Source organism: Mucilaginibacter aquatilis, from assembly GCF_009755275.1.
Taxonomy (GTDB): domain Bacteria; phylum Bacteroidota; class Bacteroidia; order Sphingobacteriales; family Sphingobacteriaceae; genus Mucilaginibacter; species Mucilaginibacter aquatilis.
Map to the genome: position 1 here is coordinate 1 of NZ_WQLA01000004.1, position 57,671 is coordinate 57,671.

Sequence of the window (57,671 nt, forward strand, 5' to 3'; positions counted from 1 at the left end):
AATCAGGGGGAAAGGGTGTGTTCTTAATTTGTTGTTGTTTGATAAGTAATAGGCAACTGCTGTACCAGCAGCCGCTAAAAAACAGCAAACGAAGCAAAAACAGCCCTGATATATACAAAAACACACTTTTTGCATCGTGCCAAAAACACAAAGTAAGCCGCACAGCGGTTAACCTGTGGTTAAGTTTTCCCCAACTTTACTCAGCTGATGGGGAATTGTGCTTCCACAGGTAATATGTTTTTTAATGCAATGACATCAATTAGTATAACTTAAAAACAAAAATGCCCCTCCATACCGGAGAGGCACTTGTGCAAAGCCTGGGCAGCTTTACACGGCGATCAAAGTTAAAATACTATTTTTTTGAGGCCTGTTGCGGCAAGCTTACAGTAAACGTAGTGCCATTGCCTGTTTTCGATATCACCTGCAATTGTCCACTCAAACTATCAATAAGGTGTTTAACAAGTGCAAGTCCAAACCCGTATCCTTGTTCACCATGCGTTCCGTTTGTTGATTCGCCTTTACCACTCATTATTTGCTGTATCCGTTCGGGCGTGATACCCACTCCCGAATCCTCAACTTTTATGTGAAGCGTACGACCTTCGTTTACACTATCTAATGATAAATGCGTTTTAACAAATCCTCCCTCAGGCGTAAACTTAATGGCGTTTGAAATTAGATTACCTACAATTTGCAGCAACTTGTTTTTAAAGAATGGGATGTTTTGCGTATCGGCACTTGTATTTACACTAAACGTTACCTTTTTGTTAATTGCTTGAGGGGTGTATAGTTTGAGTAATTTTTCTTTGAATGTTACCTGGTTGAATTCGTCTGAAGCAAGTTTTACTTCATTGGCTGCCTGGATTGATTTAACGCTTAATATTTCATCAGCAAGCTCTAAAATCGAATGACCGCTTTTTTGGATAAGATGAATAAATTCCAGCACCTCTTCCATTGTGTTTTCGTCACCTTGTTCGCTTATTATACGTGCCAGCCCAATAATGCCGCCTAACGGTCCGCGTATATCATGTGCTACCCTGCGCTGATTTTCAGTAACTTCAGATACATGGTTGCGCATGCTTTCGATAACCTTAAGTGCTTTAAGCCTATTTACAATCTCATCGGCAATTATTTTAAGCATCTCCACCTTTTCGGGCGTAAGGTTATGTAGTTGGGTATCAAGAACGCACAGAGCACCTAAGTTTATACCATCATCAGCACGAAGCGGAACACCGTAGTAGTAACGTAAATTAGGATCGCTGGTTACGTAGAACTTATTTTTAAAACGATCATCTTCTGAAAGGTCCTTTACCTCAAATCCATCATTTCCTAAAATTGTATATTGGCAAACAGAATCTTCCCTGCTCATCTGGTCCACATCAAGACCATAGTTTGATACAGTCCATTGCGTGTAGGTATCAATCAGGTTCACCATTGAAATTTCGGTACCTGCTACTTTAGCAGCAAGCTTACTTAAACTTTGTAAATTTTCGTTAAGTGCGGTATAATCAAGGTCTAAATCGGCCAGGGCTTTCAACCTGTCCATTTCGTTGGCTGGTACGGGAGCTAGTGAAGTTTGCATCATAATATTTTAAATTAATAGGGGAATATTATTGGGGAATAATATTAATACCTTTTACTTAAATCTTAAAAAAAATGTTATAGTTAAAGGAATATTTTTTTGATGCGGTTATAAAATCCCCTATACTTAATAAACATCTTTTATCTATATGAAAATATTTCAGCAAAGCATCCGTCTGCAACCAAAACAACGTGGTTTTCACTTAATTACTAAAGAGGTAATTCAGAATTTTCCGCAATTGAAGCAGATACACACTGGCATTTGCCAGGTTTTCATACAACATACATCTGCATCGTTAACCATAAATGAAAACGCCGACCCAACCGTAAGGCATGATTTTGAAACATTCTTTAATAAAGCTGTCCCTGAAAACGACCCTGATTACCTGCACAAAGATGAGGGACCGGACGATATGCCGGCACACTTAAAGGCGGCCATGCTTGGCAATTCAGTAATGATACCGGTAAGTGATGGAAGATTAGCGTTAGGAACGTGGCAAGGTATCTATTTATGCGAGCACCGGGATTACGGCGGATCGAGGAATATTTTAATTACAGCCTGGGGAGAATGATTGCCTATGTCTGTTTAGTGCTTGATTGGTATATAAAGGGTTCACAACGTGGTATAGCCCAAATTAATCAAGTTTAAACTTATAGATCTTCAAAAGCGAAAACAAAGCACTTAAACGATTTTAGCATCTTACTCAATTAGTAATAACACTTTTGACTTAGGAATGTATAAGACAGGCTGATTTGAAAAAACATGTAAGTATCATGCTTACGGGTATCGCCTCTTTGGGTGCCTGCATCACCTATATAAATACCGTTACGTTCTCCTGAGCGATCACTTAGCGCACGGGCAATAGGATCTGTAAATGATGATTTTGGAGCATATAGGCCGCTTACGTCGTCAAGGCGATCGGTATAAGCGGTGCGGTAACCTACTTCGCCGGTAAGACTCAACTTGCCAAGAATATTATACTTCACTCCCGCGCCAAACGGTACGGCAAGGGTACTGTTTTTATAAGGTACGCGTTGCTGCTCAGTGCGCAATGAACGCAGTTCGTAGCTTTGTCCATTGTAATTTGCTTGAGGGTTATAATTTGCACTTGCCAACCCTAAAAATATGTAGGGCGTAAAACTATTATAGCCTGCACCGGGAAGGTATTCCATAAAGTTTAACTCACCAATAAGAGCCACCTCGGTTAATGGTGTAAAAAAACTCAGGTTGCGGTCGCGTTGTTGTTTAAAGCGCGATGTGCTATCTGCACCTTCTATCTGTGCTTTAGTGATACTTAATCGGGCTGCAGCATAACCGCTAAAATTGTAACGGGCAAATAAGCCGGCAGCTACACCGCTAACTTGTAAAGGGTTGCGTTGATTTAAATCGCCCATATACCCTGAGCCACCTGCCAATACACCAAACTCCCATTTTTGGGCCCGGGCTGTTGTAAAACAGATAAACAACAGAATTATGGTGAGCAAACGCGGCATAAACAAATTTAGTAATTGCGGGCGTCTAATCCCCATAATAATTTATTGCGCAGGGTAGACAGGTAACTTTCATTGTTAAGCCTTATTAAATTTAAGCGAAAGCCTGCCTTACGGATGTCAAACTTCATGCTGGTATCAATTACTGCCGTACGGGAGTCGCAGCTTATTAAATAGTTAGCGCTGCGTGTTTGAACCTCAAACGTTAATGTAATATTATCGGGCAGCACAATTGGCCTTACGTTAAGATTGTGAGGAGATACCGGCGTTAACACAATGCTGTCGCTTTGTGGGTAAATGATTGGTCCGCCGCAACTTAATGAATAAGCTGTGGAGCCAGTAGAGGTAGATATTATAATACCATCGCCCCAGTAAGTGTTGAGAAACTCACCGTTCAAATAAGCATGCATGGTAATCATGGCTGAGTCATCACGCTTGTGAATGGTAATATCGTTAAGGGCAAAGTTATCCTTTCCAAAAATCTCAGCTTCTGAACTTATGCAAATCAGCTCGCGGCTGTCTAACGTAAATTGCTGATTTACTACCGCATTAATAGCGGCGGCAATATCGTCTTTATTTACGCTAGCCAAAAAGCCAAGCCTGCCAAAGTTTATACCTATAACAGGTATACCGCTGTCGCGAATGAGCGTAACCACGTCAAGCATGGTACCATCGCCACCAAGCGTTAAGAATACATCAATAAAACCTTTTAGCTCACTTGTACTATCAAGCACAGGATAATTCAGATTATCAATTTGATCTTGTAGCGTTGCCTGCAGTTGCGGGTGAATGTATACTTCAACATTATGCTGTGCAAGTACATTAAATACCTGTTGAATATAAGGTATAACCGTGTCGTTAAACTGGCGGCCGTAAACTGCTATTCTCATGGATAGTAATTACATGTTGAGATAATTCATGAACGATTCATACCGGTTCATGGAATCATCATCATCGTCGTTATGATTGAACGTGGCTTTAACGTCATAGCCATACCGCAAAAATGCAGCGTTAATTGAAGAAATATCGGCTTTGTTTAATTTAAGCGTAACCTCCATACGGGTGGAATCAGGAAAGTTACGTGCGTATGAGCTTAATATTTGCGCATTGTCTGACTCAACAATCTGTGCCATTTGCGACATTGAATTCTCGCGGTTACTTACTTCGAGCACAATAATACCGCCCGGTTGTGCTATGGCGGTTATCTCACCAAAATAAGCATTCATGGCATATTGGTTTATTACGCCATCGTACGTTTTATTTGGCCCAAGCACAGGTACAATAGTTAAATTATGCTCATAAAACATCCGCACTGCATCATACACATGCTTATCTTCATAAACAAATGTATTCACATGCAACTGCTGTAATGAACTTATGGGCAGGCTATGGTCAGGGTCGGTAATATCAGCTTCGGCCAGCAAGCCAATAAACAATTGATCATTTACAACAGGCAGGTGCCTAACCTTAAACTCGGCCATACGGTCAATGGCAAGTTGAATGCTGTCGGTTGTGGTAACCGGCGGTATGGTATTGGCAGCTAACTCTATCGCAAGCATAATGTTAAGCTTTTTGTTTCAGTTCGTTTAAATACTCCCTCAGTTTTTTGTTAAACTCGTCAGGGCGTTCCATCATCGGTGCGTGGCCGCATTTATCAATCCAGTATAATTTTGAATCAGGTAGTAACTGGTTAAATTCAACCGCTACTTCCGGGGGCGTAATTTTATCGTCGCGTCCCCAAATTAATCCTACCGGCATAGTAATTTTGTTTAACTCCTTGGCCATGTTATGCCTTATAGCCGATTTAGCCATAGCCAGCAAACGAACCACCTTTGAGCGGTCATTTACCAGGATGAACACCTCGTCAACCAAATCTTTGGTTGCAGTAGCCGGATCGTAGAAAGTGTATTCAACTTTTTCCTTTACAAATTCGTAATTCTCGCGGCGTGGAAACGACCCGCCAAAAGCATTTTCATATAAGCCGGAGCTGCCCGTTAAAACCAGCGACTTAACCCTCTCAGGATGCAGCACGCAATATATTAAACCGGCATGGCCACCTAGTGAATTACCAACCAGTACAAAGTCGTTCAAATTCATGTGCTTTACAAAGCGGTGCACATGCTTGGTTAACGTTTTAACACCGGTAGTTAACAGCGGTAAATCAAATATTGGCAGTATAGGTATCACTACCCTGTAATCATGCTTAAACTCATCTATAACACCTTCCCAGTTGCTTAAACCGCCCATTAAACCGTGCAGCAATAACAGCACAGGGCCCTGCCCTTCGTCAATATAAATAAATCCCTTTTCTTCTTTAAGCACGTATTTCATACAATTCAGAGCAGTATAAGCTGTAGTTTTTCGTTACGACCAACTTGTTTATATTTTAAACAGCGGTAACAAGGTTGTAAAGTTAGTTTAATTTGAAACGTTGCTTCAATACTAAACAAATTAAATTAAGCAAGCAATTGTTTCACCACTTCAGATATTGTTTTGCCATCGGCTTTGCCGGCAAGCTCCTTGTTAGCAGCACCCATTACCTTACCCATGTCTTTGACCGAGATAGCACCTACCCTGCTAATCAAATCTTTCAAAAAAGCTTCAACTTCGTCGCGGCTCATTTGCTTTGGTAAGTAAGCTTCAATGACGTCCATTTCTTCCTTTTCCACCTGATATAAGTCGGGACGGTTTTGTGCCTGGTAAATATCAGCCGATTCCTTACGTTGCTTCACCAACTTTTGCAGTACCTTAATTTCGACCTCTTCAGTTATATCTTCTGAGGCCCCTTTTTCGGTTTTAGCTAACAAAAGAGCCGACTTAATTGCACGCAATCCGCGCAGCTTAGCTTCGTTTTTGGCAAGCATAGCTTGCTTTATATCCTGGTTAATGGTTGTTTCGAGTGACATTTTTCTTTTAATTGTATTGTTATAAGTTAGCTTAGTTAAGTAACTGATTAAGAATTGATCACAGTAACACAATCAATCAACTGCTTAATTATTCACTTATGCACGATGTATCATAGTTCCGGTAGCCTGGGCGGTAGGCATCAGCACCAAATCATTAATATTTACATGCGCCGGACGCGATGCCACGTACCAAATGGTTTCAGCTACGTCCTGTGCACTAAGCGGTGTAAAACCTTCGTATACCTTTTTAGCCCGCTCTTTATCACCTTTAAAGCGCACTTCCGAAAATTCGGTTTCTACGGCTCCGGGGTGAATTGCGGTTACTTTGATACCATGCTGCAGTAAGTCCATGCGCATGCCTTTGCTAAGCGCATCAACTGCCGATTTAGTTGCACAATACACGTTTCCGTTTGTATAGGTGTCTTTACCAGCAATTGAACCAAGATTAATGATGTGCCCTTTTTTATTGCCAATCATCCAGTTAGCTACCAATTTGCTTACATACAGCAGGCCTTTTAAATTGGTATCAATCATAGTGTCCCAATCATCATAGCTTCCGTTTTGCAAAGGATCAAGCCCCTGGCTTAGGCCTGCGTTGTTAATGAGAACATCTACCTGCTTAAAATCACCAGGCAGGGTATCTAAATGATGTAAAACCTGTTCGCGGTTACGAACGTCAAACGCAGCAACGGCTATACGCACGTTGTAGGTTGTGTTGAGCTGCTGCGCAAGCGCATCCAGCCTTTCTTGCCTACGACCTGTTAAGATCAAATCATACCCTTCGCGGGCAAACAGATGAGCACAGGCCTCGCCAATACCGGCGGTAGCTCCTGTTATTAATGCAATTTTAGCCATAGGTATTAAACTATAGGGGCGAAATTATGTTTTTTAGCCCGAACACCGTATAACTACAATAAATATTTACAGCTTGTACATAATGTTATTTAACTTAAAAGCCGGAGATAAGGAATGTTCCCTTGTCTCCGGCTTAAATTACTTGGTGATTGCTATGGTTTAAAAAAAGCTACCATCGCCACGTCGGCGCATTGGCCTGCCGTTACGCATTGGCGTTCCGCTCCATTTTTGCAGATTGGTACGTACGCTAAACATAAAGTACCGGCTTAGTGCATTTGAAAGTGTATTGGTAAAACCATTATCATTAATTACCTGGTTGGTAAAGTTGTTTTGCTTTAATAAGTCAAACACCTGCAAGCGGAAAGTAAGGTTGCGTTTTGCTAAAAAGTTCTTTTCTAGATAGGCATTTATCACCAACGGATTGCTGCTGTACCCTTGCTGGCTTACAAAATTTTTGCTGGCATCATAACCAATGGTCAGTGAGCCTTCTTTAAGTAAAAAGAATCGACCGTCAATAGCAAGTGCGGTACGGCGTATGCTGGTTGTTTTGGTGTCTGATACAATGAGGAAGGTTGTCGTGTAATCATAAGAAATAAACGGATTTACCTCCATCCACTCGTTAGGATTAATGCGTGGTCCAAACCTTTGATTTATTCTCCATCCGTTGCTGGTGGTGGGTAAATTGTCAACCATAGCCAACGTATGGTTATAGCTGACACTACCATTTAAAGCGAGGTTGTATTTACGGTCGGCCAGTTGCTTTGATAAGGTGTAATTACCTCCAATGCTATATGACCCGCTGATGTTAACGTAATTGGTTTGATTAATAAACGCCTTCTTTTCCGGATCTAACGGGTCAATAATCCTTACGTTGTTAGTAGTAATTTGATTTTGAACGCTTGTACCATATAAGTTGGCACCAATGGTAAACCTGGAGTTTGACAAATAATTATTGTAGCGTGCATTTATAGTATGCCTGAACGCAACCTTTAAGTTTGGATTACCAACAATAGGGTTTGAACGGTTTGATGAATCAACAATTGGCTGTATTTGATTAAAGCTTGGCTCCTGCGGGGCACCTGTGTAATTTATTGAAGCCCTGTGCTGCCTTGACCAGGCATACTCAAAACGTGCAATCGGAATAATAAAGAAATTATTACGACTAGTTTCAATACCACCGCGACTTACATTAGTACCTGAAAGGTTGGTAGGCACCGCTGTAACACCAAACGACATGTTGAACTTGGTTTGATTGTAACGGTAGTTTAACGCCATACGGCTTTCGGTAAATGAATAATTAAAAATGTTATTCAAGTTGCTACTTAATGCTACACGGTTGCCGGCCGGTGTAATGCTGTCAATCAAAGCGTTGTTATCATAAGCACGCCTGTTTATTTGAGCATTAAATTCCAACTGCGATTTTGGGCTTAAAGGCTCAACATAAGTTATACTTGTACGAAAGTTGCGTGTTAAATTATCACGGGTTGTTAAGCGGTGTGTATTTAAATCACGCGTAACATTTCCTAATGAATCTTTAAATAGCGTGTTGTTATCGTTTTCGGTACTTTGCTGCTGGTTACTGCGGGTATAGCTTAATTGCACAGATGCGTTTCTGCGCGGTTTTTTAAATATGTGCTGGTAAAACACAATACCACCGTAATTAGGCGTGGAGTTATCACTTATGCCCCTGCCGGTGTTATCCTGAAAACGTAAACCTGTATCAAACCTGTTTGAAAAGCTATTGGCAACAGCATTGCTGAGCGAAAAGCTTGGTGTCACCCGCAAAAAGTTAGCACTATCAATGCTATACTCCATTTCGAATGTAAAATTGTGATTCTTGCTGTTGTTTTGCGATTCGCTGTTGCGCGTAAATATCAATGTATCAGACGATGTAACTCCACCTGGTAACCTGTTTTGATAGTATGTTTGACCGTAGCTGTTATTGATTGAATTTACGTTATTAAAGTTGTACCTATAATTTAAGTTAACTTCAATTTTTTTCCCCCACTGATCGCGGTATGTAATTGACGGGCTGCCCGAGGTTGTTGTACCACCGCTGCCACCACCGCCACCGGCATTACCACCACCCTGACCTATGCCACGGCCGCCATCAGCGCCGCCGGCAATACCACTTGAGGCTACACCGTTTACAGTATTGCGAAAATTTCCGCTAACGTTAAGCACCTTATTGCCGTTTATGCGCCTCAGGTCAATATTGGTTTCATACCGCTCGTTGTTTCCGGCTCCTGCATTTATACGTGCTGTATTACCAACCGAGCGGTCGGCACGGGTGGTGATGTTTAGGATCTTTTGCGGGTCGCCATCTTTGATGCCTGTACGGGCGGCCTGATCGCCGTAGTCATCAACCACCTGAATCTTCTCAACTATATCAGCACCTAAGGTTTGTATGGCCCGCGCCAAATCTCCTCCGGCGTAGTCTTTTCCATTAAGTTTAGCTTTGGTTACCTGTTGTCCCTGGTGCGTAACAGAACCATCGCTGCCCACCTCCATGCCTTCCATTTTCTTCAGCAACTCATCTACTGTTGCATTGGGGCGTACTTTGTAATCACTGGCCCTGTATTCAACCGTATCGGTTTTGTAAGTTATGGTTGGTCCTTTAACTTCAACTGCCGCCAACTGGTTAGCCTGCACACCTAAAACAAAAGGATCAAGCACCAGGCGTGCAACGGCATCATTATTAAGCATGCGCTTAACCACAGGTTTGTAACCTATACTCGTTATGCTTATAACGAACGTAGCCGACTTTACGTTTTTAAAAACAAAGATACCATCGGCGTTGGTTGTGGTAATTGAACTATCGGTGCCGGCTTTTAGCTTTACGGTTGCACCAATGATGGTATTATCGGTGCTGTCTTTAACTATACCGCTAACCTCACGTACGGGTAAAGGGGGCTTGCTGTTGCCACCTTGCCGCGCCGGCAGCTGAGCAAAAACCGTAGCTGTACACAGCAGTAAGAAAATAAAAAGTAGTATATGTTTCATGTGATAAGGTTTCAAATGCAAAATAACAGATAAGCTTATGGTTTAGCCAACTTATACTTTCCCCAAAAATCAGTGGGTGACATCAATTCGAGCATTGTATCGCCAAAAGCTCCGCCGCCACTAATAGAAATGTTACCGCCGAAATTTCCGCCACCATTGCCACCGGGCCTGCCCTCACCCCGTTCACGGTTGCCGCCAAACTGCATTCCATTCAGCTTTAAATTGTAGGCTAACTCGGTAGCATTGCCGGCGCTTAACTCAAGCAACTTTAACGGCACGGCAAGCTCATAAAATAGGTTACCCTTGGAGTCGAAGTTTATACCGGTTTTAATGCCATCAGTATTGTAAATAGATATAAGCGTATCAGTAATTTGTTTAATTCCTATAACACTTATTTCTTTAGCCGCAGCTACCATTTGTTTTCGCGAGTTTACCAGTGCTGCGGTATCAACGTTAATATTAGTGCCTCGACCACCAAAACGCATACCCCTAAAGCCACCACCGTTTTTGCCCTGTAGCGGATACTGAATTTGTACTGCATCTTTCTCCTTCTTTTTACCGTCTTTGTTTATGGTGAAAGTTAATCCGCCGGCCAAAAGCTTATTAATGTTTTGGTTATCGGTACAGTTAAGCACCAGGTAAAGATTGTTAGCATCATTTGCCAAAGTGTAGCGCACGGTGGTAGCTTTGTTGTAAGCAGGCAAATTTCCCCATTCAGTTATCTTGCCGTCAACTTTTACTGTTAACGGTGCTTTAACTCCTGATGAAATGTCAGAGTTTTGAGCATACAAACTGTTGTTAATACCAGAATAGCATAAAAAGGCAACAAGCGGCGCTACTATGTTTTTAAATTGCATATTTTAAGGTTGTTGATGTATAGCAAGTACGACTGCAAAGCCAGACGACGGTTTATTGTGAAGTATAAATGTTACAGTAGATGTTTATATGGTTACAACTACAAATTTAGTACAGCTTTATAAATTATAATGAGGCATATCGTAATAAATTCAATACATTATGTTACAACACAATTATGTTACATAATAATATAACGACTCAAACTAAGCTATTGATAGTGTTGTTATTTTTGAAACTAAACTATATTTAAAAACTCAGGTCTAACAATCCTACCATCTCAAATACTTTAAATAGTGAAACTATTCTACACAATCATATTTTCCTTTGTTGTATTAAATGTTTTTGCACAGGAAACAGTTGAGCGCAGCCGCAAGCTTACTCCGGGTGTAACCGAGCGCTACCGCGTGCTTAAATCTGATTACTCTGTTCTGAATGGTCAGTATGCAGCTTACTTGAAAAAAACGCTTATTGCCGCCGGTTTATATGACCATAACCAAAAAAAAGCAACCTGGACATTTTTTGATAAGAAGGGCAAACTTACACAACGTTATAATTACGATAGGGACAGCCTGATTTACGAAGCTGCTCCAGACAGTAATCAACGTATAATGTATATTGTTGATGACTCACTGAACAACGACCCTCGTTTTACAAGGCCAATACGAGTTGGTGGTAGTTACTATGGGTTTTTGAACTACGTAAATTTAGTGCGCTTACCCAAAGACTATTGGAGCATAAGTAATGACATGGCTTCCGTTACCATGGAGCTTTTGATAAGTCCTTACGGGAGACTCGCAGAATTCAAAGTGCGCATTAAACCTGCAAGGCCGGTACCGTATCAAGAAGATGCACTACTAAATCTTAATATTAAGCTTTTGAGTGATGAAGATAAAGTATTTGTACCGGCAACGCTCAACAATGAACGTGTAGCGGTAAGAATGGTAATTCCCTGCAGATTTACCGGCGCCGACCGGCTGGAGATGTTATAAAATAAAAGAGCCGCTTAAATTAAGCGGCTCTTTTATTTTAGTGCTGGTGATGACCGTCAGGTCCGTGAGCATGGCCATGAGCCAACTCTTCAGGATTTGCCGGACGAACGTTAATAATTTCGCCTTTAAAGTGCAACTCCTGACCTGCCATAGGGTGGTTAAGGTCAACAATAACCGAATCTTCGGCAATTGATACTACCTGGCCTTGGAAACGGTTACCCTGGTTATCCTGTAAAGGTAAAATTGAACCAACTTCAGGTAGTTCCGCACCTTCACCTTCAAACATTTCTTTAGGCAGGTTGGCTACCGCCTCATCATTATATTCGCCATAAGCGTCTTCGGCGCTTAGTTTAAAGTCAAAACTATCACCTGTTGACAGTGTGCTCAGGTTTTCTTCAAAACGTGGCAACATTTGGCCGGCGCCATATAAAAATGTTAATGGCTGTTCCTGAGTTGCGCTCTCAACCAAGCCTTCTTGTCCGTCTTCCTGGTTAACATACAAATCGTAAGTTAACGATACGACGTGTTGTGATTCAATTTTCATTGGATAATTGTTTAATAATGTAAAGCTACGAAAGCCATATTTGTTTTACAGCTTCGGCCGCCGACAGGGCCGGCAATCCGCAGGTTTTGTCTTTGCAAACAAAAATGCGGGTGTCTTCTCCCGTTCTGTTTTGCAGTAAAGGTAAGTTTTCCTCGTTACCGCCCAACATAATTTTATCAGGAATGTAAAATTGTTCCATCTCGGCACGCATATCATCAGCATCGTTACCTGTAATGGCTACTTCATATAAGCCACTTATTTCTTCAAGCAACAGCAAGCACCAGTTTGAATACGACGATCCGTATTTACCCATGAAAGGCATTACATTGCACAGCAACTGCGCCGATATTTCTTCATATCTACTTGCCTCAAACAGCATACCCAACCGTTTAAGGTTACGTGCCATTACTGAATTGGATGAAGAAATTACGCCATCCATTATTTCACTTTTGCGGGCTATCAGTTCCTCATCATCGGCGGCAGTGTAAAAAAACATACCATCAACATCATTAAGATAGAATTGAATGGCTTTATCGGCCAGGTTACGCGCCACGGCCAACCATTGAAAATCGAAGGTTACCTCATATAGTGCAAGGTAGGCTTCTATCACATTGGCGTAATCATCTAAAAAGGCTACAGCTTTTTCGTCTTGCGCATCTATTTTGCAAATACGTATTAAACGGCCATCGGCATTAATCATGTTTTGACGAATGAATTTGGCATTATTTAACGCTAACTGTAAATATGCCTCCTTATCAAAAACCCGGTAAGCCTCGCACAGGCCTTTAAGCATTAACCCGTTCCATGATGCCAGTATTTTATTATCCAACCCCGGACGAACGCGGGTGGCGCGCGCTTTAAATACTTTAAGCTTTGCTGCAGCTATAGCCGTTTGTAGCTCTTCGGTAGTTAAGCCCAACGTTTTAGCTAAAAGGGCATCCTGCTCCTTACGGTAAAATACGTTAGTATGTTCCTCTTCCCAGTTTCCGTCATCAACTACGTGGTAGTAGATACAAAACAGATCAGCATCGTCACCTAAAATTTCTTCAATTTCGGGTTTTGTAAAAGTATAGAACTTGCCCTCCACTCCTTCGCTGTCAGCATCAAGTGCCGAATAAAAGCCGTAATCGGGTGATGTTAATTCGCGTTTGGTAAAGGCAATGGTTTGCTCAACTACTTCCTTATATAACTCGTTATTGCTCCAGGCGTAAGCTTCAGCGTACAAACCTACAAGCTGCGCATTGTCATACAGCATTTTCTCAAAATGAGGCACATGCCAGCGACCATCAACCGAATACCTGGCAAAGCCACCACCAATATGATCATAAATACCACCAAACGCCATTTTATGCAAAGTGAGCTTAACCAATTGGGCAAGGCTATCATCTTTAATATGGTGTGCATAGCGCATCAAAAACAACCAGTTATTAGGCATCGGAAATTTAGGTGCGCGGCCCATACCCCCTTCTGTCGCGTCCAGGTATTTTTTCCAGTTGGCAACAATGGTCTGTAAATCATTTAAGTCGTATTCCGGCTCCTCGGTTATCAGCTTCACAGTTTCGTATTGCTGTATTCCCTCGGTAAGCCTTACCGCATACTCAATGGCTTCATTGGGCCGGTTGTAATAAAAATCGGCCAGGCTCATGAGTATGTTCATCCAATCATGCTTTTGATAATAGGTGCCGCCGTAAATCGGTCGCTGATCGGGCAGGCAAATACAATTCAGTGGCCAGCCTCCACGGTTGGTCATGAGTTGTACGGCACTCATATATATTTGGTCAACATCAGGGCGTTCTTCCCTATCTACCTTAATACATACAAAATGCTCATTCATTAAGGCAGCAACTTCAGCATCCTCAAAACTTTCGTGCTCCATAACATGGCACCAGTGGCACGCAGAATAACCAATACTTACCAGTATAAGCTTATTTTCATCTTTTGCCCTTTGCAAGGCCTCGGTACCCCAGGGGTACCAATCAACGGGGTTATTAGCGTGTTGCAGTAAATATGGTGATGCTGAATTGGCAAGACGATTCATTTTGATTTCGGGATTTGGGACGTTTGATGTCGGATTTATGTAAACCAGCGGGCTAAGCTAAAGGTTTTTCCTGATTTGAATTTCGGATGTTAGATTGCAGGATTATGTTTAAATCAGAATTGCAAGAGCGGCTACATATAGGCACGAATTAAAATGACGTCACTCGGTGAATACATAATGATTTCACAAATTCGTATAACTCTGCTTTCGCCTTTCAGCCCAAAGTTCTAATTTCGCAGTTTAATAGAAAGAGGAAAAAAATTTTGGATTATTTACAGGGATTGAATCCGCAGCAGAGGGCTGCCGCCGAGCAAATTAACGGACCGGTAATGATTATTGCAGGTGCCGGCTCGGGAAAAACGCGGGTTATTACCTACCGGGTGGCTCACCTTATACATACAGGCGTTGATCCGTTTAATATACTGGTACTAACCTTTACCAACAAAGCCGCTAAAGAAATGCGCGAGCGTATAAGTAAGGTAGTAGGCCCCGAGGCCAAAAACATTTGGATGGGAACTTTCCACTCCGTGTTTGCCAAAATATTGAGAGTTGAGGCTACTAAAATTGGTTACCCAAGCAATTTTACCATTTACGATACCGACGACAGTAAGAGCGTATTAAGGGCCATTTTAAAAGAAATGAACCTCGATGATAAATTATACGCTCCAAATTATGTTTACGGGCGTATATCGGCTGCTAAAAACAATCTGGTGTCATGGTCAGAGTATCAGCAAAATGAGCAAATACAGGCTGACGACTTTTCAAATGGTCGTGGTCATTTAGGTAAGGTTTATGAAATGTATGCCCAGCGCTGCTTTAAAAGCGGTGCCATGGATTTTGATGACCTTTTATTCCAAACCAACCGCCTGCTAAAAGAACATACTGATGTACTATATAAGTATCAGAATAAGTTTAAGTATTTAATGGTGGATGAGTATCAGGATACCAACTTTTCGCAATATCTCATTGTAAAAAAACTCGCTGCTATAAATGAAAACCTTTGTGTTGTGGGTGATGATGCGCAAAGTATCTATGCTTTCCGCGGTGCAAACATCCAAAACATACTCAACTTCGAAAAAGATTATCCAGATTTGAAAGTGTTCAAGCTGGAGCAAAACTACCGCTCAACGCAAAACATTGTTAATGTTGCCAACAGCATCATATCAAACAATAAAGAGCAGCTTAAAAAGAACGTTTTTTCGGAGAAAGATCACGGCGATAAAATTAAGGTGATACGTGCTTACAGTGATAATGAAGAAGGCAAGACTATTGCCGAAGCCATTATGCAAGACCGTAGCACAAAAGGTATGAAATGGAACGACTTTGCCATTTTATACCGCACCAACGCCCAATCGCGTTCTATGGAGGAAGGTTTGCGCAAGCTAAATATTCCGTATAAAATTTATGGCGGCTTGTCGTTCTATCAACGTAAAGAGATCAAGGATTTAATTGCCTACTTCAGGCTAACCTTCAACCCAAACGACGAGGAAGCACTTAAGCGCGTAATCAATTATCCTAAACGTGCTATTGGCGATACCACCGTAGACAGGATTATTTTGGCCGCCGGCCAAAATGATACTACCCTATGGGAAATTGTTAAAGAACCAGCCAAGTATATTGACGGGCGTAGCACAGCTGCTGTAGCAACGTTTTCAACCCTTATACAAAGCTTTCAGGTAATTGCGCAAACGCTGAGTGCTTATGATGCAGCTTTGCATATTGCACAGCATTCGGGTTTGTTGAAAGATTTATATGAAGACAAATCGGTTGAGGGCCTTAATCGCTACGAAAACATACAGGAACTACTCAATGGTATCAAGGAATTTTCAGAACGTGAAGATATTGAAGAGCGCGGTCTGGATATTTTTATGCAGGATGTGGCCCTGTTGACTAATGACGATAACGACAAAAATCCAAATGCCGATACCGTTTCATTAATGACCATACACGCATCAAAAGGACTTGAGTTTCCGCAGGTATACGTGGTTGGTTTGGAAGAAAACCTGTTTCCTTCGCAAATGTCACTTAACTCGCGTACCGACCTGGAAGAGGAACGCCGCCTGTTTTACGTGGCCGTTACCCGTGCCGAAAGTAAGTTGACTATAAGCTATGCTACATCGCGCTTTAAATTCGGCACATTAATTAACTGCGAACCGAGCCGGTTTTTAGATGAAATTGATGCTCAGTACCTGGAGTTAGACTTTAAGGCTAAACAACAAACCGGTAACCCGTTTTTTGATGATGACCGCAAAGCATGGAATCGTAATAGTGATACGTTTTCGAAGCCAAAGGCGGCTGCATCGCCAACGCCTGCAAAGGTTAAAACCACATCTCTGTTAGCTAAAGCACACGTACCTTCGGCAGGCTTTGCCCCTTCTGACACATCAAACCTGCAAGTGGGAATGGAGGTAGAGCATGAACGTTTTGGTTACGGTAAAGTGATAAACCTTGAAGGCAATAAGCCAGATATCAAGGCCACTATATTTTTCAAAGAAATTGGCAACAAGCAACTACTGTTAAAATTTGCCAAATTGCGAATAGTTGAGTAATTGATTTGAAGTAATTATTAAAAAGGCCGCCGTTTTGTAGCGGCCTTTTTAATAACGCCATGTTTTCATTTTAATTAAAATTTTTTACGGCTAAATTATTCTGCAAACTTGTGCTTAAAGCTCAATTTGCTATATAAGCAACAGCTGGTAAAAAGCACCCCATTTTGAGTAAGATATCAGTTCTAAATTTCCCGCATTTGTGGAATTAATTCAACACCCTTAACTGAAAGGATTATTCATATTGCCTTTTTGTTACATTAATGCTAACTTTTGGTTGTTGGCATATGCTTTGAATTATTAGCCGTAACACCCCCTTTCCCCTTCGGTGTTTAAACTTTTTATGAGCCCATTAATTAACAACAAAGCGGTGAATTCAGTAGGAAATAACATCCGCACATTACGTCATCAACGTGGCTGGAGCCAGGAAGATGTAGCCAACAGATTAGGCATATCTATACCAGCCTTTTCAAAAATTGAGACCGGTATTACTGATGTAAATCTTTCGCGATTAGAGCAAATTGCTAATATTTATGAAATCAGCGTAGTACAACTATTAGGTTTAGGCCTTACCGAAACCGAAAAACAGTATTCAAGCATGAGTGCTGCGCAAAAAAAATTAACAGACCGCGAGGCTGAAATTGCTGATTTGCAGCGCAAGGTAATTGAACTGTATGAAGAACTGCACAATAAAAGGTCATATGCAGTATAAGAATATGATGCGTTAACAGATAGACTTAACGCATTTTATATTTTATAAAGGACATAAATAAATTGTACCGTATAAATTGCTTAAACGTAAGTTAAATACGTTTCGTGAAAATCAATTAATACGGTATTTTTATTTTTATTCATTCTAATTACCCTTTTGGAGTAATAATTGTGTCGTAATAAGCTGACTAAAACAAGTTATTATGACTAACTACTTGCTATCCACCTCAAATAATCAGCGCCAAAAATTAGGCACTATTCATGATCCGGATACAAAGCTCAAAGTAACAGTTGTTGATTTATTAACAGCGCCGTTTAAGCCAAGTAAAGGTGAGGTAAGATTTTTCGTTACCGATGGTGATACGCAGCTTGCGTTTGAAACCCGTGGTTACAGTAAACATCGTAAAGTTTTGATATTGCAAATGATTGCGTGGTATTGCTTATATTTAGGCTTGATTGAAGCGCAAATACACAGCACATTACCATTATTGCACGCAAGCTGAATAAAGTAGGCAGGTAATTGTTGAAGAGTGATATTACATTCCGGCGCGTTCGGGATTGTGCAGCATATCACTCATATCAATAATTTTGTCGTCAATTTCAGATACACATTTGATCATCATCTGTATACATTCTTCCTGACTCACCAGCCCTTCCCTTTCCAGGTTCATTAACCCTTTGAGAGTTGCTATTGGCCCGCGTACCTGGTGCGATAGATGTGAGGAATATTCCGAAAGCTTTTTATTTTTTAACTGCAAATCTTTGGTGCGCTCATCAATGATTTCTTCTAAGTGATGATTAATCCTGTCCAAGTTATCTTTCTGGTTTGATATCTCGGCATTAAGCTCAGTAAGTTTTTTGTTGGTTTCGGCCTTACGTTTTACGTTACTTGTTAGTAATACAATTACCACAATAAGCAGCGCTGCTAAAACAATGGTACCAATTGCAATGCTCCGTTCATATTTTTGCCTGTCAGTAATACGTTCGTTTTCCCTTCTTAACTCCTCCTGCCTGTATTTAGCCTGAAACAGCGTTAAAGCTGCTGAGTTTCGGGATGCGTATTCAATGCTGTCTTGCTTATAAATGGCCTGCAAATGCAAAAGCGCACGTTCAAAATTCTTTTGTTTTAGTTCGAGCAAGTAAGAGTTATTTTCGAAATCTTTAAGCAATTTTTCGCTTTTGCTTAAAATAGCATAAGCACGCCCCTCTTGTAAACATTGGCGTGCCTTAGCATAATCACTTTCACTGATGTATATTTCAGCTAACGATAAATTGATTTGCGCTACAGGAGAGTTTAAATCTAACCCCTTAGCCAGGCCTAACGAACTAAATAGATATTCCTTAGCCTTATCGGTGTTTCCTATAGATGTGTAAACAACACCTAAGTTTTGCATGGCCGTTACCTTAAGCTCATCGTTATCCAGCTTGTGAATAATTTGGTAACCTTTCATATAATTGTTCAGCGCCTTATTATAATTTGCCTGTAACTGATAAACGTTACCCATATTCAGATATATGGACGCCAGGATATCAAGGTTATCTAACTTAGCCGAATAATAGGAATCACGGGCTTCATTCAAATACTCTAAACACTTATCATAATCGACATATTGATATAGAGTACTTATATTTAGGTAAATACGAACCTCACCTATAGTATTGTTTATCTTTTGATAGTGAGCTAATGCCTCAAAATAGTTTTCTATAGCTTTTTCATTGTTACCTAAATAATGCTCGCCTAACCCTTTAATACGATAGGCTGCTGCTATGCCTTTAGTGAAGTTGATTTTTTTTGCCAGTCTTAAAGCTTTATTAGCATACTTTACGGTTTGTGTAGGATCTGTAAGCCTCACATCAAAACCACGCCCTATAGTGCTCAACACCTCATTTGAATCTTGTTTGCTGGCTAAATGATCGGGAAGTGCATACGCAACGCAACTTATCGCCAGCAACAACAAAAGGGTGAAGAATTTTCTCATTAAACACATATTACGATAACCCAAACCAAATGTTTTAAATATAATAACAAAGCGGGCCAAAAATGAGCAAAAAATTTTTTTTTAAATTTTTTTTGAATGTATAAAAACTTAATTACTTTTGTAGTGTTGCTTTAGGTAACAGATATAAATAACTACTAAACAATTTTTTATGAAAAAGATTTTATTGATCGCCGCATTATTTATTTCAACTGGTATCGTGTCTTCATGTACTAAAGAAAAAGAAGTTGCTCCAACTGTAACCAAGGTAGCAGGTAATACCGAGAGCGATGAAGATAACACTGAGATTGGTGGTGGCGGTTTAGGTACCGGTGACGGTGGTGTTGAGCGTCCGGGCAAACCGTGATAGATGCTAAACAGTACAAACCCAAGTCATAACTTCAAAAAACTCATGAAACGTTTATTTATTTTATCTGCTTTAGTCATCACAGCGGGCATCTCAAAAGCTTCGGCAACACCTGATGTTCGCGTGAGGCCGGGAACAGCTGCTAACACTACGGTTGCAGCTTTAAAACTGGCAGAAGCTAAGGCAGTATTAAGTAAAGCCAGTTCAAAGGGTATAAAAGCCATACTGGGTACAGCTGATGGAGGCAGGTAATATCCTGTATTAACCATTGATTGCCTTGCTTTTAAAGTTGTAATTGGAATAGCTTAAGGTGTGTATGCCAAGCATATTTTAGCCTTAAAATTAAGTATTGTTTAATTATTGCGCAATAACATGTTTATAACTTTAGTCTTATTTACATAAGCGGGTTTAAACGTTGATTTGCAACCATTAATCTTTATCCTCATACGGTGGATGAATTGATTAAGTTTTAGCAGCAGTTTTGTAAACTGCAGCCTGTTTAATAATTCTATATTTGCAGCATTACCAAATGGGCAAAATATGCAAGTTATAAGACAGTATATTGAAGAGCATAAACAACGTATGCTCGATGAGTTATTCGATTTGCTGCGTTTTCCATCGGTTAGCGCCGATCCGAAATACAAGGCTGACGTATTAAAAACAGCCGATTATACGGCAGCCAAACTGCGCGAAGCAGGTGCTGACAATGTGGAAGTTTGCCAAACGGCCGGCTACCCCATAGTATACGGCGAAAAAATTATTGATAGCACAAAGCCAACGGTTTTGGTATACGGACACTATGATGTTCAACCGCCCGATCCGCTTGAGCTTTGGGAAACTCCACCGTTTGAACCTACAGTTCGCGATGGAAAGATATATGCCCGTGGTGCTTGTGATGATAAAGGCCAGTTTTACATGCATGTAAAGGCCTTTGAACTCATGATGCAAACCAATACCCTGCCATGCAACATAAAGTTTATGATTGAAGGCGAGGAAGAAGTTGGATCAAACAACCTGGGCATTTTTGTAAAGGGAAATAGAGAGCGGTTAAAGGCTGATGTTGTATTGATATCAGATACTTCAATGCTTAGCATGGAAACTCCATCTCTGGAAACAGGGTTAAGAGGTCTTTCATACCTTGAGGTTGAAGTTACCGGACCTAACCGCGATTTGCATTCAGGCGTTTATGGCGGTGCGGTAGCAAACCCTGCTACTATACTGTCAAAAATGATTGCCTCCTTGCATGACGAAAATAATCATATAACCATCCCGGGTTTTTATGATGACGTTGTTGAACTTAAAGACAGTGAGAAGGACGCATTAAACTCAGCTCCTTACAATGAGGATGAGTATAAAAAAGATTTAGGTATTGACGAGGTTTGGGGCGAAAAGGGATACAGTACTTTTGAGCGCACCGGCACACGCCCTACTCTTGAAGTAAACGGAATTTGGAGCGGCTATATTGGGGAAGGTGCTAAAACAGTATTACCTTCAAAAGCCAATGCAAAAATTTCGATGAGACTGGTACCTAACCAGGGTTCTGACAAAATCACACAGTTATTTACTGAGCATTTCTCACGCATTGCTCCTCCTTACGTAAAGGTTAAAGTTACACCTCATCATGGTGGTGAGCCCGTTGTTACACCAACCGATAGCGTGGCATATCAGGCAGCCCAAAAGGCCATTACCGAGGCATTTGGTGTTGAACCTGTTCCAACCCGTGGCGGTGGCAGTATACCAATTGTAGCTTTATTTGAAGCAGAACTGGGTGTTAAAACAGTGCTTATGGGCTTTGGTCTTGACAGTGATGCATTGCACTCCCCCAACGAAAAATACGATATATTTAATTACTATAAAGGTATTGAGACTATACCGCTGTTTTACAAAAATTTTGCGGCGCTTAGTTAATCATACAACTAAAATGAATTTGAATTTTGGCTTTAAACCGCATGAACTGAAAACTTTAGTCAATCAATTAATATTATAAGATTAATAATTTGATTGTTTAACTTAATACTACAGTTATGCCTACGTCAAAGAAAAGTTCGAAAAGCGAAGCTTCAAAAGAAATGAGAGATCCGAAAGCTTCAAAACAAGAAAAAAGTGCCGCTGCTAAAGAAATGGCAAGCGACAACAAAAAAAAGAAATAGTTTATGCTATTCCTTTATAAACAAGCCGTGCTCAATAAAAGCACGGCTTGTTTGTTTAGTGCTTTATTGAAATTCCTTGTAAATTGCCGGCATTATGATGCAATGGGAAAAGCTCATCTCGGCAAAACGGTGGGGAATTGATAACGATGAAGTTCAGGATCAGGATAAAGCACGCTCTCAGTTTCAGCGTGATTACGACCGGCTAATATTTTCTTCGCCTTTTCGTCGTCTGCAAAATAAAACACAGGTTTTCCCGCTGCCCGGCAGCGTGTTTGTTCACAACCGTCTTACTCACAGTCTCGAGGTTGCCAGTGTTGGTCGCTCATTAGGCGCCATATTTTATAACAACCTTAAAAAACAAGATAGCAAAGTAGATGAACGCCTGCCACTCATCAGTGAGGTTGGCAATATGGTTGCGGCAGCATGCCTGGCGCATGATATGGGCAACCCGGCCTTTGGCCATTCGGGCGAATCGGCTTTGTCGCGCTATTTTACTGACGGTGATGGCAGTGTTTATCGCTCGCAGCTTAGTGACGAGCAATGGCACGACTTTACGCACTTTGAGGGCAACGCTAATGCATTGCGCATACTTACACATCCCTTTTATGGCAAGGGAAACGGTGCTTTTGCGTTAACTTACACCACCTTGGCATCCATTGTTAAGTACCCTTGCGATGCTATTGCCGGCCATGTTAAAGGCAATATTCATCAAAAAAAATATGGTTTTTTTCAGTCCGAACAAGCTAGCTTTCAAACTATAGCTACCGAACTTGGCATAATCAAGGCTCATGATCATCCATTAATCTACAAACGCCATCCACTTGTTTACTTAGTTGAGGCGGCCGATGATATTTGCTATAATATCATCGACCTCGAAGATGCGCATCGACTTAAAATATTAACTTACGATAAGATACAGGAGTTATTGTTGCCGCTGTGCAATAGCTCGCGCATGGGCAAATGGCTGGAAGATGAGTTTGAAGATGAAGATGCCAAAGTAAGTATTATGCGCGCCAAGGCAATAAACAATCTTATAACCGCCTGCTCCGAGGTATTTATGGACAATCAGCAAGCTATGCTCAGTGGCAATTTTAACATGGGTTTAACTGATGCTTTGCCCGAGCCATTCCAAACACCGTGGAAAGCCATCAGTAAAATATCAGTTGAAAAAATATACAATTACCAATCAGTAGTTCAAATTGAGGTAGCGGGCTATAAAGTAATGGGTGGTTTACTGGAAGAATTTATACCTGCAGTAATGCACAACAACACGCATTACCATCAAAAACTTGTAAAGCTTATTCCAAAGCAATTCATCACCAAAAACACTGATGTGTATTCAAAAATTCAGAGTGTGCTTGACTTTGTTTCTGGTATGACCGATTTGTATGCAGTTGAGCTATATCGTAATATAAAAGGCATATCGTTTCCGGCAATACATTAAGTGTTCATCACTAAACCTGTCAGTGCCGGCATTCCTATGTATTATAGTAACTTACAAGCTTATCAAAGTATTTGAGTACTTAATGCGCAATGTGCTACCGATATTTTTGTGTGATTACTAAAAATTTACACATTTGCAGCAATTATTTTACCCGTACCCACACAAATTAGTTTATATTTGCGTTACCCGTATATAATATATTTATTAACTTACCGAATCGGGCGCTGCTTATATCCAATGCTTTTAATTAAAAGTACAGCGCCGAACTAAAATTTTACTCAAAACAATTACATGGCTGCAAAAAATACGCCTGGAGAATTTGATTATAACTCAACCCGAAGCAAATTACTTTTAACCGAATATGGCCGCAATGTACAAAACATGGTAAAGTACATTGTGAACCTGCCAACCAAAGAAGAGCGTAATCGTTACGCAAATGTGGTTATTGAGCTTATGGGCTTTTTAAACCCGCACTTGCGAGATGTGGCCGATTTTAAGCATAAACTATGGGATCACCTGCACATTATATCTGATTATAAGATTGATGTGGATTCTCCCTACCCTTTACCCTCACCCGAAGCTATACACCTTAAGCCCGAACCGTTAGGCTATCCTAACCAGCGGATACGTTTTAAGCATTATGGTAAAACCATTGAGCTGATGATTGCTAAGGCTAAAAGCATTGAAGAACCGGCACGCAAGCAACACATGGTACAAGCTATAGCCAATTTTATGAAAATGGCTTATGTACAATGGAATAAGGATTCAGTTAGTGACGAGATTATTTTAAACGACCTTTATGAACTTTCAAAAGGGGAGCTTAAATTGGAAGATAACGTAAACCTGAACAAGGTTGAGTACCGTACACCTGTTCAAAACGCACGCAATAACAACCCTCGCAACAACCAGCAAAACCGTGGCGGAGGTCAGCAAAACCGTGGTGGAGGCCAGCAAAACCGTGGCGGAGGACAACAAAACCGTAACAATAACCAAAACCGTAACAACGGCGGCTCAAGAAAATATTAGTAAGCCAAAAACAAGAGCTAAGAGCCAAGAACCAAGATTTCATTTTAGAGTCTTTGTTTTTGGCTCTTTTTGTTGAAGAGACAATCGCTTTGGATATTTCTTCCATTCCTTGTTCTGGCCCGTTGATTCTTGTCTCTCTGTTAAAAGCTCTTGTTTCTTGCTACTCTTTTAAACATCTTTGCAAACAAAATAAACCGGTGATAGTGTCTGTTAAACACTATATAGATTTTTTATGAAGAATGCTTTCGAAATTGTAGGTGGTAAAAAACTTAAAGGCGAAATTACACCTCAGGGTGCGAAAAACGAAGCCTTGCAAATCATATCGGCCGTATTGCTAACAGCCGATAAGATAACCATCAGCAACATACCTGATATAAAAGACGTTAATAAGCTTATTGAATTGCTTGGCGACATGGGTGTCAAAATTGAGCGCCTTGCACCCGATACCTATACTTTTGAGGCAAGTAACATTAATCTTGACTTTTTTCAATCGGCCGAGTTTAAAGCTAAAGGTGGCAGCCTGCGTGGTTCCATCATGATTGTTGGTCCGTTACTGGCCCGCTTTGGCAAAGCCTCCATACCTAAACCGGGAGGAGACAAAATTGGCCGCCGTAGATTAGATACGCACTTCTTGGGCTTTGAAAAACTGGGTGCGCGCTTTGATTATAATCCTGAAGACGGTTTCTTCCGCGTAGATGCCTCAGACCTCAAAGGTACTTACATTTTACTTGATGAGGCCTCTGTAACCGGTACAGCCAATATTGTTATGGCAGCAGTACTGGCTAAAGGTACAACTACCATTTACAATGCAGCCTGCGAACCTTACCTGCAACAACTTTGTAAAATGCTTAACCGCATGGGTGCAAAAATTACCGGTATTGGTTCTAACCTTTTAACAATCGAAGGCGTTACCGAACTGCATGGCACAGAACACCGCATGCTGCCAGATATGATTGAAATTGGTTCATTCATTGGTTTGGCTGCTATGACCGGTTCTGAAATTACCATTAAAGACGTCCAGTATAAAGAGCTTGGTATTATCCCAGATGTTTTCAGGCGCTTGGGTATTAAAATGGAACTGCGTGGTGATGATATTTTCATCCCGTCACAAGACCATTATGAAATCGAAACTTTCATTGATGGTTCAATTATGACCATAGCCGATGCACCATGGCCGGGCTTCACCCCTGATTTGTTAAGCATTGTACTAGTTGTAGCCATACAGGCTAAAGGATCTGTGCTTATTCATCAAAAAATGTTTGAAAGCCGCCTGTTCTTTGTAGATAAATTGTTAGACATGGGCGCGCAAATTATTCTTTGTGATCCGCACCGCGCTACAGTAATTGGCTTAGATAATCAGGTTAAATTGCGTGGTATTTCAATGACCTCCCCTGATATTCGTGCCGGTGTTTCATTACTTATAGCTGCATTATCTGCACAAGGTAAATCAACTATTTACAACATTGAGCAAATTGAACGCGGCTACCAACATATTGACGAGCGACTAAAAGCATTGGGAGCCGATATAACGCGTATCTGATAAACTCAACAGATACGTTATATCTAAAACCACTGCTTGTTCACCATCAGGCAGTGGTTTTTTTGTTTTTACCTATTCTAATTTCACATAAGCATGCTTACCCAGGCACTCAACCTTTACAAAACAGCATACAGCGGCCTTGCGCGTAGTAGCTGGAACTTATCACTGGTATTGTTGGTAAACCGCAGTGGTACTATGGTACTTCCGTTCATGACAATTTATTGTACGCAACATCTGCATTTCACTATTGCCGAGGCAGGTATCGTAATGTCAATGTTTGGCTTTGGCTCGCTTGCCGGAGCTTTCTTGGGTGGAAAACTTACCGATAGGTACGGATTTTATGATGTGCAATTTGGTGCATTATTAAGTGGAGGCGCATTATTTTTAGTTCTTGGTTTTCAGCAAAGCCTGGTGGGGGTTTGTATCAACTCATTCATTTTAAGCTTATGTAACGATGCCTTCAGACCAGCCAACTCAACTGCCGTAGCACATTACAGTACAACCGAAACACGCACACGGTCTTACTCATTAAATCGGCTCGCTGTAAATTTAGGTTGGGCCGTTGGTGGTGCCGTTGGTGGATTTATAGCATCTGTAAATTATAGTCTGTTGTTTTGGGTTGATGGCTTTACCAATATATTTTCGGCTCTGCTGCTTGTTAAGTTGATGCCGCGTTCGGGCGCAATCAAAAGCGCAGCCAGTAAGGTAATGCATACAGTAAAAGCAGCATCAGCATATAAAGATGTGCCCTACCTCCTGTTCCTGCTTTTTACTACATTGTTTGCAATTTGCTTCTTTCAGTTTTTTACCATACAGCCTGTTTTCTTTAAAACGCACTGGCACTATAGTGAAATGTTTATCGGCTTCCTTATGTCGATGAACGGTTTGCTGATTATTCTTATTGAAATGGTTTTAGTGCATAAACTGGATGGACGGCATCATCCATTAGTATACATACCCTTTGGTGTATTACTCACGGGCGCAGGGTTTGCCCTAACTAATATATTACCAGGAGTTGCGTTTACAGGCGTATTAATTATTGTTTTTTTAACCATAGGCGAAATTTTAAGTATGCCGTTTATGAACGCCTTTTGGATATCAAGGGCCGGAGAAGGCAATACCGGGCAATACGCCGGGCTGTATAGCATGGCATGGTCAACCGCACAAATTTTGGCACCTGCAATGGGTAGCTTTTTGGTTGATTTTAATGGGTATAGCTTTTTATGGTGGGCGCTGGGAATAATAAGTATAGCATCGGCCGCGGGGTTTGCATCATTGTATGCTTACCGCTTTAAACCACAACGCGGCAACGTAATAAAAGCAGCTGATGTAAACCCAACGTAATTTAAATGGTTATCTAAGTATGATTAAAGCGCTAATACTTGATTTAGATAACACCATTTACCCGGTAAGCTCAATAGGCAATGAACTTTTTGAGCCGTTATTGCAACTTTTAGAAGAGAGCAAGCCTCAAATTGCTGACGAAAAAATTAAGCAGATTAAAGCAGAGATTATGAGAAGGGCGTGGCAGAAAGTGGCAGACGATTTTGACCTGAGCGCTGAGCTAAAACAAACCGGCACCGAACTACTGCGTGAGTTGACTTATGATAAGCCAATGCAAACTTTTGCTGATTATAAGGAAGTGAAGTTAATTGACCTTGCTAAGTTTTTGGTAACTATGGGTTTTACCAATATGCAACAAAGCAAGGTTGAGCAACTCAACATCACCAACGATTTTACGGAAATACACATTAACGACCCCGAGTTGACTAAAGACACAAAAAAAGAAGTTTTTCAGGATATTATGCTTAAATATACCTTTAAACCTCAGGAAATTTTGGTTATTGGCGACGATCCTGAATCAGAGATAAAAGCTGCACTTGATTTAGGTATACCAACGGTGTTGTATGACCGCAACAGTTCGTATGCTCAGCAGAAAGCTGATCATCGCATCAGTAATTTTAAAGAATTACCCAAAGTTATTGAGCAGTACGCTTAAGCCTCGTGCTTTAATACGCCAACAGTTACCAGCAACTGCCCAAGATGCCGCATAGTATGCTCAGCGGCATGAGTGTACAATCCAATTACGGTTGATGGCAGTTGCGCACGCCCAACACCTCTAAATTCAATAAGAGTTTGGGGGTCTTGGGTTTTTATTTGCTCTAAAGCTAAATCTATTTGGTTCGAAAACGATTGAACCAACCCAGCTACTGTAATGCCGTTCGCGTTTGCATTACCCTCGGCTGCAAGGTAATTCAATTGCTGCTCGCTAAGTTCATCTTGCCGAATGTAAGTGAATAGCCTATCAAGCACACCGGTTAAATGCTGCAAATGGAATGCAGGCGATGCAAGGTTAGCTGGTTTAGTCCACAATTGCTGCTCGGGAAATCCATTCATTAACTCTGCAATTTCTTCCCTGGCTTGCAGTAAAGCATGCGCCACGGGCTGTAATAACGCCGGAACATCATCAAGTGGTCCGCGCAGCCACACCTCTGGTTGTTTACTTTTCATACTGTAAAATTATGCTAAACTATACAATAGCGTATCATTTCAATCTAACATGATATGTGTATTGATGGTTAAACAGCCATTTACAAGTATAAACATAGGTGTGGTATAGCAATTGCATTAAGCCAGCCATTAACAATCGATCCATGAAAATACTCAACACATTTAGTTTTAAGAGCAAGTGGCATACCCTATCCGTTGGGTTATGTGCACTTTTGGTAATTACGTTTGCAAGCTGTAAGCATACCAAACGATCAGATATGGCGCAAACCATATATGAAGTAAACAAAAACAAAGCATTCAATAAAGTAACTGAAGAAGGCTTCCAGCCGGTATTTCAAAAGATACTTGCCGAAAAGAAAGCCAAACTTAAAAACCCGAAAGTTATAACTGGATTTTACGAAAGCAACGGTTACGACCCTGTGCTGGTACTTGACCACATGAAAGGTGAAGACCTTAAAACCCTTGCGGCTTATTTGAAAAAGTCGGGTGAGCACGGCCTCGATCCTAAAATATTCCAGGCTGATGACATCAACAACCTGGTTGATAAATTTTACAGCAAAGACGCCATTAAAACTCCCGAAGAAGCTTATGAGACTATGGCCCGCCTTGAAGTTGCACTTGCTAACTCACTTATTAATTATACCAACGCACTTCAATATGGATTAATCAGTCCGCGTAAAATTTATGCGCGCTATTTCACCCAAACCCTTCGCCCTGATAGCACATCAATGAAAAAGGTGTTTGGTATTGCCGATATGAAATCGTTTTTAGACAGCATTCAGCCCAAAAGTGCTCAGTATGTAGCTTTACAAAAAGCACTTGCATCAAACGTACAGGTTCCGGGTAAAACTGCCGAAGAAACTGACAGGATTTTAAAAGTAAATCTTGAACGCCTGCGTTGGAAAAACAAGCCTGCTGATGATAAATACGTAGTTGTCAATATTCCTGATTACCGTTTGGATGTGATGCAAAACGGCAAATCGGTTATGAACATGAAAGTTTGTGTTGGCGAAGGGCGTAACATTGACCGCACAGATAATCTGGTTGAATATGACGAAAGCGATAAAGTAGACAGGCCGTTCTCACGTGAAACACCTCAACTTAACAGTGCGATTTATACGGTACAAGTAAACCCGGTTTGGAACATACCAAAAAGTATTGCTACTAAAGAGATTATGGTTGCAGCAGCCCAGGACCCTTACTACCTTTCAAACCATAATATGGCGGTTTATCAAAATGGAAAAGAGATTGAAGACAGTGAAACAATCGACTGGTCATCTGCCGGGCCAAATGATTACGAGTTCAAACAGCGTCCGGGCGACAACAACGCGCTTGGTAAAATCAAATTCCTGTTTAAAAACAGCAGCAGTGTTTATTTACACGATACTCCTGCAAAGCTTGCCTTCAATAAGCAGATGCGTGCGGTAAGCCATGGCTGTGTTCGTGTTGAACGCCCGCTTGACCTTGCACATGCTCTATTTGGCGACGGTAATAAGTTTGATACCATTAAATCAGACATGGAAGCCGGAAGTTCGGAACCGAAAGATATTGCACTGCCTAAAAAGGTGCCTGTATATTTAACATACACAACCTGTTGGGCAGATAAAAGTGGAACCTTACAATTCAGACCTGATATTTACGGGTTAGACATTGTGTTATTTGCACATTTAAACAAATACTTAACCGCATAAATAAAAAAGGCTGCCTTGATCAAGGCAGCCTTTTTTATTCTTAATAGTGAAGCTTCTTTTCCTCGTCAGTTATCTTAACCTGTTCGGTTAATAAGCCTGTTCCGTTAATAACAACATTTTTCAATTGTAACCCTTTTAGGTTGGCTATGTTGTACGCCTTTTTCACGTTGTTTATAGTAACATTGGTAAGCTTTAGGTATTGAACCGGTTGCTCTTTATAGCCTTCAACTACCACGCCAGTGTTTCCTCCATTATCCACCTGCATATTGCTCACCTCAATGTTTTTTATCAGCGGCATATAATTGCCCTTATCTTCATAAAACATCGTCACTAAAATAGCTTCCTGTTTAACTTGCCCAACCTTTATGTTGCGCATGTAAATATTTTCAATTACGCCGCCACGTGCCGAGCTGGTTTTTATACGTAAGGCACGGTCAAGCTCCGGGCTGTTCATGGTGCAATTTTCTGCAAATATATTTTTAGCGCCGCCCGAAATTTCGCTGCCTATTACTACGCCACCATGTCCGTTCGCCATGGTACAACCTTGTATTACCACATTTTCACATGGTATACCAATTCTACGTCCGTCGCGGTTGCGGCCAGATTTTAAGGCAATGCAATCATCACCTGTATTAAAGTAGCAGTCTTTAATCAAAACGTTTTTGCAGGATTCAGGGTCGCAGCCGTCAGTATTGGGGCCTTCGCTTTCAACTGTCACTTTACTTATGGTTACGTTGTTGCATAACACCGGGTTAAGTATCCACATTGGTGAATTAATGATACGTACCCCTTCAATAAGCACATTATTGCACTTATAGGGCTGCACAAACTGAGGGCGTAGGTAAAAGCCGTTACCAAAACGTCGTTCGGCCATGGGCACATCTTTTTCTGCCATGGCAAACAGTGCTGGCCTGTTTCCTTTATCTACCTGGCTTGCACTACCCGCTTTAAAGCCATATTCTTTTTTGCCTTTCCAAGGCCACCAGTTTTGAGCGGTGGCTTGTCCGTCAAGTACACCATCGCCGGTAATTGCAATGTTTTTCTCGTTGTAGGCATAAACCAGCGGTGAATAATTCATCAGTTCAATACCCTCCCACCGGGTTGGCACCAAGGGTAAATAGTCATCAGGTTTGGTTGAGAATAGTAAAGTTGCACCTTTCTCCAAATGCAGGTTAACATTACTTTTTAAATATACCGGCCCTGTTAAGTATCGGCCCGCCGGAATAATTACTCTACCACCACCAGCCTTATGGCACGCATCAATAGCTGCCTTTATAGCTGCGCTACAATTCTTTTTACCTGTGGCATCGGCCCCATAGTTTTTAACAAAGAACATGCGCTTAGGAAAGCTCGGACGCTTGATTTTAGAAAGAATACCATCTAACTGATTCCATGGGTCTGTTTGTGCATACAGGTTTGCACAGCCTGTACCGAGTATAAACAGCAGAACATATTTAAAAAATGATTTTAACATAGCCGAATATACAGGTTGGTGCGTTAACGGCAAGAAACATTTGGGCTACAATCTATAAATGATAAACAAACAGTGTCTGCAAATATCATTTTAGCTTAACAACATATGATGTATATTAGTGGTGCGGAGCAATATGGCTCTGCACTGATCTTATCATACCTGGTGAAACTAAACTCAATTGTTACAATTATTTTTTGCTTGCTGATATCAGCTTGTGGCAAAAAAACCGAAGCACCGAAGCAGGCAACAACAACGCCTCCAATTAGCGGTTCAAACCCAGGAAGCGGCGGCACAACTCCCGAAGATGTACTTTACCATAAAGACGGTGATGTAAACAAGTTATATTATAATATGGCCAATGGTGTTAACATAGTTGTACTTGGTGATGGGTTTGTTAAGGAGGACTTAAAAAAAAATGGCGTATTTGATACGCAGGTAAAAAAGGTGATTGATTATCTTTTTACCGTGGCTCCGTTTAAACAATACAAACAATATTTCAATACTTACGTAGTATATGCCGAGTCTGGCAAGCAGGGAGCAGCCGTAGGTTCAACCTCAGCCGATAATAAATTCGGTTCCTATTTTTCGCCGGTTACAGACAGGTTGCTGATGGCTGGAAATTATAACACCTGTTACCAATATGTTGATAAGGCTATTCCGCGCGCCATTGCACACCTTATAGTTCTTGTGGTAAACGACAATAAATATGGCGGTTCTGGTGGCAATATTGCAGTAGTATCAACTAACGAAGCTTCGAGATATGTAATGGTACATGAGGTGGGTCACACCTTTTGCGGCCTGGGCGATGAATACATCGAAGAAGAAATTGCAGACAATTACCCATTAAGCCGGCTGCCAATGATGGCTAACATTGATGTAACCGCCGATGCATCAAAAGCTAAGTGGTCGCACTTTGTTGGCCGTGCCGGATACGGTGGCGTAAACTCTTTTGAAGGTGCATACTACCGTAGAAAAGGTATGTACCGGCCAGAAAATAATAGCTTAATGTCGAGCTTAAATACTCTGAATTTTAACGCACCCAGTCGCGAAGCAATCGTAAAACGCATTTTAATGCTAACCGGCGTCACTTATAGCTTTGAAAATTTTTTGCGGGATGATGCTGCATCAGCTACCACAGCTTCAATAAACCTTAATACCAACTATGCAATTCCAAAAAATGATTTCCTGAATATGGATAGCCGCCTGCAAGAACTTAAGGCGGAGGCAAAAAGACTTGAGCATTAGTAATCAAGCGTACCTAGAAGGCTTACATTATTAAAAAATTATAAATTTGCCTGCATGACACTTTACGAACAAATACAGCACAAGCCTTTTTTTATTTTGGGTCCTTGTGTTATGGAAAGTCAGGATTTACTTTATCATGTTGCAGAACAGGTTGCACGCGTAAAGGAAAAGTATAATGTTCCGGTAGTATTCAAATCATCTTTTGATAAGGCCAACCGTACGTCAGTTGCCTCATACCGTGGTCCTGGTTTAGAAGTGGGTATGCAAATGCTGCAAAACGTGAAAGAAAAGTTTGGCCTACCTGTTACCACAGATATACATGAAAGCCATCAGGCAGCAATAGCTGGTGAGGTCTGTGACATTTTACAAATACCGGCATTTTTGTGCCGCCAAACAGATTTACTTGTAGCTGCGGCAAATACCGGCAAAATTGTAAATGTGAAAAAAGCACAGTTCCTGTCGGGCCAGGATATGTTTTATCCGGCACAAAAAGTGGCCGAGGCCGGTAACACGCAAATAATATTAACCGAGCGCGGCAATATGTATGGCTATAATAATTTAGCAGTTGATTTCAGAAATATATTCGACATGAAAGCTTTTGGTTACCCGGTTTGTATGGACTGTACGCATTCCGTGCAACGCCCGGGCGGTGCAGGCGGTAAAACTGGTGGCGACCGTACCTTTGTACCTATGATGGCATTGGCTGCAAAGGCGTTCGGCGCTAATGGCTACTTTATGGAAATCCACCCCGACCCTGATAACGCCCTAAGCGATGGCCCTAACATGGTTAAGCTGCAAAATCTGGACAAGGTAATGGAATCCTTATTGAGCTAATTTTCTTTCCATCATAAATCGAAATCAAGTTTCAGCCGGTATCATGTTATAAGTAGTGTATCGGTTAGTACGTTAAACCAACTCTTAATTATGCAACACATAGCTCAACGTGTATTTAATGATGAAATTGAATCTCTTAAAGAGGCTGCTGCACTTATTGATGAGCATTTTTCTTCAACCGTTGACCTTATACTGCAAAGTAAGGGTAAGGTAATAATCACCGGAGCAGGTAAATCCGGCTTAATTGGTAAAAAAATATCGGCCACGCTGGCAAGTACTGGTACTGCAAGTTTTTTCATGCATCCAACCGAGGCATTTCATGGTGACTTGGGTATGGTGGGTAAGGAGGATGTGTTAATACTTATATCCTATTCAGGCGAAACTGATGAAGTGATCAAAATTATTCCATTTTTAAAATGGAATAAGAACGCAACTATCAGCATAACGGGCAATCCAAACTCAACTATTGCTAAGAATACCAATCATCACCTTAACGTACGTATAACTCACGAAGCGTGTGCTTTGAAACTTGCGCCGACTTCATCTACTACAGCAACCCTGGTAATGGGTGATGCTTTGGCAGTGGCCCTTATGGAGGCACGAAAATTTCAGCCCGAAGATTTTGCACGTTTTCACCCCGGTGGAAGTCTTGGGCGCAAGTTACTTGTTAAGGTTAAAGATTTAATGCGCACAGAACAGCTGCCGTTTATTGACGAAGACGCGTCATTTACTGATGTGCTGCTACGCATGTCAGAAGGCCGGTTGGGAATGGTAATAGTTGGCAATAAAAACTACGTTAAAGGTGTTGTTACCGATGGCGACTTACGCAGGGCACTTTTACGCAACCCCAATACATCAACACAAACCGTAAGCAGCATGATGAGCAGCAATCCGGTTATTATACCCGCCGATGAACTAATAAACCAAGCAGAGCAGCTTATGATTGGACGTAAAATTACTACCATACTTGTTGGCTCTCCTACTGATCGTACCGTTTCAGGCATTTATCAAATTTACACCCGGTAGTAGTAATGGCAACAAAATACAGCCCCACCTTGTTATCTCTTTTAAATACAATGCTATGGAGAAGGACGAACAACAGGAAGTTTATAAAGAATTTAAAGACCTTGTAAATATGCCGGCTGCGGCTTTAGATAAATGGCTGAATACTGATGAATCGAAAGATGCGGGATGGGATAGCGGTGACGGTGAATCAGTTGGGCACAAGTCCGGAGAGAAGATTATTGACATCGTTCGTAAAAAGAAGGATGAGCTAACAGTTACTGACTATAAACATATGCAAAAGGTTGTGGGCTATATTAAAAGGCATACAGCCCAGCAACCATCAGGTAACTTAAAAGATTCAAAATGGAATTATTCTCTCAAAAATTGGGGATACGATTATTCCAAAAAGTAATACTTATATAATCCAGTTTATAATTGCAGCAAAGCAAATAAGAGCCAATATGCAGCCCTGCATTTTTTGTTCGATGGTTAAATTAGTTATGTTCATTTTATTAGGGGATATATAGCAAATATAGGCCTGGCGTACTTTTTTGCAAGGGTTTACAGCATTTTTAAGAATTATTTAGTTGTTTGACCATCTTGATAAATTTTTTTCAGTAAACACTATTTTTTTTTGAACAGGTGTTATGAATTTAATAGAAATCAAGGGTTAAATCAGGACAACGAGACCGGTTATTTCACCTATTTTTTCTAACGAAAACAACCTTTTCATGTAAAAAAGCCACAATTAAGTTTAATTCAATTGCTGCCGCATTAATACTAAAAGTTAAATTATGTCAATTAAATCAGTAAATCCTGCCAATGGCCAGGTTGTTAAAATTTATAAAACGCACACTGATGAACAAGTGGCCGATAGAATAAAACAAACTCATGATGCGTGGTTAAAGTGGCGCAAAAGTGATAGTAGTTTACGCGCCAATTTGCTGCGCAAGTTAGCGGAGGTATTAAACAAACGCAAAAGTGAGCTTGCAGAACTGATGGCCGTTGAAATGGGAAAACCGGTTAAGCAGGGCGCATCAGAAATTGAAAAATGTGCAACGGTTTGCGAGTATTACGCTGATAACGCTGCTAAATTCTTAAAAGAGCAATTGATAGAAACCGAAGCTCAAAAAAGCTATGTTACCTTTAACCCTCTTGGTGTGGTACTCGCCGTTATGCCCTGGAACTTTCCGTTTTGGCAGGTATTTCGCTTTTTAGCGCCGGCGTTAGCTGCAGGCAATTGCGGGGTGCTAAAACATGCTTCGAACGTACCGGGCTGTGCCCTTGTTATTGAAGATATGGTACGCGAGGCTGGTTTTCCGGATAATGTATTTCAAACGCTTTTGGCTGTTAATACCCAGGTTGATGCCATTATAGAAAACGAACACATTAAAGCGGTTACCTTAACAGGCAGTACTAACGCCGGTATAAAGGTGGCACAAAAGGCTGGCTCTGTACTTAAAAAAAGTGTGCTTGAACTGGGAGGCAGCGATGCTTATATCATACTAGAAGATGCTGACCTTGAATTAGCGGCCAGTACCTGTACGGACAGCCGCCTGATTAATAGCGGACAAAGCTGTATTGCTGCCAAGCGATTTATAGTAGTTGAATCCGTTGCCGACAAATTCACAGCATTAATGTTGAAGAAAATGGAAAGCAAACGTGTTGGTGATCCTCTGAAACAAGAAACCGAGGTGGGTCCTCAAGCCAGGGTTGATTTACGCAACGAATTACATGAGCAAGTACAAAAGTCTGTTGCGGCGGGCGCGAAATGTATTTTAGGCGGAACTGTTCCTGAAGGTGAAAATGCTTTTTATCCACCTACTATTCTTACCAATGTAAAGAAAGGTATGCCGGCTTATGACGAAGAATTATTTGGCCCTGTAGCCGCTATAATTGTTGCTAAAGATGAGGCGGAAGCCATTGACATAGCTAACGATAGTGTATTCGGTCTTGGAGGCGCTATATTCACTCAAGATGTTAAACGCGGGGAACATTTGGCCGCTAACAATCTAGAGGCAGGCTCGTGCTTTGTTAATTCACTAGTTAAATCAGATCCGCGCTTACCCTTTGGTGGCATTAAACAATCAGGCTATGGCCGAGAATTAGGGATGTTTGGCATTCACGAATTTGTAAACATCAAAACCGTTTATATAAAGTAGGCAAACCAGCCTCCTTTCAGCTTTTACCCTACCCTGACGGTGCATATTTTATCCTACCGTGCTTATATATTATCTTTGTCAACTATATGAGTAAGCACGGTAGAATTTTAGTAGCCATGAGTGGTGGTGTTGATAGTTCGGTAGCAGCAATAATGTTACATGAACAGGGCTACGAAGTTATTGGCCTTACCATGAAAACATGGGATTACGCATCATCTGGCGGTAGCTCCAAAGAAACCGGCTGCTGCAGCCTTGATAGTATTAATGATGCACGGGCTTTAGCCGTTGGCTATGGCTTTCCACATTATATATTAGATATACGCAACGAGTTTGGCAACTATGTTATTGACAATTTTGTTGACGAATATTTAGCCGGCCGCACTCCTAACCCTTGTGTACTTTGTAACACGCATATAAAATGGGAAGCATTGCTTAAACGTGCTGATAAGTTAGACTGTGAATTTATTGCTACCGGCCACTATGCCAACATTCGCCAGCAAGACAATGGCCGCTATGTGGTATCAAAAGGCAGAGACGAAAATAAAGATCAATCGTACGTGCTTTGGGGTGTATCACAAGAAAACCTGGCACGTACCAAGTTTCCGTTAGGAAGCTTTACCAAAGCCGAAATACGGCAAATGGCGCTTGATTACGGCCAGGTTGAGCTTGCCGGTAAAAGCGAGAGCTACGAAATCTGTTTCGTTCCTGATAATGATTACCGTGCCTTTTTGCGCCACAAAGTTGAAGACCTTGATCAGCGTGTTGGGCCGGGCAACTTCATTTTAACTGACGGCACCGTAGTGGGTAAGCATCAAGGCTATCCGTTCTACACTATTGGTCAACGCAAGGGTTTAGGTATAGCTTTAGGGCAACCTATGTTTGTTACGCAAATAAACCCGCATAATAACACCGTTGTGTTAGGCGTTGCTGAAGAGTTACAACGCAAGGAAGCCTGGGTGAGAGATCTTAATCTTGTTAAATACGAAAGTATAACCGAACCCCTGCAAGCAGTTACCAAAATACGTTATAAAGATGCCGGGTCTGAAAGTAGTATTGTTCAAATGGGCGAACACATGAAAGTTGACTTTCATCATCATGTTTCTGGCATTGCTCCGGGTCAGTCGGCTGTATTTTATGAAGGAAGCGACCTGCTTGGTGGTGGCTTTTTAATGTAAAAACAAACCCCGTCCTTCAATAAGCAAACCGAACAATTGTGTACAATTGCTGTTGCAATTATGAAAATAATAGCAGCAGAGAATTTGTGTTTCATATTCTTTGTGTTTATTTGCAGAAAATAAAAAGCATTTAATGGCTAAAAATCTACTCATTGTTGAATCTCCGGCGAAAGCCAAAACTATCGAAGGTTACCTTGGTAAAGACTTTACGGTTAAATCAAGTTACGGTCACATCCGTGATTTGGTAAAGTCTGAGGATGCCATTGATATACCAAATAACTTTGCACAACGATATGAGGTACCTGCCGATAAAAAGCAGGTAGTAAGCGAGTTAAAGAAACTTGCTAAGGAAGCAGAGATGGTTTGGCTTGCATCCGATGAGGACCGTGAGGGGGAAGCTATTTCATGGCACTTATTTGAAACGCTTGGACTTAAGAATGATAAAACTAAACGTATTGTTTTTCATGAGATTACTAAGCCGGCTATAATAAGAGCTATTGAAAATCCGCGTACCATTGATTATAACCTCGTGAATGCACAACAGGCCCGCCGCGTTTTAGACAGGCTTGTTGGTTTTGAACTGTCACCGGTTTTATGGAAAAAGGTTAAGCCATCTTTATCTGCAGGACGAGTACAATCGGTAGCCGTTAGACTAATTGTAGAGCGCGAACGCGAGATTAACCGTTTTACTCCCGAAGCTGCATTTAGAATCGTTGCCATATTTGGTAAAGGCCGCGACGCTTTTAAAGCTGAGCTTGCTGAAAGATTTGCTGAACAGGTACAGGCCGAAAAGTTTTTACAGGACTGCATTGATGCTGCATTTACAGTAAACTCGCTTGAAACCCGCCCAACCAAACGTTCGCCTGCCGCCCCATTTACAACATCTACTTTACAACAGGAAGCAAGTCGCAAATTGGGCTTTTCGGTATCACGTACCATGTCTGTAGCGCAAAAGCTATATGAATCGGGTAAGATCACCTATATGCGTACCGATAGTGTGAACCTATCTGAAATGGCATTAAATGCTGCTCAACAGGAAATTACATCTGCTTATGGCGAACGTTACCATCAATCACGTAAATACAAAACCAAATCTGCCAGTGCGCAGGAAGCTCACGAAGCTATAAGGCCAACTTACTTCAACGAGCATACAATTGATGGCGATAACGCCGAGAAGCGCTTGTACGAACTGATTTGGAAGCGAGCAATAGCCTCACAAATGAGTGAAGCACAGTTTGAAAAAACAACTGCAAAAATCGGCATATCAACACGGCCCGAAGGTTTAGTAGCCAATGGAGAGGTTATGAAGTTTGATGGTTTCCTAAAAGTGTATTTGGAATCAAATGACGAAGATGACGATAGCAACCAGGATGGTGATAACGCCATATTGCCGCCTTTAACAAAAGGCCAGCAGCTAACCTTGCAGGAGATGACGGCAACCGAGCGCTATTCACGTCCGCCGGCCCGTTATACCGAGGCAAGCCTGGTAAAAAAACTTGAGGAGTTAGGTATTGGCCGCCCATCTACTTATGCACCTACTATATCAACGGTACAAAACCGTGGGTATGTAATTAAAGAGGAACGTGAAGGTAAAACCCGCAATTACCGGGTACTCACACTTAAAGATAAGGCGGTAAAGCAGGAAGAAAAAACGGAAAATACCGGTGCCGAAAAAAACAAGCTCTTCCCTACTGATATTGGTGCCGTAGTAAACGATTTTTTAGTGCAGCACTTCAATGGTATTGTTGACTTTCATTTCACTGCAAATGTTGAAAAGCAGTTTGATGAGATTGCGCAAGGTTTGACCGAATGGACCGCTATGCTTAAAGACTTTTACACGCCTTTTCATGAAGGTGTTGAAAGTACTATACAAACGGCAGATAAAGCACGTGGTGAACGCGATTTAGGTGTACACCCAGAAAGCGGTAAAAAAATATCAGTACGTATAGGTCGTTTTGGTCCGTTTGTGCAAATTGGTGATACCGAAAATGAAGAAGAAAAACCTCAGTATGCAAGCTTGCGGACCGGTCAGATGATTGAAACCATTACTTTAGAAGAAGCTTTAGAATTGTTTAAGCTTCCTAAAAAAGTTGGTGTGTTTGAAGATAAAGATATGACTGTTGCCATTGGCAGGTTTGGCCCGTACATTCGCCACAACAGTACTTTTTATTCGTTGCCTAAAGGCGTTGACCCTATGGGAGTGACTGAACCCCAGGCTATAGAAATTATTGAGGATAAGCGTAAAAAAGACGCCGAAAAGCTTATCAAGACGTTTGATGAAAACCCGGACGTTAAAATTTTAAATGGACGCTGGGGACCGTATATAGAATTTGGAAAGTTAAACGTTAAAATACCTAAAGGTAAAGAGCCGAAGGAACTCACTTACGAAGAGTGTAAGGCCCTTGCCGATGCGATGGAAAAGGATCCAAAAGCAAAGAAGCCTGCAGGAAAAAAATTTGCTAAGAAAAAATAATACAACACGCCTGGAGACAGGCGTTTTTAGTTATATGATAAAAGATTTGCCACAAAACATAGTTGAAGATATTGCTGTTGCCGTTGCGCTTGAAAAAGAGAGTGTTGAAAGTAAGGTTTGGTACGTTTATATAATAAACTTAAAGCAGCAGGCTATCGAAAACGTATTGATTACCTCAAAAGGATATGGAGAAAAAGACGGTGAGCAGGTTAAAACATCTACCTTACGTCATATGATACCATTGATTGAGGCTGGAAAGTCTGCATTGATTGAACCAATTGATGAACAAACATTTGGTCTGAACAATGAGTACTGGATAAGCTACTATATTGGGAAAGATATATATGACAAGAAATTCATCTTTTTACCCGAAAGCATTGTTGATGGAAACTTTATAAAGCTGCCGGTATTAAACAAGGTTGGCGTAATGATCAAATAACATTGGAGTTAGTCCTTGTTGTAAAGTTACCAGCAGTAACAACTATTGTAAACGTTTTAGCTGCTGGTATACTTTTTCGGTAGGCAAACCTACAACATTGGTATATGAACCGTTTATTCGCTCAATTGCTGTTATGCCTACCCACTCCTGTATGCCGTATGAACCGGCTTTATCCAAGGGCTTGTATCTACTTACATAACTTACTATTTCCGGCTCGGTAAGTTCACGAAAAAACACTTCAGATACGTCATGGAATAAATTGTACTCGCCTTTATGCAGCATGCAAACGCCTGTCACAACTTTATGAACCCTTCCTGAGAGTAATTTAAGCATCTCAACAGCATGAGCCTCATCATTGGGCTTGCCTAAAATAAGGTTATCGATGGTCACAATGGTATCAGCTGTAAGTACTACCTCGTCGTTAACTGTACCATCGTAAGCTTCAGCTTTTTTACGGGCAATGTAAACAGCTACTTCTTCAGGTGTCAATCCTTCCGGATATGACTCATCAACCTCTTTAAGCACTATTTCAAATTCAACATCCATTTGCTTTAACAACTCTTGCCGGCGTGGTGATTTTGATGCCAGAATGATTTTAGGTAAGCTCATGATTATTTACAGTTGAAGTATTTATAAAGAGGGATTATACAAAAATCTGAAACTACCAGCTGTAAGCTTCAGCGCCCATCCACTTACCCTGAATTTTTAATGCTTTTTCAATAACGTCTCGCGCACAACCTTTACCACCGGTTAGCGGAGAGATATATTCACAAAGCTCTTTAATTTCTTCCGCTGCATCTGCCGGGCAAACCGGCATACCAACCATTTTCATCACTTCCAAATCAGGTATATCATCGCCCATATACATTACGTTCATCGGGCTAATACCACGCTCGTTAATGTAAAGCTTAAAGGTGTCGGTTTTCACACTGCAACCCAAGAATATATCTTTAATACCTAAACTACTTAAACGATGTATAGCTATTTTTGAGCGGCTGCCAGATATGGCGCATACATTATAACCGCATTTAACGGCTAGTTGTAACGCATATCCATCTTTTATATTGAAAGAGCGGGTTTGTTCGCCGGCTTCATTCACATATACCGACCCATCGGTTAATACACCATCAACGTCAAATATAAACGTGGTAATGTCTTTAAATTTTGTAAGCAATGTTTTGTAAAGTTTATATCAAATCAAACAATTTTAAGAAAATAGTTGAATAATTCCTACTTAAAATTATTGATTATCACGCCATTCATAAACCCAGGCAGATTGTATTTGCTCCAGGTGACCTTCGTTTGATTCTTCACGCGTGCCGGCAAAATTTGGAATAGTTAACACCCACTCCAGCAAATCGGTAAAGCGTATACGGTAAATTTTAGATTCGCTAAAATCATCGCCAAACTTTTCATAAAGCCCCATGGCAATATCTTCATAATCATTCCAATGAATTGGAAGTGCAAATTTATCGTTATTCATTATTGTATGTTGTAAATCTATATATAAGGAGTGGCAATTTATCCAGGTCAACATCCGTCTACTATGTAGCAACATTTAAGCTACTAGCAGGGCCATTAATGACCCATAAATGCCGATTGATCCGGAATAAGCACCTCAATATCACCATTGATAATAACGCACTGGCATCCTAAGCGTGATGTTATACGCGGATTAACTGCACGGTCAATAAAGTCTTCCTCTTTGTCTGAAATTTCCTGTATGTTATCCATACCCTTTGTTACATAAACATGACAGGTGCTGCAGCCGCAAACACCGCCACAGTTGTGTTGTAATTCAATGCCATTCTCAAGGCAAACATCCAGTACTGATTCGCCTGCGGCTATCGGAAGTTCAACCGGTGCGTGGTCGGGCTCCTCAAAGCTTATTTTAACTTTAAAAATATCCATTTTGGCAAAAGTAATAAAATTACTCAACCCTGTATTGCCCCTCTCCCATTTTGATGATACACTGACTTAACAGCTCATAAATTTCTTTTAAAACAGGCTCATTGTCCAACAAGTGAATGTGCGCATCCATCGTATTTTTATCGTTACGTATTGCTGGGCCGGTTTGCACTTTGGCCGGTAATTGAAACTGTACTTTTTCAGCGGTTTCCAAAATAAGCGGGCGCATTAAATTAAAATCTAACTGATGCGTGGCTAAAAGCTCCTGTGCAATATTGTACAAGTAATTAGGAAAATTGCATGCAAATACCGCCGCCAAATGCAACCTTTTACGTTGTGCCGAATTGACTTCGCTAACGTTGCTGCTAATGGTGTAAGCAAGCTCTTTTAACATAGCGGTAAGATCTTCATATGCACCCTCAATGCATAACGGCACCATGCTAAAATTTACCTCTCTTATTTTGCTGAAGGTTTGCAATGGATAGAAAACTCCTGCATGTTCGGTATATTTTAACAAAACCTGTATAGGTGTAGCACCCGATGTATGAACTATAGGTTTTTGATGTACTGCTAGCTGTGACGCAACACTATCTATCACGCTGTCACTTGTGCTGATGATAAACAAATCTGTCTCTGCACTAACCATCATCAAATCATCAATGGCGTCTGCTTTGAGGTGATACGCCAACAGAGCAGCATTCTGCTGATTGCGACTGTAAACCTGTACTATGTAATGGCCCGCATTTTTAAGAGCAGCACCTAAATGGGTAGCTACGTTACCTGAGCCGATGAGGGTGATACGCATGATTCAAAAGTAATTATCTTCTCCGCCCAGTCCAACGTGTTAGGTAAATTGAACTTACTAAATTCGACATGCACTACTCTCCTTCTATTATTGCCCGTACTCCGGCTTGATGCGTGTAGCAGCAAAGGACGCATAATCATAATGCCACCTTTTGGCACATCACAAGTAGCTTCATGCTCTTTGCTCCAGTCAATAGTTTCCGGACGGTAAATGCCTTTTGAGTGTGAACCGGGTACTACTCGCAGTGCACCGTTAGTCTGGTCGGTATCGTCGAGGTGAATGCGGATAGTGAAGTTTTGTTCAAGTATTTCTAACGGTGGTTGTACAGCGAATTGGTTTTGCTTTACCGTCCACGGACCATAGCCCGGTAAGTTGGCAAGTTTATCAACCGAAATAGTTAAATCCTGATGATAAGCAACAAACCAATTAGATTTTTCAGGCTTGTCAAAATAAATGGATTTTACCAAAAAATAGTCATCACTAAACAGCGTTTCAATTAGTCCTTTGAGTGCTTTATTTAAAATTAAAGTTTTAACCTCCGGTACCTCTTTTAGAAACTGCCTGATGGCAAACAGATCATCGGTTTTGCGAAAAGTTGTATTGCCAGTATCAGCCTTGCTTATTTGATTAAGAATGGTTTTAACTTCATACTCGCTAAAGACATTGCCGATGATGGTGAACCCATCATCGGCAATGTTCTTTAAATGAAGCCGCTTATCCATTAGCTAACTTTAAGCTCTTTATTCCTCCTGAATATTGACATTAGAAATCCAATAACCATTATAATGGTGCCCGACCAAAAAAAGTTGATGTAAGGGAACTCAATGGCCCGCATTACAATGTATGATTTTTCGCTTTCGGGTTGCTCTAATACCGTAATTTCAAATTTATTGTCAGATGGAATTATTTTAGTGAAACGAATTTTCAAACCGGCATCGTCAACTTTACGTGCGAAGTCAAATGTATTTCCTCCTTTTATCATGAACACAGGCTCCGCCTTGTAAGTTTTATCGTGCGAATACACATCCAGCATAGCACCAACTGCTACATCGTTTTTACCTAAAGGTATATTCTGTAATTTAGGAGACTTGTTAAGATTACGCAATATCATGTAACCTTCTCTGAAACGGATGGTATCACCTAAACCAACTTCGTGTACAACAGGTGGGTTATATTTTTTATCGTCACCTGCATGATCTTCTGCAACCTCGGTAGCGCCGGCAGCCAAATCCTGCTCCTGCTTAATAGGCGCTGCTGTTATGTGCGTATATAAATCGCGAAACAAATAGTGCTTTGTATCAGGAGATGACACCAAACCCATTTTAGCGTTAGCCTGCGAGTTAGGTTTTAAAACAAAATGCTCAATTACATTACCTGTTGCATCAACTTTTTTGTAATCAACTAAAAAGTAATGGTTAGGCGCTACAAGTGAATCGCCAACGTATGTCACTTTATAGCCACCCATGTCTACGGGCTGATTTTTGTAGAGCATTATATTTTCGCGTGCGTCACCAGCTTTGTCAAAGTCTTTCACCTGTATAACACCGCTTTCATTTTTTGATACTACCCTGCTGGTACCTGCAGCTATTAATGCGCCAACCAACAATAAGGCAAAACCAATGTGAGCAACCGCAGAGCCGGCTAATTTGAACTTACCTTTAAGTGAGTCGGCAAGTATTTTAGCATTGGCTAGCACGCCGTAAACCGAACCAAACATAGCCAGCATAAATACAACCTTAAGCTTATACAAGCCGGTTATATAAATGATAATTGCACTGATGATGGCAGCCACTACCAGGTATACCAACGTACTAATGAAGAATTTGGCAGGTTCGGTTCTTTTGTATTTCAGAAATTGAGTAAAACCTAAAAACAAAGTCACCACTACAGCAAACCCTGCCTGAAAGATATTATATAACGTAATAGGATTTGCCGGAGGAGCGATTTTAGTACCGAATATTGCATTCCACACCGGGAAAGATGTGACGATAACCAATTGCAAACATGATAACGCCAGGAATGATGACCCCACGAATACCCAAAATTCACGCGAGTAAGTTTCTTCTTCCTTTTTTGAGAACGGAAGATCTTTCCAACGCCATATGAGTAAACCCACCATAATACTAAGAAAAACAAGCACATCAATTACCAGGTGCCAGAACATACCAAGGTCGGTAAAAGCATGTACTGATGTTTCGCCAAGGATGCCGCTACGTGTTAAAAATGAAGCGTAAAGCACCAGCACGAAGCTCAACATGGTGAGCAAGGTGGCGGTGAAGTATGAGTGTCCTGTGTTTTTATAAACAATTAATACGTGAACTGCCGCAATTAGAACCAGCCATGGAATAAGCGAAGCATTTTCTACCGGGTCCCAGTTCCAGAAACCGCCAAAGTTAAGCGATTCGTATGCCCAAAATGAACCCATGATGATACCAGTTCCCAAAATCATTACCGCAAATAAGGCGTAAGGAATTGCAGCGGCAACCCATTCCTTGTATCTGCGCTGCCATAAACCCGCTACCGCATAGGCAAACGGAACAATCATCGAAGCAAAGCCCAAAAACAGGGTTGGTGGGTGAATAACCATCCAGTAATTTTGCAGCAAGGGATTCAATCCATTACCATCTTTTATATACTGTAAATAATCAGGCCGGCTGAATATTGGTGCTTCAATAGCATCGCGCAGCATAATAAAAGGTGAGCTGCCTATGCGTTCGCCAAACATTTCAACTCCGATAAGCATTGAACTTAGCAATACTTGTGACAAGCTTACCACAGCCATTACAGGCCGTTCCCATGATTTAGCTTTCCAGATAAGTACATTACCTAATAATGCTTGCCAAAAAGTCCATAACCAAAAGCTGCCTTCCTGCCCTTCCCAATAACTGGATATGATGTAGTAGACCGGCAACGTGCGCGATGAGTGCGCCCAAGCATAGTGGTACTCAAATAAATTATTGTAAATGATATAAAACAGGCAGCAACCAATAGCAACCACCGAAAAGGTATTTACAAAAAATGCCGCGCGGGCTATGCGGAACCAGGATTGATCAGAAAGATCAGACTGTTGTTTTGCAGAAAAAAAGTAACTGATGGCAGCAAGCAATGCCGAGCCAAAGGACAGGATAACAAAAGCCTGCCCAAGGTGCCCCGGTAAAAGGTGCTCCCCTGTAAAAACTGTGTTCATTAAGTAAGATTATAAGTTAGCTTGTTTGGCAGAAACCTCGGTTACCTCAAGCTTATCTTCGGTATATTTAGACGGGCACTTCATTAAAATTTTTGAGGCATGAAACTCCCTGCCCCTCATTTGTCCGGTAAGCACTATTTGCTCAGAACGCTCAAAATCCTGCGGCTTTGTTCCGGTAAATACCACTTTGCATTCCTCGCCCTTATTGTCAAGCATATAAAATGAAAAGTAATTGGCATCTTTAGTAGGATCGTAGTACAGCTCTTTGTTTTTAACCAAATGGCCTACCACATGCAACTCCTCAGTAGTGGCACCTGCATCTTTAAATGAACCGTAAGTACTTGTATTTGAATATGTACTGATGATAACTGCTATAGCAATAGCAATTACAATAATACCTAAAATAGAACTTTTCTTCATTGAAAATTACCTGTTGTAAAACAATTCACAAAAATACAAAACGTATAACCAATATAATTTATTACCGCAGATATATCTTATTTAGAACTATTCTTAACAATATAATATTAACGCATAGCCTTGTACATCTTTTCAAGATCAATGTAGTTGTTATACTGCATAAAAGTTTTGCCTACCTGTGTCAACAAGCCCTTACTTTGTGCTTCATCTGCCCCTTTCATCAGCGGTGAATTGATGCTCAACACCCTGCCGTAACTGTATGTGCACAAGTAAGTTTGCTTAACTACGTTTGATTGGTCTCCCTCAGGCAAATAGTATGTCCAGAACAGATACGGTTTATTATTAAGCGTTATCCACTCTGTTGTGCTTACCAGGTTATCTACCTTCAAAATCTTCTTAGCGTAATCAATTTCCGACTGTACATAGCCTAAAACAAGTTCCTTTTGCTTATCAGGTGTGCGCGATAGTGTATCATTGATAACAGGTGTAAATGCAAACTGCAAAACCTGGGTACCAACCAATATAACGTACGGGTGCTCTGTGGCTTTAACCTCGCTGGACGCTACATCCAGTGTAAGCGCACGCTTGCGGCTAGTGTAAGCTACCCTTGCACCAAACTTGGTTTTAATTATCCCGGTTTCGAAGTACTCGGGTGGAGCGTTTTGTGCAAATGAACAGGTTGCATATAACATTAAGGCAAGCACGCCCGGTATAAATCTCATTAGTTTGATTAGTGAATTTGTAAATGCGTATTTAACAAACAAAAATAGCGATAACCATTAGGGTTATCGCTACTGAAACGGTTTTTAAACCAAATAAGTATTGCTGGATTTATTTACGGCCAAACACCTAAATTTTGGTATGATACCGCAATTTTATTTATTGCGCCAACAAAAGCAGCAACACGAAGCGTTTTTGCCTCCGGATTATTGCGTAAAGTCTCGCGTATCTCATGGTATGAGCGAATCATAGTATCCTCCAAACCAGAGTTAACCAATTCAAGCTCAGTAGCGCCTTTAATAATAGTTTCGCGCTGAAGCGGAGTTAATGAAACGCCGGTAATGCCTTCAACCATGTTAACTATGTTCAAGTTCGAGTTTTCTTCAAATCTGCGGTTCATACGACCGAATGAAACGTGTGAAAGATTTTTTAACCACTCAAAATATGAAACGGTTACACCGCCGGCATTGGCATACATATCAGGTACGATTATGCCGCCGTTTTCGTAGAAAATGGCTTCTGCTTCAGGTGTAGTTGGTCCGTTTGCACCCTCAACTATAATTTTAGCTTGTAGGTTACGAACGTTTTCAATTGTAATTTGATTTTCTAATGCAGCCGGTACCAGTATATCACATGGCTGCTCAAGTCCTTCTCCCGAACGGGTAAATTCCTTTGTAGCGCCTGCAAAACCTAATATTGAACCCGTGGCTTTACGGTGTTGAAAAACAGCTTCATAATCAAGACCATCTTCATTATAGATGGCGCCTTCATATTCGCATAAGCCAACAATGGTTGCGCCAAATTCAGATAGGAACTTAGCAGAGTAGTAACCTACATTACCCAAGCCTTGTACAATTACTTTTTTGCCTGTTAACCCGGTTGTTAAACCAAGTTTTTGCATGTCTTCGCCAACGCTAACACATTCCCTGGCAGCTATGGCAACACCACGGCCGGTAGCTTCTCTTCTGCCTGCAATACCGTGCAGTGCAATCGGCTTTCCGGTAACGCAACCTAATGCATCGCCCTGGTTAGGGTTCATGGTTGCATAAGTATCAGCAATCCAGCTCATTTCACGCTCGCCTGATCCATAATCTGGTGCAGGTACGTCAATGCTTGGGCCTAAAAAGTTTTTCTTGGTAAGTTCTACTGTATAACGGCGGGTGATGTTCTCTAACTCCTGTACCGTGTAGTTTTTTGGATTGATTTTGATACCGCCCTTAGCACCACCAAATGGTACGTTTACAATAGCACATTTGTAAGTCATTAACGCTGCAAGCGCCATCACCTCATCTTCGTTAACCATTTCACTGTAACGAATACCACCTTTGGTAGGCGATTGGTGATGCGAATGCTCAACGCGCCATGCATCAATAACTTCAAAGCCGTCACCTTTACGTATAGGAAAGCGAAAACGGTAAACACTGTTACATGATTTAATTTGATCTAATAAACCGGCATCGTGTTTGGTAAATTGAGCTGCGTGATCAAAATTGGCGCACACATCTGAAAAGAAATGAGTGTCCTGATCGGATATAATTAAATTGCTCATATATGAATTTGATTAATAATTGGTAAAGTTTTACGCAATAAATAGTTGAATTAAAAAGTTAACACATTGCAAGTGCCAAAAAAGTTTTAGTCTTTGTGCTTTTCAATACGGTTTAAACGCCTGTCCATACTAAACAGGTATAAAGCCAGGCCAACAAATACAATAACTATGGTGCCTATAACAACATATATTTTTCCTTCGCTCCGCATAGTATCAGCCATTTCAACATCTTGTGCAAATGCGCCTAAATAGCCCATCAGCAATACGGCTAAACAAGTAAGTTTCTTCATGATGATTTATAAGGAGTTGTTTTTATTTTCGATTAAACGTATACGGTAACGCAAAGTTGCAATCCACAAAGCAATAAGCATCCAGCCTATAAATGCAGGATATAACACGGCACGCATTTCATTGGTCATATCATACTTACCAAAGGCCGGGTTACCACCATTACCCGGGTGTAACGAATCAGTTAAGCGTGGCAGTATAAATAACAAAACCAACATTATCGGGAAAGCAAATATGTTGTAGATGGCCGAAATACGTGCACGCTTTTGCTCTTCATCTATGGCGTTACGCAAGACCAAGTAAGCACAGTAAAGCAAAAAAGCAATTGCGGCACTGTTTTGTTTAGGATCATTACTCCAGTATTGCCCCCAGGTATACCGGGCCCAAAGCATGCCGCTTAGCAATCCTAAAATATAAAATATAATACCGGTGTTAACGCTTTCAATGGCAATTAAATCATACTCTTCCTTGCCAGTGGCTAAATAGCGCACACTGTAAAAAACCGATACACCAAACACCAAAAACATTGCCATCCACATGGGCACGTGGAAGTATACATTGCGTATGGTTTCGTGTAAAATAGGCAATCTAGGAACAGTTAGCATGAACCCGGCCACCAGTGTATACATCACCAGCACAACGCCTAAAATTTTCCACCAACTTTGATATATAAATTTCATATAAAATTCAACGCGCAAAGGTAAAACAATTAGTTAAAATTACTATGCTTACATAGCAAATATCATGTAGGCTATGGCTTATTTTGCTGCCCTATATACGGTGGTGTATAGGTTGCAGATGGTTCAAAGTCTACCGGCAGCAACTCCGCTATTTTATTCTTTGACCATGTACCTTCCTGCAACGGGCTTGGATTTGACAAAATTGAGCCATTTTTATCAAACAGTATATATGGCGTATAAAGCGTTATCACACTTGTTTCAAAATTGTCCCAATCAAGGGGCCTGTAAATGTCTTTAAAATCCTGCGTTTCGCGCTTTTTAGTGTAAACAACATAAAGGCACTCCGGAAACGCCATGCCGTATATACCCTGCCTGTCTGTCTCTTTTACTACCTGCTCAATTTTGAGTGGATCGCGGTAGAGGTGCTCGTGATATTTTGGCAACTGATATTTGTTTACCCAGTACCTTAATGAATCGCTATTTACGCCGTCAAACTTATCAATCTTGCGTTGTATAACCGGGTCGGGCGGGCGCTCAGCATTTGGTCGTCGGGCCAGGATGCGCATAACAAAACCATCACGCTCGTAATTACCATCAACCAGTGAGCGGAAAAACTGCATTGCTGAACCGTAGTAAATATCCTGCCTACGCTGCTCCCAAATTTTTTTTTGAGCCGCGCTTCCGGGCAACTCCTCGTATAACACCTTTCCTTGCCAGGATATTATATTGTTTAATTTATCACTTTTAAAGTTTTTAAGTAGGAAACGTATGCGGTAGCCTAGTGCCTTATTTTCAATATTAATGAAGTCGTAAGACAAAGCCGTAAGGGTTCGTTTTGATTTGCTGTAAATGAGAACCAGATCGTGCGGATTGGATATTTTACATTGCCTGGCATAGGCAGATGTGCCAAAAAACTCAGCCAAGAACATTTGATAATTTGCCTTCCAATTATCATTATTAGTGACTACTACGTCCTCAAGTTGCATAACACGCGCTTTCATTTCAGCGTTAATGGTAATTGGTTTTTCATCAACCAAAACCTGTTGAGTAAAATCTTCAAATCCTACTGAGGTAGCAACCAAATCATACTGCCCTGGCCTGATGTTACGAAGTGTAAAATTTCCGGCTTCATCTGTAGTAGCACCAACAGTTGCGTTACTTAAAAAAACGCTTACCTTAGCTAGTGGTGCCTTGGTGTCTGCGCGTACAATTTTGCCACTTATGGTACCAGTTTGCGCTTTGGCTAAGGCAAACACCATGAGGTTTAACAACAGCAAGAAGTATACACGCACCAGTTTCAATGTAGAATTTTATAATTGCTTGTTATAAGATAGCCCACAGCAGATATCAATCGCGCCATAAAAACGGAAACAATATAAGAGATACTGCTATCACTATCACATTAATTGCACCCAGTACACCAAAGTTACCATAAGTAAGACTGCGTTCAACACCATCCATAGCACTCTTACTAATTTTTACCAGCAACATAATTACAGGTATTATCACCGGGAAACTCAATATAGCCATTAAAGTTCCGTTGTTACCGGCTTTGGCTGCTATAGCCGAAACCATAGTAAATACAGTAGAAAACGTTACACTGCCTGATAACACCACCAGGAAATACCATAAGGCATCGCCAACGTTATTAGTAAAAAAAAGGATGTAAACTATGAGCGCCAATGTGCTTAACAAACCCATGAGCAAGGCGTTGTAGACTGTTTTAGATAAAATTATAGCATGCGGACTTGCAATGGTGTAGTAATAAAGCAGACGACTTCGGCTTTCTTGAAGGAAACTTTTAGCAATGGCGTTTACAGAAGCAAACAGGATGATTATCCAAAACAATACGTTCCAAACTACAGGGTACCCTTGACTTTTTGTAAAGCCGGGCGTTAAATTAAACGCTATATAACAAACAAAAACGGTAGAAACAATATAAAGCAACACCCCGTTGAATGCATATTTAGAGCGCCACTCCAATAATATTTCTTTCCTGAGCAAATAGCCTGTTTGGCGCAATAATTTCATTACTGCAAATATAGCAAAAAGCTGTTGTGGCTTGCTAAGGTTTAATGACAGGCAGTAAAACTTAAGCTAACTGCTTACCCTTTGATATCTCAAGCAGATGTTGCATTTTTTCATGCAATTGGTATGGCTGAAACGGTTTAGATAGAATATCGTTCATACCAGCCGAGAGCGCCTGTTGCTGCTCATGATCAAAAGTGGCTGCCGATAAAGAGATGATTGGTATACTGCGCTTTGGTTCTGCAAAGTTCATACGGATAGTTTTGGCAGCGTCATACCCATTCATTTCGGGCATATGCGTATCCATCAATATCAGGTCAAAATCTTTCGCCAGCAATTTATCAAGTACTTTTTGTCCGTTGTCTACTATCTCAAAGTTTACATTCCAGTCTTTAAGCATCTTCGACATCATAAATTGATTCACCAAGTTATCTTCGGCTACCAATACATGTACATCTATAAACGGAGTTAAACTTCTTTGCTTGTTACCGTCAATCTTTTCAGCCTTAGGGGCATCAGCAACAGCGTACCAGTTAGTAAAGTTAAATACGCTCCCACTACCTATCTGACTACTTACCGTGAGTTCGCCCCCTTTAAGTTCAATAAGTTTTTTAACTATGGTGAGCCCCAGTCCGGTGCCACCATATTTAGTCAGTGTATCATCTTCAGCCTGCTCAAATGATTCAAATATTTTTGCAAGCCGATCTGTGGCAATACCGATTCCTGTATCGATAACGCTAAACTTAACTTTTACATTACTCTCAACATTTTGCAATACCGAAAGTACCAGCTTAACATAGCCGCGCTCGGTAAATTTAATGGCATTGCTAAGCAAGTTCATCAATATTTGATTAAGGCGCAGGGCATCAAAAAGCAAGCATTGAGGCACATCACTATCAATTTCCAGCAGCAGATCAATGTTTTTTTCGTCGGCTTTATATTTAAGTAAATCAAAAGTAGCCTGAACTACCTGGCGTACATTATTATTTTTACGAATAATGCTAAACTTACCTGCTTCTATTTTAGATATATCAAGCACGTCATTAATAACACCCAGTAATGATTGTGAGGAAACATCAAGCAAGTCAACTATATTTCTTTGATGCTCATCAAGGTCGCCCTTGCGCAACATGTTGGTTAGGCCCAAAATACCGTTAACAGGCGTGCGCAACTCGTGGCTCATGTTTGCCAGAAAGCTTTCTTTAACCTTACGTGAATGCTCGGCTGCCTCTTTTGATTTGATGAGCTCCTGCTGATAGCTTTTCTGCGGTGACACATCACTTATATTAATAAATAATATTTTATTATTATAAGTAATACGACACTCGGCCCAAATAGTACGTTTATCAAACGTTTCTAATTGATATTCGGCTACTGCAAAGCTCATGTTGTTGTTTACAATCTCAGAGAGCTTTTTACGCAGTTTTGGCTGATCGTCCGGCACGGCCATATCAACAATACTTGTTTGTTCAAGCTCGTTAACCTGGTAGCCAAGCAACTTTTTTACAGCCTGATTTATCGAAAGTATACGAAAAGTTTTAGCATCAACGGTGGTAATGATATCAGCAGAATTTTTAACCATTATGGCATAGTTCTGCAACTCCTCATTCTTCTCCTTGATGTCTTTCTGGTGTTGAGCTAACTGAATAAATGCATCAACTTTGGCTGATGTTATATAGGGGTCGAGTGGTTTATACAAGTAGTCAACTGCACCTGTACCAAACCCTTTAACTGCGTACTTAGATTCTTTGGAGATTGCTGTAACAAATATGATGAGTATGTCTTTAGTGCGCGGATTTGCTTTGAGCATTTCCACCAATTCAAAGCCGTCAATCTCAGGCATCTGAACATCAACCAGGGCAATACTAATTTGATTTTCCCAGGCAATGCGCAAGGCTTCATTTGGTGATGTAGTAGAAATTATATTGATATCATCGCGGCGGAGCAAAGCCTCCAACGCAACAATATTTTCTTCCCTATCATCAACAACTAATATATTAACGGCACTCATAATAAGTAGGTAAAGGTACAAATATGCTAAGCTAAACCTGTAATAACTGAAATATTTGATTTGAGCTTAATACGTAATCTGCTGCATCAATGTTTATCGCAGCCGCAGGCATATCCTTCATTTCTGCATCAGCCGGATCCTGTACTATAGTAAGTGATCCATTATTACGCAGTTTCAACAATCCCTCCGCCCCATCCTGGTTGGCTCCAGACAAAAGCACAGCTGTACATTTGTCCTTAAAAACATCGGCAGCACTTTCAAATGTTACATCGATAGATGGCTTGGAATACCAGACTGCCTCTGAGACATCCAAGCTAAATTGTTTTTCATTTTCAACCAGCGTATGGTAGTTTGCCGGTGCTATGTAAATGGTGTTACTATCTATTCTATCCTTGTCGCTTATCTCACGGAGGTACATACGACTATTTTCAGCGAACAGTTTTTCAATTTCACTAAAAAAATTTTTTTTCCGGTGAATGATAATGATTACCGTTTTATTCAAATCGGCAGGCAAATTTTTGACTGCATGAAATAACAGCTTGAACGACCCGGCCGAACCTGCAAGCAACAAAACCTTGGAGTTATGCCACCTATCCTTAATGTCGTTACTAAGCTCCAATTTTTTGATAAATATTTTCTTTGGAATTGATTGTCTTGAAGCGCCTCTTAAAGGCATCGGAGCGTATAGCCTCCTTGCTGCCAAGACACAAGAAACCTAACGGACATAAGCTTTTGTAAAACAAGTCCAATATCTTTTCCTGCAAATGCGATTCGAAATAGATGAATACGTTACGGCAACTAATCATCTGAAACTCGTTGAACACATTGTCAGATATAAGATTATGAACCGAGAATAATGTATTCTGCTTCAACTCGGCTTGTACGGTTGCTGCATCATATAAAATGGTAAAATGATCGGTAATGGTGCCTGGCAGGCCACAGTACTGATAGTTTTCGGCGTATGATTTAATTTTGCGTAAACTGTAAATGCCCTTCTTTGCTTCCTTCAGCACTTCTGTATTTATATCGGTACCGTATATAAAAGATTTTTTGTGCAATCCGGCTTCACGCAAAAGTATAGCCAATGAGTAAGCCTCCTCGCCTGATGAACAACCGGCACTCCATATTTTTACATGCTGAAAGGTTGACAGGTAAGGCAGCACTTGTGCATTCAGCGCCTTATAAAATAAAGGGTCGCGAAACATTTCGGTAACGTTCACAGTAACTTCTTCCAAAAAGTGCTGAAAGAACGCCGCATCATTAATTAAAAGATGCTTGAGATCATAAAACTCAAGCTTCTTTAACTGCATAATACGCGTTATGCGCCTTTTAAGTGAAGCTTTTGAATAACCCGAAAAATCAAACCCATGTATTTTTTTTACAACGTTTACAAGCTCATCAATTTCTACAGGCGTTAAGCCTTGCGTGTCTGTACTTTCATTTATCATAAATTACCCCTCTAACCATAACTGCATCAATGATATCAAACGGTCCATATCAATTGGTTTAGTTATGTAATCATTAGCGCCGGCGGCCAAACACTTTTCTCTATCTTCTTTCATAGCTTTGGCCGTTAGTGCTATTACAGGTAATTTATTCCATTTGTTTTGTTTTCTTATTTGCCGTGTTGCTTCGTAGCCATCCATTTTTGGCATCATAATGTCCATCAGCACTATATCAACCCCTTCGGTAGCTTCAAGTTTTTCAAGCGCCTCGTCGCCGTCATTAGCTATCTCAACAATCAGATCATATTGTTGCAATGCACTGCTTAAGGCAAATATGTTGCGCATATCATCATCAACAATGAGCACTTTTTTACCTTTAAGGCTATCTTTTCCTTTGTTTGGTGCAAAGGTTTTTGGAGCCGACTCTGCTGATGGTGACGAGCTTACCTTATGAAGGAATAAATTAACCTCATCAATCAACCTATCAGCCGATTTGTTGGTTTTCATTACCATGGCATTAGCGTACTGCATCAAACGGTTAACTGAAGTTTTATCCAGTTCCATAGCCGTATTCACAATTACCGGAAGCTCGGCAAAACGATCAATGGCTTTGATTCGGTCAAGTAAATCAAGGCCCGATTCGTCAGGAAGGTTCAAATCCAATATCACGCATTGATATTCATTTTGCTGCAGCATGTTAAATGCCTGTTGACCGTTAAATGCCTGGTCAACCGTAATTCCCTGTTTTTGCATCAGGTCCTTCAACGCCTGACTTTGCGCTTCGTGATCTTCAACCAGTAGTATTTGTTTAAACGAAACACCACTTTGGCTCATCATATCGTTAAAGAGCTTATCAAGCGTTTCGGTGTTTATAGGCTTTTTCATAAAGCTTATAGCACCCTCTTTGCGCACCCTGTTTGCAGCTGCCTCTCCGGCAGACATTAAGTGGACAGGAATATCTTTGGTTGAAGCATCAGCTTTAAGTTCCTTCAATATTTGCCACCCATCTTTGCCAGGCAGCATAATATCAAGTATAACGGCGTCAGGCATGTTGTCTTTGATAAACTCAGGCGCATTGGTACCTTCATTCAGCATCAAAGCTTCATATCCATGGTCGCGGGCATAGTCTTGTAATATGTCGGCAAAGTTTTTATCGTCTTCAACAATTACTACCAACGGAGTTGTGCGGCCTGGTTTACGTATTTGCGCTTGCGAAGCCGGTTTCAATGGCTCAGAAACCGGTTTGAAACTTTCAACTGTAGGAACCTGCGGCTCTTCTTCGCTGCGGGCTGTTGGCGTACCCGTTACCGGAATAGTTAAAATGAATTCACTGCCACGGCCAACCTCGCTGCTAAGTGTTATTTCTCCACCTAAAAGCGCCGCCAATTCACGGCTTATTGAAAGGCCTAAACCGGTGCCGCCGTACTTACGGCTGGTAGAACCATCGGCCTGCTGGAATGCTTCAAAAATAATTCTTTGCTTCTCAGGAGCTATACCTATACCGCTATCTTTTATTGCAAAGCTAATTGTCCCTTCATTTTTACCAGGAAGCGCCTTAATAGCTATGCTGCCATTTTCAGGAGTAAACTTGAAGGCATT

General features: G+C 40.9%; 55 protein-coding genes (1 of these 55 running past the window's edge). 23 read left to right on the top strand and 32 right to left on the bottom strand.

From position 1 onward, the window contains the following. Window positions 1-352: 352 nt before the first annotated feature. Window positions 353-1,582 (bottom strand): GAF domain-containing sensor histidine kinase, encoded by a 1,230-nt coding sequence (locus tag GO816_RS10960; protein ID WP_198171496.1) that lies wholly within the window; start codon window positions 1,580-1,582, stop codon window positions 353-355. Between the two features lie 145 nt (window positions 1,583-1,727). Here GO816_RS10960 and GO816_RS10965 point away from each other — a divergent pair, with 145 nt between their 5' ends. After that, on the top strand, window positions 1,728-2,150 hold the full coding sequence (locus GO816_RS10965) for a secondary thiamine-phosphate synthase enzyme YjbQ (protein ID WP_157541974.1): 423 nt from the start codon (window positions 1,728-1,730) through the stop codon (window positions 2,148-2,150). 136 nt (window positions 2,151-2,286) lie between these two features. Here GO816_RS10965 and porG read toward each other — a convergent pair whose 3' ends face one another. From porG to GO816_RS11005, 8 genes are all read right to left on the bottom strand, one after another. Continuing rightward, window positions 2,287-3,108 (bottom strand): type IX secretion system protein PorG, encoded by an 822-nt coding sequence (gene porG / locus GO816_RS10970; RefSeq protein WP_157541975.1) that lies wholly within the window; start codon window positions 3,106-3,108, stop codon window positions 2,287-2,289. After that, window positions 3,081-3,959, bottom strand: coding sequence for an NAD kinase (locus GO816_RS10975; RefSeq protein WP_157541976.1), 879 nt, complete (start codon window positions 3,957-3,959; stop codon window positions 3,081-3,083). The genes porG and GO816_RS10975 overlap by 28 nt, the downstream gene beginning before the upstream one ends. A 9-nt stretch (window positions 3,960-3,968) precedes the next feature. Beyond that, entirely contained in the window at window positions 3,969-4,628 is a 660-nt protein-coding gene (locus GO816_RS10980; RefSeq protein WP_157541977.1) for a CBS domain-containing protein, read from the bottom strand. Between the two features lie 4 nt (window positions 4,629-4,632). Then, window positions 4,633-5,400 carry an alpha/beta fold hydrolase gene (locus tag GO816_RS10985; protein WP_157541978.1) on the bottom strand — a complete coding sequence of 256 codons (768 nt, stop codon included), beginning with the start codon at window positions 5,398-5,400 and terminating at the stop codon, window positions 4,633-4,635. A 125-nt stretch (window positions 5,401-5,525) separates the two neighbouring features. Beyond that, entirely contained in the window at window positions 5,526-5,975 is a 450-nt protein-coding gene (locus GO816_RS10990; RefSeq protein WP_157541979.1) for a GatB/YqeY domain-containing protein, read from the bottom strand. A 96-nt stretch (window positions 5,976-6,071) separates the two neighbouring features. Next, on the bottom strand, window positions 6,072-6,830 hold the full coding sequence (locus GO816_RS10995; protein WP_157541980.1) for an SDR family NAD(P)-dependent oxidoreductase: 759 nt from the start codon (window positions 6,828-6,830) through the stop codon (window positions 6,072-6,074). Between the two features lie 159 nt (window positions 6,831-6,989). Next, on the bottom strand, window positions 6,990-9,833 hold the full coding sequence (locus tag GO816_RS11000) for a TonB-dependent receptor (RefSeq protein ID WP_157541981.1): 2,844 nt from the start codon (window positions 9,831-9,833) through the stop codon (window positions 6,990-6,992). A 35-nt stretch (window positions 9,834-9,868) separates the two neighbouring features. Continuing rightward, the gene (locus GO816_RS11005) at window positions 9,869-10,690 is read right to left on the bottom strand and encodes a hypothetical protein (RefSeq protein ID WP_157541982.1); all 822 of its coding nucleotides are present in this window, start codon (window positions 10,688-10,690) and stop codon (window positions 9,869-9,871) included. Between the two features lie 294 nt (window positions 10,691-10,984). Between GO816_RS11005 and GO816_RS11010 the strand changes: the two genes are divergently transcribed. After that, on the top strand, window positions 10,985-11,680 hold the full coding sequence (locus GO816_RS11010; RefSeq protein ID WP_157541983.1) for a toxin-antitoxin system YwqK family antitoxin: 696 nt from the start codon (window positions 10,985-10,987) through the stop codon (window positions 11,678-11,680). 37 nt (window positions 11,681-11,717) lie between these two features. Here the strand turns inward: GO816_RS11010 and GO816_RS11015 are convergent, their stop codons facing one another. Both GO816_RS11015 and GO816_RS11020 read right to left on the bottom strand, forming a co-directional pair. Then, window positions 11,718-12,224 (bottom strand): FKBP-type peptidyl-prolyl cis-trans isomerase, encoded by a 507-nt coding sequence (locus GO816_RS11015; protein WP_157541984.1) that lies wholly within the window; start codon window positions 12,222-12,224, stop codon window positions 11,718-11,720. A 25-nt stretch (window positions 12,225-12,249) separates the two neighbouring features. Then, complete coding sequence (locus GO816_RS11020) at window positions 12,250-14,262, bottom strand: thioredoxin domain-containing protein (protein ID WP_157541985.1); 2,013 nt, start codon at window positions 14,260-14,262, stop codon at window positions 12,250-12,252. 263 nt (window positions 14,263-14,525) lie between these two features. Between GO816_RS11020 and GO816_RS11025 the strand changes: the two genes are divergently transcribed. The 3 genes from GO816_RS11025 to GO816_RS11035 all read left to right on the top strand — a co-directional run bounded on the left by GO816_RS11025 (window position 14,526) and on the right by GO816_RS11035 (window position 18,022). Next, window positions 14,526-16,811 (top strand): ATP-dependent helicase, encoded by a 2,286-nt coding sequence (locus GO816_RS11025; RefSeq protein ID WP_157541986.1) that lies wholly within the window; start codon window positions 14,526-14,528, stop codon window positions 16,809-16,811. A gap of 367 nt (window positions 16,812-17,178) precedes the next feature. Further along, a complete protein-coding gene (locus GO816_RS11030; protein WP_394350662.1) occupies window positions 17,179-17,520 on the top strand; it encodes a helix-turn-helix domain-containing protein in 342 nt (113 codons plus the stop codon). A 202-nt stretch (window positions 17,521-17,722) separates the two neighbouring features. Next, window positions 17,723-18,022: a hypothetical protein gene (locus GO816_RS11035; protein WP_157541988.1), complete on the top strand. Its 300-nt coding sequence runs from the start codon at window positions 17,723-17,725 to the stop codon at window positions 18,020-18,022. Between the two features lie 33 nt (window positions 18,023-18,055). On the opposite strand, the gene GO816_RS11040 is transcribed toward GO816_RS11035, so the two are convergent. After that, entirely contained in the window at window positions 18,056-19,498 is a 1,443-nt protein-coding gene (locus GO816_RS11040; RefSeq protein ID WP_198171497.1) for a tetratricopeptide repeat protein, read from the bottom strand. Window positions 19,499-19,667: 169 nt separating this feature from the next. Here GO816_RS11040 and GO816_RS11045 point away from each other — a divergent pair, with 169 nt between their 5' ends. The 9 genes from GO816_RS11045 to GO816_RS11080 all read left to right on the top strand — a co-directional run bounded on the left by GO816_RS11045 (window position 19,668) and on the right by GO816_RS11080 (window position 28,021). Then, window positions 19,668-19,862 carry a hypothetical protein gene (locus tag GO816_RS11045; RefSeq protein WP_157541990.1) on the top strand — a complete coding sequence of 65 codons (195 nt, stop codon included), beginning with the start codon at window positions 19,668-19,670 and terminating at the stop codon, window positions 19,860-19,862. Between the two features lie 45 nt (window positions 19,863-19,907). Beyond that, window positions 19,908-20,114, top strand: coding sequence for a hypothetical protein (locus GO816_RS11050; RefSeq protein ID WP_157541991.1), 207 nt, complete (start codon window positions 19,908-19,910; stop codon window positions 20,112-20,114). Between the two features lie 288 nt (window positions 20,115-20,402). After that, a complete protein-coding gene (locus GO816_RS11055; RefSeq protein ID WP_157541992.1) occupies window positions 20,403-21,770 on the top strand; it encodes a dipeptidase in 1,368 nt (455 codons plus the stop codon). Window positions 21,771-21,886: 116 nt separating this feature from the next. Further along, complete coding sequence (locus GO816_RS18910) at window positions 21,887-22,012, top strand: hypothetical protein (protein ID WP_262884869.1); 126 nt, start codon at window positions 21,887-21,889, stop codon at window positions 22,010-22,012. Window positions 22,013-22,109: 97 nt separating this feature from the next. Next, complete coding sequence (locus GO816_RS11060) at window positions 22,110-23,456, top strand: deoxyguanosinetriphosphate triphosphohydrolase (protein WP_198171515.1); 1,347 nt, start codon at window positions 22,110-22,112, stop codon at window positions 23,454-23,456. Window positions 23,457-23,747: 291 nt separating this feature from the next. Further along, window positions 23,748-24,482 (top strand): DUF4290 domain-containing protein, encoded by a 735-nt coding sequence (locus tag GO816_RS11065; RefSeq protein ID WP_157541994.1) that lies wholly within the window; start codon window positions 23,748-23,750, stop codon window positions 24,480-24,482. 232 nt (window positions 24,483-24,714) lie between these two features. Further along, window positions 24,715-26,022 carry a UDP-N-acetylglucosamine 1-carboxyvinyltransferase gene (gene murA, locus GO816_RS11070; protein WP_157541995.1) on the top strand — a complete coding sequence of 436 codons (1,308 nt, stop codon included), beginning with the start codon at window positions 24,715-24,717 and terminating at the stop codon, window positions 26,020-26,022. A gap of 93 nt (window positions 26,023-26,115) precedes the next feature. Further along, window positions 26,116-27,366: an MFS transporter gene (locus GO816_RS11075; protein WP_157541996.1), complete on the top strand. Its 1,251-nt coding sequence runs from the start codon at window positions 26,116-26,118 to the stop codon at window positions 27,364-27,366. A 19-nt stretch (window positions 27,367-27,385) separates the two neighbouring features. Continuing rightward, window positions 27,386-28,021, top strand: a complete 636-nt coding sequence (locus tag GO816_RS11080; RefSeq protein WP_157541997.1) for an HAD family hydrolase — start codon at window positions 27,386-27,388, stop codon at window positions 28,019-28,021. On the opposite strand, the gene GO816_RS11085 is transcribed toward GO816_RS11080, so the two are convergent. After that, window positions 28,018-28,533 carry a DinB family protein gene (locus GO816_RS11085; protein ID WP_157541998.1) on the bottom strand — a complete coding sequence of 172 codons (516 nt, stop codon included), beginning with the start codon at window positions 28,531-28,533 and terminating at the stop codon, window positions 28,018-28,020. The two genes, GO816_RS11080 and GO816_RS11085, sit on opposite strands and share 4 nt — an antisense overlap. A gap of 143 nt (window positions 28,534-28,676) precedes the next feature. On the opposite strand from GO816_RS11085, the gene GO816_RS11090 reads away from it, so the two are divergent. Beyond that, on the top strand, window positions 28,677-30,224 hold the full coding sequence (locus tag GO816_RS11090; RefSeq protein ID WP_157541999.1) for a L,D-transpeptidase scaffold domain-containing protein: 1,548 nt from the start codon (window positions 28,677-28,679) through the stop codon (window positions 30,222-30,224). 40 nt (window positions 30,225-30,264) lie between these two features. Here GO816_RS11090 and GO816_RS11095 read toward each other — a convergent pair whose 3' ends face one another. Further along, window positions 30,265-31,698 carry a glycoside hydrolase family 28 protein gene (locus tag GO816_RS11095; protein WP_157542000.1) on the bottom strand — a complete coding sequence of 478 codons (1,434 nt, stop codon included), beginning with the start codon at window positions 31,696-31,698 and terminating at the stop codon, window positions 30,265-30,267. Between the two features lie 105 nt (window positions 31,699-31,803). On the opposite strand from GO816_RS11095, the gene GO816_RS11100 reads away from it, so the two are divergent. The 8 genes from GO816_RS11100 to GO816_RS11135 all read left to right on the top strand — a co-directional run bounded on the left by GO816_RS11100 (window position 31,804) and on the right by GO816_RS11135 (window position 41,031). After that, window positions 31,804-32,943: a M64 family metallopeptidase gene (locus GO816_RS11100; RefSeq protein WP_157542001.1), complete on the top strand. Its 1,140-nt coding sequence runs from the start codon at window positions 31,804-31,806 to the stop codon at window positions 32,941-32,943. 54 nt (window positions 32,944-32,997) lie between these two features. Next, complete coding sequence (kdsA, locus tag GO816_RS11105) at window positions 32,998-33,777, top strand: 3-deoxy-8-phosphooctulonate synthase (RefSeq protein ID WP_157542002.1); 780 nt, start codon at window positions 32,998-33,000, stop codon at window positions 33,775-33,777. Window positions 33,778-33,867: 90 nt separating this feature from the next. Then, window positions 33,868-34,803 carry a KpsF/GutQ family sugar-phosphate isomerase gene (locus tag GO816_RS11110; protein WP_157542003.1) on the top strand — a complete coding sequence of 312 codons (936 nt, stop codon included), beginning with the start codon at window positions 33,868-33,870 and terminating at the stop codon, window positions 34,801-34,803. A gap of 55 nt (window positions 34,804-34,858) precedes the next feature. Further along, window positions 34,859-35,194 (top strand): DUF3140 domain-containing protein, encoded by a 336-nt coding sequence (locus GO816_RS11115; protein ID WP_157542004.1) that lies wholly within the window; start codon window positions 34,859-34,861, stop codon window positions 35,192-35,194. Between the two features lie 382 nt (window positions 35,195-35,576). Beyond that, complete coding sequence (locus tag GO816_RS11120; protein WP_157542005.1) at window positions 35,577-36,944, top strand: NAD-dependent succinate-semialdehyde dehydrogenase; 1,368 nt, start codon at window positions 35,577-35,579, stop codon at window positions 36,942-36,944. Window positions 36,945-37,030: 86 nt separating this feature from the next. Continuing rightward, window positions 37,031-38,119, top strand: a complete 1,089-nt coding sequence (gene mnmA / locus GO816_RS11125) for a tRNA 2-thiouridine(34) synthase MnmA (protein WP_157542006.1) — start codon at window positions 37,031-37,033, stop codon at window positions 38,117-38,119. A gap of 133 nt (window positions 38,120-38,252) precedes the next feature. Continuing rightward, window positions 38,253-40,592, top strand: a complete 2,340-nt coding sequence (topA, locus tag GO816_RS11130) for a type I DNA topoisomerase (RefSeq protein WP_157542007.1) — start codon at window positions 38,253-38,255, stop codon at window positions 40,590-40,592. 34 nt (window positions 40,593-40,626) lie between these two features. Then, entirely contained in the window at window positions 40,627-41,031 is a 405-nt protein-coding gene (locus tag GO816_RS11135; protein WP_157542008.1) for a hypothetical protein, read from the top strand. Window positions 41,032-41,073: 42 nt separating this feature from the next. Here the strand turns inward: GO816_RS11135 and GO816_RS11140 are convergent, their stop codons facing one another. The 18 genes from GO816_RS11140 to GO816_RS11225 all read right to left on the bottom strand — a co-directional run. Then, the gene (locus GO816_RS11140) at window positions 41,074-41,640 is read right to left on the bottom strand and encodes a Maf family nucleotide pyrophosphatase (RefSeq protein ID WP_157542009.1); all 567 of its coding nucleotides are present in this window, start codon (window positions 41,638-41,640) and stop codon (window positions 41,074-41,076) included. Window positions 41,641-41,692: 52 nt separating this feature from the next. After that, window positions 41,693-42,205, bottom strand: coding sequence for a KdsC family phosphatase (locus GO816_RS11145; RefSeq protein WP_157542010.1), 513 nt, complete (start codon window positions 42,203-42,205; stop codon window positions 41,693-41,695). A 66-nt stretch (window positions 42,206-42,271) separates the two neighbouring features. Next, window positions 42,272-42,514, bottom strand: a complete 243-nt coding sequence (gene iscX / locus GO816_RS11150) for a Fe-S cluster assembly protein IscX (RefSeq protein WP_157542011.1) — start codon at window positions 42,512-42,514, stop codon at window positions 42,272-42,274. A gap of 95 nt (window positions 42,515-42,609) precedes the next feature. Beyond that, window positions 42,610-42,942 carry a 2Fe-2S iron-sulfur cluster-binding protein gene (locus GO816_RS11155; RefSeq protein ID WP_157542012.1) on the bottom strand — a complete coding sequence of 111 codons (333 nt, stop codon included), beginning with the start codon at window positions 42,940-42,942 and terminating at the stop codon, window positions 42,610-42,612. Between the two features lie 19 nt (window positions 42,943-42,961). Further along, window positions 42,962-43,744 carry a Rossmann-like and DUF2520 domain-containing protein gene (locus GO816_RS11160; protein WP_157542013.1) on the bottom strand — a complete coding sequence of 261 codons (783 nt, stop codon included), beginning with the start codon at window positions 43,742-43,744 and terminating at the stop codon, window positions 42,962-42,964. Beyond that, window positions 43,711-44,466, bottom strand: a complete 756-nt coding sequence (locus tag GO816_RS11165; RefSeq protein WP_157542014.1) for a phytanoyl-CoA dioxygenase family protein — start codon at window positions 44,464-44,466, stop codon at window positions 43,711-43,713. Before GO816_RS11165 ends, GO816_RS11160 begins: the two co-directional genes overlap by 34 nt. Next, window positions 44,466-46,931: a cytochrome c biogenesis protein CcsA gene (gene ccsA, locus GO816_RS11170; RefSeq protein WP_157542015.1), complete on the bottom strand. Its 2,466-nt coding sequence runs from the start codon at window positions 46,929-46,931 to the stop codon at window positions 44,466-44,468. The genes GO816_RS11165 and ccsA (GO816_RS11170) overlap by 1 nt, the downstream gene beginning before the upstream one ends. A 9-nt stretch (window positions 46,932-46,940) precedes the next feature. Then, entirely contained in the window at window positions 46,941-47,351 is a 411-nt protein-coding gene (locus GO816_RS11175) for a cytochrome c maturation protein CcmE domain-containing protein (RefSeq protein WP_157542016.1), read from the bottom strand. A 107-nt stretch (window positions 47,352-47,458) separates the two neighbouring features. Then, window positions 47,459-48,073: a hypothetical protein gene (locus GO816_RS11180; RefSeq protein ID WP_157542017.1), complete on the bottom strand. Its 615-nt coding sequence runs from the start codon at window positions 48,071-48,073 to the stop codon at window positions 47,459-47,461. A gap of 113 nt (window positions 48,074-48,186) precedes the next feature. Next, window positions 48,187-49,620 carry a Glu/Leu/Phe/Val family dehydrogenase gene (locus GO816_RS11185; protein ID WP_157542018.1) on the bottom strand — a complete coding sequence of 478 codons (1,434 nt, stop codon included), beginning with the start codon at window positions 49,618-49,620 and terminating at the stop codon, window positions 48,187-48,189. A gap of 86 nt (window positions 49,621-49,706) precedes the next feature. After that, a complete protein-coding gene (locus tag GO816_RS11190) occupies window positions 49,707-49,910 on the bottom strand; it encodes a CcmD family protein (RefSeq protein WP_157542019.1) in 204 nt (67 codons plus the stop codon). A gap of 6 nt (window positions 49,911-49,916) precedes the next feature. Then, the gene (gene ccsA, locus GO816_RS11195; protein WP_157542020.1) at window positions 49,917-50,588 is read right to left on the bottom strand and encodes a cytochrome c biogenesis protein CcsA; all 672 of its coding nucleotides are present in this window, start codon (window positions 50,586-50,588) and stop codon (window positions 49,917-49,919) included. Window positions 50,589-50,659: 71 nt separating this feature from the next. Continuing rightward, the gene (locus GO816_RS11200) at window positions 50,660-51,847 is read right to left on the bottom strand and encodes a carboxypeptidase-like regulatory domain-containing protein (RefSeq protein ID WP_198171498.1); all 1,188 of its coding nucleotides are present in this window, start codon (window positions 51,845-51,847) and stop codon (window positions 50,660-50,662) included. Between the two features lie 88 nt (window positions 51,848-51,935). Then, window positions 51,936-52,619 (bottom strand): heme exporter protein CcmB, encoded by a 684-nt coding sequence (locus GO816_RS11205; protein ID WP_157542022.1) that lies wholly within the window; start codon window positions 52,617-52,619, stop codon window positions 51,936-51,938. Between the two features lie 61 nt (window positions 52,620-52,680). Then, window positions 52,681-54,627, bottom strand: a complete 1,947-nt coding sequence (locus GO816_RS11210) for a hybrid sensor histidine kinase/response regulator (RefSeq protein WP_157542023.1) — start codon at window positions 54,625-54,627, stop codon at window positions 52,681-52,683. A gap of 31 nt (window positions 54,628-54,658) precedes the next feature. Next, on the bottom strand, window positions 54,659-55,246 hold the full coding sequence (locus GO816_RS11215; RefSeq protein ID WP_198171499.1) for a chemotaxis protein CheB: 588 nt from the start codon (window positions 55,244-55,246) through the stop codon (window positions 54,659-54,661). Then, window positions 55,236-56,075 carry a CheR family methyltransferase gene (locus GO816_RS11220; protein ID WP_157542025.1) on the bottom strand — a complete coding sequence of 280 codons (840 nt, stop codon included), beginning with the start codon at window positions 56,073-56,075 and terminating at the stop codon, window positions 55,236-55,238. Before GO816_RS11220 ends, GO816_RS11215 begins: the two co-directional genes overlap by 11 nt. Before the next feature lie 3 nt (window positions 56,076-56,078). Then, window positions 56,079-57,671: the 3' portion of a response regulator gene (locus GO816_RS11225; protein WP_157542026.1), read on the bottom strand. It continues 1,848 nt past the right edge of the window; only the last 1,593 of its 3,441 coding nucleotides appear in the window; its start codon lies beyond the right edge, outside the window; it ends in the stop codon at window positions 56,079-56,081.

What these genes read in the sequence shown, in the direction of transcription:
- GO816_RS11155 (WP_157542012.1), bottom strand. Translation starts at nt 42,942, where the DNA reads ATGGATATTTTTAAAGTTAAAATAAGCTTTGAGGAGCCCGACCACGCA.
- GO816_RS11060 (WP_198171515.1), top strand. Translation starts at nt 22,110, where the DNA reads ATGCAATGGGAAAAGCTCATCTCGGCAAAACGGTGGGGAATTGATAAC.
- GO816_RS11095 (WP_157542000.1), bottom strand. Translation starts at nt 31,698, where the DNA reads ATGTTAAAATCATTTTTTAAATATGTTCTGCTGTTTATACTCGGTACA.
- GO816_RS11160 (WP_157542013.1), bottom strand. Translation starts at nt 43,744, where the DNA reads ATGCGTATCACCCTCATCGGCTCAGGTAACGTAGCTACCCATTTAGGT.
- GO816_RS11085 (WP_157541998.1), bottom strand. Translation starts at nt 28,533, where the DNA reads ATGAAAAGTAAACAACCAGAGGTGTGGCTGCGCGGACCACTTGATGAT.
- GO816_RS11185 (WP_157542018.1), bottom strand. Translation starts at nt 49,620, where the DNA reads ATGAGCAATTTAATTATATCCGATCAGGACACTCATTTCTTTTCAGAT.
- GO816_RS11165 (WP_157542014.1), bottom strand. Translation starts at nt 44,466, where the DNA reads ATGGATAAGCGGCTTCATTTAAAGAACATTGCCGATGATGGGTTCACC.
- GO816_RS10980 (WP_157541977.1), bottom strand. Translation starts at nt 4,628, where the DNA reads ATGCTTGCGATAGAGTTAGCTGCCAATACCATACCGCCGGTTACCACA.
- GO816_RS11065 (WP_157541994.1), top strand. Translation starts at nt 23,748, where the DNA reads ATGGCTGCAAAAAATACGCCTGGAGAATTTGATTATAACTCAACCCGA.
- GO816_RS11005 (WP_157541982.1), bottom strand. Translation starts at nt 10,690, where the DNA reads ATGCAATTTAAAAACATAGTAGCGCCGCTTGTTGCCTTTTTATGCTAT.
- GO816_RS10990 (WP_157541979.1), bottom strand. Translation starts at nt 5,975, where the DNA reads ATGTCACTCGAAACAACCATTAACCAGGATATAAAGCAAGCTATGCTT.
- GO816_RS11200 (WP_198171498.1), bottom strand. Translation starts at nt 51,847, where the DNA reads ATGGTGTTTGCCTTAGCCAAAGCGCAAACTGGTACCATAAGTGGCAAA.
- GO816_RS11040 (WP_198171497.1), bottom strand. Translation starts at nt 19,498, where the DNA reads ATGAGAAAATTCTTCACCCTTTTGTTGTTGCTGGCGATAAGTTGCGTT.
- porG (WP_157541975.1), bottom strand. Translation starts at nt 3,108, where the DNA reads ATGGGGATTAGACGCCCGCAATTACTAAATTTGTTTATGCCGCGTTTG.
- GO816_RS11020 (WP_157541985.1), bottom strand. Translation starts at nt 14,262, where the DNA reads ATGAATCGTCTTGCCAATTCAGCATCACCATATTTACTGCAACACGCT.
- mnmA (WP_157542006.1), top strand. Translation starts at nt 37,031, where the DNA reads ATGAGTAAGCACGGTAGAATTTTAGTAGCCATGAGTGGTGGTGTTGAT.
- GO816_RS11120 (WP_157542005.1), top strand. Translation starts at nt 35,577, where the DNA reads ATGTCAATTAAATCAGTAAATCCTGCCAATGGCCAGGTTGTTAAAATT.
- GO816_RS11075 (WP_157541996.1), top strand. Translation starts at nt 26,116, where the DNA reads ATGCTTACCCAGGCACTCAACCTTTACAAAACAGCATACAGCGGCCTT.
- GO816_RS11080 (WP_157541997.1), top strand. Translation starts at nt 27,386, where the DNA reads ATGATTAAAGCGCTAATACTTGATTTAGATAACACCATTTACCCGGTA.
- GO816_RS11055 (WP_157541992.1), top strand. Translation starts at nt 20,403, where the DNA reads ATGCAAGTTATAAGACAGTATATTGAAGAGCATAAACAACGTATGCTC.
- GO816_RS11110 (WP_157542003.1), top strand. Translation starts at nt 33,868, where the DNA reads ATGCAACACATAGCTCAACGTGTATTTAATGATGAAATTGAATCTCTT.
- GO816_RS11190 (WP_157542019.1), bottom strand. Translation starts at nt 49,910, where the DNA reads ATGAAGAAACTTACTTGTTTAGCCGTATTGCTGATGGGCTATTTAGGC.
- kdsA (WP_157542002.1), top strand. Translation starts at nt 32,998, where the DNA reads ATGACACTTTACGAACAAATACAGCACAAGCCTTTTTTTATTTTGGGT.
- GO816_RS11015 (WP_157541984.1), bottom strand. Translation starts at nt 12,224, where the DNA reads ATGAAAATTGAATCACAACACGTCGTATCGTTAACTTACGATTTGTAT.
- GO816_RS11090 (WP_157541999.1), top strand. Translation starts at nt 28,677, where the DNA reads ATGAAAATACTCAACACATTTAGTTTTAAGAGCAAGTGGCATACCCTA.
- GO816_RS10965 (WP_157541974.1), top strand. Translation starts at nt 1,728, where the DNA reads ATGAAAATATTTCAGCAAAGCATCCGTCTGCAACCAAAACAACGTGGT.
- iscX (WP_157542011.1), bottom strand. Translation starts at nt 42,514, where the DNA reads ATGAATAACGATAAATTTGCACTTCCAATTCATTGGAATGATTATGAA.
- GO816_RS11210 (WP_157542023.1), bottom strand. Translation starts at nt 54,627, where the DNA reads ATGAGTGCCGTTAATATATTAGTTGTTGATGATAGGGAAGAAAATATT.
- GO816_RS10985 (WP_157541978.1), bottom strand. Translation starts at nt 5,400, where the DNA reads ATGAAATACGTGCTTAAAGAAGAAAAGGGATTTATTTATATTGACGAA.
- GO816_RS11045 (WP_157541990.1), top strand. Translation starts at nt 19,668, where the DNA reads ATGAAAAAGATTTTATTGATCGCCGCATTATTTATTTCAACTGGTATC.
- GO816_RS18910 (WP_262884869.1), top strand. Translation starts at nt 21,887, where the DNA reads ATGCCTACGTCAAAGAAAAGTTCGAAAAGCGAAGCTTCAAAAGAAATG.
- topA (WP_157542007.1), top strand. Translation starts at nt 38,253, where the DNA reads ATGGCTAAAAATCTACTCATTGTTGAATCTCCGGCGAAAGCCAAAACT.
- GO816_RS11050 (WP_157541991.1), top strand. Translation starts at nt 19,908, where the DNA reads ATGAAACGTTTATTTATTTTATCTGCTTTAGTCATCACAGCGGGCATC.
- GO816_RS11180 (WP_157542017.1), bottom strand. Translation starts at nt 48,073, where the DNA reads ATGAGATTTATACCGGGCGTGCTTGCCTTAATGTTATATGCAACCTGT.
- murA (WP_157541995.1), top strand. Translation starts at nt 24,715, where the DNA reads ATGAAGAATGCTTTCGAAATTGTAGGTGGTAAAAAACTTAAAGGCGAA.
- ccsA (WP_157542020.1), bottom strand. Translation starts at nt 50,588, where the DNA reads ATGAAATTTATATATCAAAGTTGGTGGAAAATTTTAGGCGTTGTGCTG.
- GO816_RS11205 (WP_157542022.1), bottom strand. Translation starts at nt 52,619, where the DNA reads ATGAAATTATTGCGCCAAACAGGCTATTTGCTCAGGAAAGAAATATTA.
- GO816_RS11175 (WP_157542016.1), bottom strand. Translation starts at nt 47,351, where the DNA reads ATGAAGAAAAGTTCTATTTTAGGTATTATTGTAATTGCTATTGCTATA.
- GO816_RS10995 (WP_157541980.1), bottom strand. Translation starts at nt 6,830, where the DNA reads ATGGCTAAAATTGCATTAATAACAGGAGCTACCGCCGGTATTGGCGAG.
- GO816_RS11220 (WP_157542025.1), bottom strand. Translation starts at nt 56,075, where the DNA reads ATGATAAATGAAAGTACAGACACGCAAGGCTTAACGCCTGTAGAAATT.
- ccsA (WP_157542015.1), bottom strand. Translation starts at nt 46,931, where the DNA reads ATGAACACAGTTTTTACAGGGGAGCACCTTTTACCGGGGCACCTTGGG.
- GO816_RS11035 (WP_157541988.1), top strand. Translation starts at nt 17,723, where the DNA reads ATGACTAACTACTTGCTATCCACCTCAAATAATCAGCGCCAAAAATTA.
- GO816_RS10960 (WP_198171496.1), bottom strand. Translation starts at nt 1,582, where the DNA reads ATGATGCAAACTTCACTAGCTCCCGTACCAGCCAACGAAATGGACAGG.
- GO816_RS10975 (WP_157541976.1), bottom strand. Translation starts at nt 3,959, where the DNA reads ATGAGAATAGCAGTTTACGGCCGCCAGTTTAACGACACGGTTATACCT.
- GO816_RS11000 (WP_157541981.1), bottom strand. Translation starts at nt 9,833, where the DNA reads ATGAAACATATACTACTTTTTATTTTCTTACTGCTGTGTACAGCTACG.
- GO816_RS11135 (WP_157542008.1), top strand. Translation starts at nt 40,627, where the DNA reads ATGATAAAAGATTTGCCACAAAACATAGTTGAAGATATTGCTGTTGCC.
- GO816_RS11115 (WP_157542004.1), top strand. Translation starts at nt 34,859, where the DNA reads ATGGAGAAGGACGAACAACAGGAAGTTTATAAAGAATTTAAAGACCTT.
- GO816_RS11140 (WP_157542009.1), bottom strand. Translation starts at nt 41,640, where the DNA reads ATGAGCTTACCTAAAATCATTCTGGCATCAAAATCACCACGCCGGCAA.
- GO816_RS11100 (WP_157542001.1), top strand. Translation starts at nt 31,804, where the DNA reads ATGATGTATATTAGTGGTGCGGAGCAATATGGCTCTGCACTGATCTTA.